General features: G+C 40.4%; 44 protein-coding genes, 4 tRNA genes and 2 pseudogenes. 22 read left to right on the top strand and 28 right to left on the bottom strand.

Annotated features, from left to right (window positions below):
- Positions 1-485, bottom strand: a pseudogene (locus D7V32_RS13440) (hypothetical protein); the annotation flags it as partial.
- 32 nt (positions 486-517) lie between these two features.
- Entirely contained in the window at positions 518-1,387 is an 870-nt protein-coding gene (tehB, locus tag D7V32_RS13435) for an SAM-dependent methyltransferase TehB (RefSeq protein ID WP_120403356.1), read from the bottom strand.
- Between the two features lie 285 nt (positions 1,388-1,672).
- Between tehB and D7V32_RS13430 the strand changes: the two genes are divergently transcribed.
- Positions 1,673-2,371 (top strand): YidX family protein, encoded by a 699-nt coding sequence (locus D7V32_RS13430; RefSeq protein ID WP_120403355.1) that lies wholly within the window; start codon positions 1,673-1,675, stop codon positions 2,369-2,371.
- 56 nt (positions 2,372-2,427) lie between these two features.
- Here D7V32_RS13430 and D7V32_RS13425 read toward each other — a convergent pair whose 3' ends face one another.
- The 7 genes from D7V32_RS13425 to D7V32_RS13395 all read right to left on the bottom strand — a co-directional run bounded on the left by D7V32_RS13425 (position 2,428) and on the right by D7V32_RS13395 (position 6,273).
- Positions 2,428-2,700, bottom strand: a complete 273-nt coding sequence (locus D7V32_RS13425; RefSeq protein ID WP_120403354.1) for a hypothetical protein — start codon at positions 2,698-2,700, stop codon at positions 2,428-2,430.
- A gap of 94 nt (positions 2,701-2,794) precedes the next feature.
- Positions 2,795-3,544 carry a hypothetical protein gene (locus tag D7V32_RS13420; RefSeq protein WP_120403353.1) on the bottom strand — a complete coding sequence of 250 codons (750 nt, stop codon included), beginning with the start codon at positions 3,542-3,544 and terminating at the stop codon, positions 2,795-2,797.
- Between the two features lie 219 nt (positions 3,545-3,763).
- The gene (locus D7V32_RS13415; RefSeq protein WP_228200218.1) at positions 3,764-4,267 is read right to left on the bottom strand and encodes a hypothetical protein; all 504 of its coding nucleotides are present in this window, start codon (positions 4,265-4,267) and stop codon (positions 3,764-3,766) included.
- 189 nt (positions 4,268-4,456) lie between these two features.
- A complete protein-coding gene (locus D7V32_RS13410) occupies positions 4,457-5,185 on the bottom strand; it encodes a class I SAM-dependent methyltransferase (RefSeq protein ID WP_120403352.1) in 729 nt (242 codons plus the stop codon).
- A gap of 195 nt (positions 5,186-5,380) precedes the next feature.
- Positions 5,381-5,456 (bottom strand) — tRNA-Phe (locus D7V32_RS13405).
- A 134-nt stretch (positions 5,457-5,590) separates the two neighbouring features.
- Positions 5,591-5,666: transfer RNA gene (locus tag D7V32_RS13400), tRNA-Phe, on the bottom strand.
- A 229-nt stretch (positions 5,667-5,895) separates the two neighbouring features.
- Positions 5,896-6,273 (bottom strand): GNAT family N-acetyltransferase, encoded by a 378-nt coding sequence (locus tag D7V32_RS13395; RefSeq protein ID WP_120403351.1) that lies wholly within the window; start codon positions 6,271-6,273, stop codon positions 5,896-5,898.
- 98 nt (positions 6,274-6,371) lie between these two features.
- Here D7V32_RS13395 and hisB point away from each other — a divergent pair, with 98 nt between their 5' ends.
- From hisB to hisA, 7 genes are all read left to right on the top strand, one after another.
- Positions 6,372-6,965, top strand: a complete 594-nt coding sequence (gene hisB, locus D7V32_RS13390; protein WP_120403350.1) for an imidazoleglycerol-phosphate dehydratase HisB — start codon at positions 6,372-6,374, stop codon at positions 6,963-6,965.
- Positions 6,965-7,582 (top strand): imidazole glycerol phosphate synthase subunit HisH, encoded by a 618-nt coding sequence (gene hisH, locus D7V32_RS13385; protein WP_120403349.1) that lies wholly within the window; start codon positions 6,965-6,967, stop codon positions 7,580-7,582. The genes hisB and hisH overlap by 1 nt, the downstream gene beginning before the upstream one ends.
- A 160-nt stretch (positions 7,583-7,742) precedes the next feature.
- Positions 7,743-8,252 (top strand): DUF805 domain-containing protein, encoded by a 510-nt coding sequence (locus D7V32_RS13380; RefSeq protein ID WP_120403348.1) that lies wholly within the window; start codon positions 7,743-7,745, stop codon positions 8,250-8,252.
- 603 nt (positions 8,253-8,855) lie between these two features.
- Positions 8,856-9,854, top strand: a complete 999-nt coding sequence (locus tag D7V32_RS13375) for a hypothetical protein (RefSeq protein ID WP_120403347.1) — start codon at positions 8,856-8,858, stop codon at positions 9,852-9,854.
- 164 nt (positions 9,855-10,018) lie between these two features.
- The gene (locus D7V32_RS13370) at positions 10,019-10,675 is read left to right on the top strand and encodes a 3'-5' exonuclease (RefSeq protein ID WP_120403346.1); all 657 of its coding nucleotides are present in this window, start codon (positions 10,019-10,021) and stop codon (positions 10,673-10,675) included.
- A gap of 156 nt (positions 10,676-10,831) precedes the next feature.
- Positions 10,832-10,960 carry a hypothetical protein gene (locus D7V32_RS17730; RefSeq protein ID WP_265936385.1) on the top strand — a complete coding sequence of 43 codons (129 nt, stop codon included), beginning with the start codon at positions 10,832-10,834 and terminating at the stop codon, positions 10,958-10,960.
- Between the two features lie 199 nt (positions 10,961-11,159).
- Positions 11,160-11,891, top strand: a complete 732-nt coding sequence (hisA, locus tag D7V32_RS13365; protein ID WP_120403345.1) for a 1-(5-phosphoribosyl)-5-[(5-phosphoribosylamino)methylideneamino]imidazole-4-carboxamide isomerase — start codon at positions 11,160-11,162, stop codon at positions 11,889-11,891.
- A 234-nt stretch (positions 11,892-12,125) separates the two neighbouring features.
- Here hisA and D7V32_RS13360 read toward each other — a convergent pair whose 3' ends face one another.
- On the bottom strand, positions 12,126-12,386 hold the full coding sequence (locus D7V32_RS13360; protein ID WP_147394225.1) for a hypothetical protein: 261 nt from the start codon (positions 12,384-12,386) through the stop codon (positions 12,126-12,128).
- A gap of 355 nt (positions 12,387-12,741) precedes the next feature.
- On the opposite strand from D7V32_RS13360, the gene D7V32_RS13355 reads away from it, so the two are divergent.
- Positions 12,742-13,641: a DMT family transporter gene (locus tag D7V32_RS13355; protein WP_120403343.1), complete on the top strand. Its 900-nt coding sequence runs from the start codon at positions 12,742-12,744 to the stop codon at positions 13,639-13,641.
- A 56-nt stretch (positions 13,642-13,697) separates the two neighbouring features.
- Here the strand turns inward: D7V32_RS13355 and D7V32_RS13350 are convergent, their stop codons facing one another.
- The 3 genes from D7V32_RS13350 to D7V32_RS13340 are packed head-to-tail and all read right to left on the bottom strand — an operon-like array spanning position 13,698 to position 15,712.
- Entirely contained in the window at positions 13,698-14,090 is a 393-nt protein-coding gene (locus D7V32_RS13350) for a DUF4870 family protein (protein ID WP_120403342.1), read from the bottom strand.
- A gap of 35 nt (positions 14,091-14,125) precedes the next feature.
- Positions 14,126-14,746 (bottom strand): DUF1294 domain-containing protein, encoded by a 621-nt coding sequence (locus D7V32_RS13345; RefSeq protein ID WP_120403341.1) that lies wholly within the window; start codon positions 14,744-14,746, stop codon positions 14,126-14,128.
- 18 nt (positions 14,747-14,764) lie between these two features.
- Positions 14,765-15,712 (bottom strand): homoserine kinase, encoded by a 948-nt coding sequence (locus tag D7V32_RS13340; RefSeq protein ID WP_120403340.1) that lies wholly within the window; start codon positions 15,710-15,712, stop codon positions 14,765-14,767.
- Positions 15,713-15,825: 113 nt separating this feature from the next.
- Between D7V32_RS13340 and hisF the strand changes: the two genes are divergently transcribed.
- Together hisF and D7V32_RS13330 are read left to right on the top strand one after the other, a co-directional pair.
- Positions 15,826-16,584 (top strand): imidazole glycerol phosphate synthase subunit HisF, encoded by a 759-nt coding sequence (hisF, locus tag D7V32_RS13335; protein WP_120403339.1) that lies wholly within the window; start codon positions 15,826-15,828, stop codon positions 16,582-16,584.
- Between the two features lie 66 nt (positions 16,585-16,650).
- Positions 16,651-17,109 (top strand): hypothetical protein, encoded by a 459-nt coding sequence (locus D7V32_RS13330; protein ID WP_120403338.1) that lies wholly within the window; start codon positions 16,651-16,653, stop codon positions 17,107-17,109.
- 237 nt (positions 17,110-17,346) lie between these two features.
- Here the strand turns inward: D7V32_RS13330 and D7V32_RS13325 are convergent, their stop codons facing one another.
- Complete coding sequence (locus tag D7V32_RS13325) at positions 17,347-17,964, bottom strand: hypothetical protein (RefSeq protein WP_120403337.1); 618 nt, start codon at positions 17,962-17,964, stop codon at positions 17,347-17,349.
- A gap of 108 nt (positions 17,965-18,072) precedes the next feature.
- Here D7V32_RS13325 and D7V32_RS13320 point away from each other — a divergent pair, with 108 nt between their 5' ends.
- On the top strand, positions 18,073-19,071 hold the full coding sequence (locus tag D7V32_RS13320) for an AraC family transcriptional regulator (RefSeq protein WP_120403336.1): 999 nt from the start codon (positions 18,073-18,075) through the stop codon (positions 19,069-19,071).
- A gap of 115 nt (positions 19,072-19,186) precedes the next feature.
- Positions 19,187-19,870, top strand: coding sequence for an aquaporin Z (gene aqpZ, locus D7V32_RS13315; protein WP_120403335.1), 684 nt, complete (start codon positions 19,187-19,189; stop codon positions 19,868-19,870).
- Positions 19,871-19,946: 76 nt separating this feature from the next.
- Here aqpZ and D7V32_RS13310 read toward each other — a convergent pair whose 3' ends face one another.
- On the bottom strand, positions 19,947-20,192 hold the full coding sequence (locus tag D7V32_RS13310) for a hypothetical protein (protein WP_120403334.1): 246 nt from the start codon (positions 20,190-20,192) through the stop codon (positions 19,947-19,949).
- Positions 20,193-20,275: 83 nt separating this feature from the next.
- Positions 20,276-21,382: a DNA/RNA non-specific endonuclease gene (locus D7V32_RS13305; RefSeq protein ID WP_120403333.1), complete on the bottom strand. Its 1,107-nt coding sequence runs from the start codon at positions 21,380-21,382 to the stop codon at positions 20,276-20,278.
- A 267-nt stretch (positions 21,383-21,649) separates the two neighbouring features.
- On the opposite strand from D7V32_RS13305, the gene D7V32_RS13300 reads away from it, so the two are divergent.
- Positions 21,650-22,054, top strand: coding sequence for a hypothetical protein (locus D7V32_RS13300; protein WP_120403332.1), 405 nt, complete (start codon positions 21,650-21,652; stop codon positions 22,052-22,054).
- A 119-nt stretch (positions 22,055-22,173) separates the two neighbouring features.
- On the opposite strand, the gene D7V32_RS13295 is transcribed toward D7V32_RS13300, so the two are convergent.
- Positions 22,174-24,054 (bottom strand): potassium transporter Kup, encoded by a 1,881-nt coding sequence (locus tag D7V32_RS13295; protein WP_120403331.1) that lies wholly within the window; start codon positions 24,052-24,054, stop codon positions 22,174-22,176.
- A gap of 124 nt (positions 24,055-24,178) precedes the next feature.
- Here D7V32_RS13295 and D7V32_RS13290 point away from each other — a divergent pair.
- The 3 genes from D7V32_RS13290 (at position 24,179) to D7V32_RS13280 (ending at position 25,203) form a co-directional block, all read left to right on the top strand.
- Positions 24,179-24,268: transfer RNA gene (locus D7V32_RS13290), tRNA-Ser, on the top strand.
- Positions 24,269-24,764: 496 nt separating this feature from the next.
- A complete protein-coding gene (locus D7V32_RS13285) occupies positions 24,765-24,992 on the top strand; it encodes a hypothetical protein (RefSeq protein WP_120403330.1) in 228 nt (75 codons plus the stop codon).
- Between the two features lie 135 nt (positions 24,993-25,127).
- A tRNA-Thr gene (locus D7V32_RS13280) sits at positions 25,128-25,203 on the top strand.
- Between the two features lie 78 nt (positions 25,204-25,281).
- Here D7V32_RS13280 and D7V32_RS13275 read toward each other — a convergent pair.
- The 3 genes from D7V32_RS13275 to D7V32_RS13265 all read right to left on the bottom strand — a co-directional run bounded on the left by D7V32_RS13275 (position 25,282) and on the right by D7V32_RS13265 (position 28,733).
- Positions 25,282-26,142: an SAM-dependent methyltransferase gene (locus tag D7V32_RS13275; RefSeq protein WP_120403329.1), complete on the bottom strand. Its 861-nt coding sequence runs from the start codon at positions 26,140-26,142 to the stop codon at positions 25,282-25,284.
- A gap of 3 nt (positions 26,143-26,145) precedes the next feature.
- Positions 26,146-27,444: an FAD-dependent oxidoreductase gene (locus D7V32_RS13270; protein ID WP_120403328.1), complete on the bottom strand. Its 1,299-nt coding sequence runs from the start codon at positions 27,442-27,444 to the stop codon at positions 26,146-26,148.
- A gap of 413 nt (positions 27,445-27,857) precedes the next feature.
- Entirely contained in the window at positions 27,858-28,733 is an 876-nt protein-coding gene (locus tag D7V32_RS13265) for a pirin family protein (protein ID WP_120403327.1), read from the bottom strand.
- Between the two features lie 312 nt (positions 28,734-29,045).
- On the opposite strand from D7V32_RS13265, the gene ycaC reads away from it, so the two are divergent.
- Both ycaC and D7V32_RS13255 read left to right on the top strand, forming a co-directional pair.
- The gene (gene ycaC, locus D7V32_RS13260) at positions 29,046-29,669 is read left to right on the top strand and encodes an isochorismate family cysteine hydrolase YcaC (RefSeq protein ID WP_120403326.1); all 624 of its coding nucleotides are present in this window, start codon (positions 29,046-29,048) and stop codon (positions 29,667-29,669) included.
- Between the two features lie 148 nt (positions 29,670-29,817).
- On the top strand, positions 29,818-30,741 hold the full coding sequence (locus D7V32_RS13255; RefSeq protein WP_120403325.1) for a LysR substrate-binding domain-containing protein: 924 nt from the start codon (positions 29,818-29,820) through the stop codon (positions 30,739-30,741).
- 10 nt (positions 30,742-30,751) lie between these two features.
- On the opposite strand, the gene D7V32_RS13250 is transcribed toward D7V32_RS13255, so the two are convergent.
- The 3 genes and pseudogenes from D7V32_RS13250 to ahpC all read right to left on the bottom strand — a co-directional run bounded on the left by D7V32_RS13250 (position 30,752) and on the right by ahpC (position 33,801).
- The gene (locus D7V32_RS13250; protein ID WP_120403324.1) at positions 30,752-31,372 is read right to left on the bottom strand and encodes a TetR/AcrR family transcriptional regulator; all 621 of its coding nucleotides are present in this window, start codon (positions 31,370-31,372) and stop codon (positions 30,752-30,754) included.
- 223 nt (positions 31,373-31,595) lie between these two features.
- Positions 31,596-32,988, bottom strand: a pseudogene (locus tag D7V32_RS13245) (hypothetical protein).
- Positions 32,989-33,237: 249 nt separating this feature from the next.
- Complete coding sequence (ahpC, locus tag D7V32_RS13240; protein WP_120403323.1) at positions 33,238-33,801, bottom strand: alkyl hydroperoxide reductase subunit C; 564 nt, start codon at positions 33,799-33,801, stop codon at positions 33,238-33,240.
- A gap of 695 nt (positions 33,802-34,496) precedes the next feature.
- Between ahpC and D7V32_RS13235 the strand changes: the two genes are divergently transcribed.
- Genes D7V32_RS13235 through D7V32_RS13225 form a run of 3 tightly spaced genes read left to right on the top strand, consistent with a single transcriptional unit; the run spans position 34,497 to position 39,023 of the window.
- Entirely contained in the window at positions 34,497-35,675 is a 1,179-nt protein-coding gene (locus tag D7V32_RS13235; RefSeq protein ID WP_120403322.1) for a hypothetical protein, read from the top strand.
- Positions 35,656-37,914, top strand: coding sequence for a ThiF family adenylyltransferase (locus tag D7V32_RS13230; protein WP_120403321.1), 2,259 nt, complete (start codon positions 35,656-35,658; stop codon positions 37,912-37,914). The genes D7V32_RS13235 and D7V32_RS13230 overlap by 20 nt, the downstream gene beginning before the upstream one ends.
- On the top strand, positions 37,911-39,023 hold the full coding sequence (locus D7V32_RS13225; RefSeq protein WP_120403320.1) for a patatin-like phospholipase family protein: 1,113 nt from the start codon (positions 37,911-37,913) through the stop codon (positions 39,021-39,023). Before D7V32_RS13230 ends, D7V32_RS13225 begins: the two co-directional genes overlap by 4 nt.
- A 265-nt stretch (positions 39,024-39,288) precedes the next feature.
- On the opposite strand, the gene D7V32_RS13220 is transcribed toward D7V32_RS13225, so the two are convergent.
- From D7V32_RS13220 to D7V32_RS13200, 5 genes are read right to left on the bottom strand one after another with little or no spacing between them, the layout of a single operon-like run.
- The gene (locus D7V32_RS13220) at positions 39,289-39,768 is read right to left on the bottom strand and encodes a hypothetical protein (RefSeq protein WP_120403319.1); all 480 of its coding nucleotides are present in this window, start codon (positions 39,766-39,768) and stop codon (positions 39,289-39,291) included.
- Positions 39,769-39,783: 15 nt separating this feature from the next.
- On the bottom strand, positions 39,784-40,995 hold the full coding sequence (locus D7V32_RS13215; RefSeq protein ID WP_120403318.1) for a phosphorylase family protein: 1,212 nt from the start codon (positions 40,993-40,995) through the stop codon (positions 39,784-39,786).
- An 8-nt stretch (positions 40,996-41,003) separates the two neighbouring features.
- Positions 41,004-41,447: a response regulator gene (locus D7V32_RS13210; protein ID WP_120403317.1), complete on the bottom strand. Its 444-nt coding sequence runs from the start codon at positions 41,445-41,447 to the stop codon at positions 41,004-41,006.
- Positions 41,448-44,855: a hypothetical protein gene (locus tag D7V32_RS13205; protein ID WP_120403316.1), complete on the bottom strand. Its 3,408-nt coding sequence runs from the start codon at positions 44,853-44,855 to the stop codon at positions 41,448-41,450.
- 37 nt (positions 44,856-44,892) lie between these two features.
- Positions 44,893-45,099, bottom strand: a complete 207-nt coding sequence (locus tag D7V32_RS13200) for a helix-turn-helix domain-containing protein (RefSeq protein ID WP_120403357.1) — start codon at positions 45,097-45,099, stop codon at positions 44,893-44,895.
- Positions 45,100-45,224 lie beyond the last annotated feature (125 nt).

Here is a 45,224-nt window from a genome sequence, read left to right as displayed (position 1 = left end):
ATAGCATGGTCAGAATGGAATTCCTCTTGCATAATTAAAGTTGGCAGATCATCGAACAAATCTAAACACCATGATGATTTTTCAACAAATTCATCTCTATTTCTTCTAACAATTTCATTTAAGAAGTAAAAATTATTTCCTTGATCTAATCTATAATTCCCCCTAAAAATCTGTTCTCTTAAATAAATAACTAAAAATAAAGCTAATCTATGTAAACGGATAATATCATCATCTTGGGCAAAACCTGAAAGCCCACCATCCCAAGCTCTAACCAATTCTAATCCATGATAATTTCTACAAGTAATAAGTCCATTATTAAGTTTACTTATATAAGAACTGGTACTTATAATAGGCTTAAGAGCTAAAAGATTTTTAGACAACAACCCATTGAAATTACTATGCTCTTCATATTTTTCAGCAATTTGTAGAATTCGTTTAATAGTATCTAAAGATTCTTGAATATCGAATTCAAACTTTTCACTCATCGTTCCGCCCTGCATAACTAAAATGAATATTTTTAACCAATAACCCGCTGCGCCAACAACGTTGCAAAATGCTGCTTAATCCGATTGCCCTGCGCATCAACCCGATGTAATTCCCCAATATTTTCATTGTATTTCACAATGTTCCAGCCATCGTATAGCGCACTTAACTCTCCGGCTTTAAACGCAAATGGAAAGTCAGGCTGCGCAGGAATATCATCGGTATCCATCGCACAGACAATCAAGTTAAACCCATTTAGATTTGTGGCTTGCTGCATCTGCGCAATCAATGATTTCACCGTTGGCGCTTCTAAAAACATCATCACCACCGTACAACAAATAAAGTCGTATGTACCGGTAATGCTTGGGTCAGTATTGAGGTCACGCTGTTGCAGATGAATCTTTTGAATACCTTCGGCATCTATTATCTGCTGTAATTTTTGCAAACTTTGCGGATTCACATCCCAAGCATCGACCTCATAGCCCTGCTGACTTAAGTACAACGAATTTCGCCCCTGCCCACAGCCGACATCTAACGCGCGTCCACCCTGCAAATATGGCGTTGCAGCCAAAATCTCTGAGTGTGTTGGAGTCAGCTGATATTTTTTCGCAAAATAATCCTGTGGAAGGCAATAAAAACTGAGCTGACATTGCACATCATCACTCGCAGAAACAATCTTGTGCCACGCCTGCGGTTCTATAAACGGTGGTGGCTGGTCTGGACTAAATACATGCGTCGAGAGGACATTTCCAGACGCATCTAACATGGCAAAATTTACTTCACCTTGCAGCACAGTCAGTTTTGCCCATGTGCCTGCTTTGGTATTATGCTGATTTCTAAAGCCTTGCGGAATGGTCTGCGCAGACCACACAGGAAGTTCTTTATAACAAATCAAGTCTTGCATCAGCCTATTCCCCCATCTTGTTATGACGTATTCGCCAGTCCATACTTGTTATCAAGTGCTGGGCATAAGCATAGCCAGTTCCTACTCAAATGAACATTCATTCAAGATCTGGAAACAGCAAACAGATAAGAAATAAAAGCTATTGCTTCCCTGCATTGAGCGAATCATAGAATTTTCATTACCTTAAACTTTTGAGATTTGACGCCTTTTTGAACATTTTAATGGTAGGCTTAAAGACAATAAAAATTCAGCTTAACGATATTTCAAATGATTCGGAGTCTATCGATGTTTGCATCACCTTTAAAAACCATCATTTGCTTAGGCGTCATGGGGACATTATTCACAGGCTGCGCCACCAAAACCCTGATGACCAAAGACAATAAAACTTATACCCGTACTAACAAAGTAACCTTGATTGAAGATCAAGTGGTGGCGTTTGGCAAACCTGCTCAGCCTCTGCCGAATTTACCTGCGCATAGTTTAGTGATTGCAGGGCAGCAAAAAAGTTATGTTCTTACCCAAGGCGGGCCTCAATTTGTCAGCTTAATTGGGAAACTGGACCCGAAAAATATTCAAATCACCCGAGAACTGAGTTTCTATTCAGAAAATAACGATGGCCATTTTATAGGAACATTGCCACTGTCTTATGTGAAACTCAAAGAAGACATCAGCAAGAAAGATCGGGCATTTTTTATTGAAAATGGCGCGAAGGAATGTTCAAGTTCCAGTGATGAACGCATGCTTGCGCAGCGTTTCTGTTTTGAGATCAAACTGGCTGGTGTCGCCTATCCTGCCGCGAACAATTTAGCGTCTTTGAAAGCGTTGAGTAAGCCTTATCAGGTAAGCATTTATACTCATCAAAAAGAAAGTTATAAATCGAAAACAGGCATGAACCCTTTTGAAAAATTAGTGCTGCTCCCTTTTGCCGTTGCGATCGACGTGGTCAGCCTGCCATTCCAAGCTGCCGATAAAATTTTTGATTAATCGAATACACCCAGCGCCTAGAACGAATCAGGCGCTGTGCTTTTTTTGTGAAGGGCTTAAGTTAAGAGTTCGCCCATTAACCAAGCCATATACTTTTCTTTGTCCATAAAATCAGGCGCGCTGCCCGTATCTAGACTGAAATACTGCCGGTTAAACTGAATCACGATTTGTTCGGTGTGGTGCCAGTCTTCAATCAGCTTGAAATAGCTGCTGAAAAAGAAACGGTTTTTACCCCAATTGTTCAAACTTTCCAGCTTTGGATAATGATTATTTGCCATAAAATCTGCATAAGCCAAACGAATATCATCGATTACACACACAGTTTCCATAACTCCACCTGCGGCTAAAGAGTGAATGATTTTTCTACCATTTCAATCTAATGCCCGAAGTTTTAAAACACATGACAGCCTTCTGTTTATATCGTTACAGCTTCTGATTCAATTCCGCACGGTTTTGCAAACTTACTCTGCGCATTTGCCTGTTCAGCTCCACTATCTCTTTATACAGCGCATTAAATTCTTTGAGCGGCTTATCTTCGTAAAACATAAACAGCCTATTACGCTTTTCCCACTTATTATTTTTCAGCACCGCAAATATGGCATCCGCCTTCGCTAAACTTTGCTTCTCCAGCTCAAATAAGGCATATGTATCTTCATCCTTTCGGCTTTCACGTAAACTCTGCGCCAGCTGATTACGGTATTGCGCGCTGATCGGTAAATTTTTCGCCTGCGCTAAACCATTCTGCTCCAAGTCCTGCATTTTCTGCCCATACATATCTACCACAGCATGAACACCTTGCAGCATAGCCTCAGTCTGCGCATAATTTTTTTTCTTATCTGCAGCCAAACGGTCTATATCTAAAAAATGCTCCCAGTCCAGCGCTTTCAGCTCACGTATATAAGCATTGCGTGATTCGGCACTCAGAATCATCTGCTGCAAAACAAATGAAGCCATGATCTGATAATCGCCCTTGAGACGCGCATCATTCACATCCACCCTTATTGGCTGAGTACTGTCTTTGGCCTGCTCAAAAATTTGCTGGGTTTTGTCTAAAAGCACACTTTTATAAACCTGCAGCTGTGCAGCTTCCTGCTGCTGCTGTTTATACTGATAAAACAGACCGCCAAAGACCAATACAGTCGCTGCAGTCAAAATGACAAAAATACGCGGCATGCCAAAACTCCAACGGCTGAATTAAAATAATCATAACTTTAAATTTAAAAAGTACGTACAAATCGCACAAAAAGACACACGCGCTGCAATGAATTTAAAAAAGCATCTGTGGATAAGCGCTTCGAAACCGCTCATTTTATTTAAATTTAAATACGCAAAACAAAAATCATGGCTTATGCCATGATTTTTGAATTCAAAATAAAATATAGATTGAAATATTTAAGGTTTTGGCGCATTACGCTCTAAAACACCTAAATTAATTTGCTCACGGCTCATTTGCACATTCAGCGCATTACGGTCTAAGCCGAATGGCTGCAGCAAGGTGTAAATGCCATTGCGCGGATCTGATGACTGCAAGCCTGCGGCAATATTTAAGACATGCTGCTGTAAAATAGGATCAATACTATTCATATCCGGTACAGGATCTGCAGGAATAAAATCTACATTTGCAATCAAATGTTCATTCGGCGCATGATTGGCTGCATCACGCTCCAGCCGCATCACCTGATGCTGCAGCGCCTTACGTTTTTCAGGCCGTTCCAGAACGGGCTCAATCACAGTTTCATTACGCAGCTCACGGTCAGCCATAACGGTTAATACAGGCAGACGCACAGGTTCAGCCGCCTGCTCAGCAGGCGCTTTTTGCTCGGCAGCCTGCAGCTGTGCAGCAGACAAGCCAATCCATACACAAAGAACAGCAGAAAATTGTTTTGGAAGATTCATAAGATAATTCTCAAATTTTAAATTCGAAGATTGCATTTCTTCAAACCATCTTAAAATTGTACAATAAATCATCTAAAATTCTGCCGCACTCAGATAAACGGCGGCTAAGTCCAAAATACACAGCGCTTTTGAATTTAAAACCGCTGCGGCCAAAGCAGATCTAATAAATTCAATGATCAGCAGTGCAACTTATCTCCCAATCCGCAGCAGCACAGGAAATTGCACCTGATATTGCTGTTCAGGCATGCGCTGAAAAAATGCAGACAAATCTGCCAGCGGATTACCGCCTGTCAGATGTATATAATGCTTTAATCCCGACCAAGTTTGGAAATAGTCCAGCAGCTGACGGCCTGACCAGCAATAATTCAGCTGCACATCCGAAACAGACAGCTCCTCAAAAGGAAAAGGAATGCTTTGATAGCATTCATCAATATAGCGGCGTTCAGCATCCCAATAGCCGTTTAAAGTATTTTTATATAAATGCTGAATCAGCTGCTGCAGCTGCGGATCTTCAGCTTCAATCAAACCATAGCCAATAACGGCCAAACAGCCCTGCGGCTTCAGTACACGCTTCACTTCAGCGTAAAAAGTATCAAAATCAAACCAATGTATCGCTTGTGCAACGGTGACCAAATCGGCGCTGCAATCGGGCAGACCAGACTCTTCTGCAGCAGCCTGCAGATAACGGACATTGCTCACTTGCGGCGCTTGCGCCAGCTGCGCAGCGCTCAGATCAGTCGCCAGCACCTGCTGGAAATCAGGCGCCAGCCAGCTGGTGAACTGCCCAGACCCCGCGCCGCAATCCCATGCTAATCCCTTTTCAGGCACATAGTTTAAAATCTGTTCAATAATTTCGGCAGAATAGCTCGGACGCGCCTGCTGGTACAGCGCACTGTTATCTGAAAATAAGTCCTTCATTTTGCTTCCTATTCTGTATGTTATTCACTTCAGGACAGCTTAAAGCGTTACCCCTGATTTCAGAATAGGCTAAAAGTCTGAGACAGCGCCCCCCAATATCCCGCTGAATATGCAGTATGAGGCATTAAACTGCCGGCAATATAAAAATTCAGACAAAAAAAAAGTCCCAAACATTGTTTGAGACTTTTTTGAATATGGTGGCGAGACCCAGGATCGAACTGGGGACACACGGATTTTCAATCCGTTGCTCTACCTACTGAGCTATCACGCCGATGCGGTGTATTAAGCCGTATCTCAGAACATTAGTCAATAAAAATTATAATAATTTTTATTGACTGAATATTTTTTAGGCAAAAAAAATCCTTGATGGGATCAAGGATTGAAACTTTAAATAAGTTTTGAATATGGTGGCGAGACCCAGGATCGAACTGGGGACACACGGATTTTCAATCCGTTGCTCTACCTACTGAGCTATCACGCCGATGCCGCGTATTAAACAATTTAAGCTGCATGCCGTCAAGCGCCGTCAGCGCCTTTTTCACCAATTGTTTACTTTTAAAGCAAAATTAAGCATTGTTTGATCGTTTTTTGTTTAAAACACAGTATGCAGCCCATTTTGACATTTTCAACAGCTGCTCATTATGGCGCATATAACCAGCATTCAGCATAAAAAAAGCAGCCTGAAAGCTGCTTTTATTCTGTGTCAGGCTTTAAATTTTATCTAAATGCGCCAAACAGCGGTGAATCGCGCCGCAGCCCGGTTCAAAAACTTTTACGCCTTTTTCTTCTTCAAAACGGCAAGCTTCACTGACCAGCCTTTCTGCAACGCCGCGCCCGCGGTTTGCCGGATGCACAACGATATTTTCTAAAGTCTTGCTTTCCCCTTGTCCCGTACACCAAATCGCGCCAATCACTTTGGTGTTAAATTCTGCAGTATAAATTAGGGTATACTGCGTTAAGCTTTGCTCTAGTTGTTCAATGGCATCTGCTCCATCGCTAAACTCTGGGCTCGTGTCATACAGTCGCTCAAGCTGGCTGCGCACTTCATCATTTTCTAAAGAAGTATAAGCGTGTACGGTAATAGGCATTGATAAACCCTCCTGAGCAATCTAATATGCGGTGACTTTTCGTCACAGCGAAAAACATTTTTACATCAATCATTTTGACGTATTTGAGGAACGTGTCTATGACCGATCGTATCAGTGAAGTGGTAAGAAACACCAATGAAACCAAAATTCGAGTTCGTGTGAATCTGGATGGTTCAGGTCAAGGCACTTTAAACACTGGTGTTCCATTTTTAGATCATATGATTGATCAAATCAAGCGGCATGGCTTATTTGATATTGATATTCATTGTGACGGCGACTTAGAAATCGACGATCATCATACTGTAGAAGACTGCGGCATTACTTTAGGTCAAGCTTTTGCGCAAGCGCTAGGCGACAAAAAAGGCTTAAAACGCTACGGCCATTTCTATGCGCCGCTAGATGAATCGCTCAGCCGCGTAGTTGTCGATTTATCTGGCCGTCCGGGCCTTTGGATGGATATTCCATTTACCCGCGCCCGTATCGGTACATTTGATGTCGATTTATTTTCAGAGTTTTTCCAAGGTTTTGTGAATCACGCACTGATGACTTTACACATTGACAATTTGAAAGGCAAAAACAGCCATCACCAAATTGAGAGTGTATTTAAAGCATTTGCCCGCGCCCTTCGCATGGCTTGTGAAGTGGACCCGCGTGCAGAAGGTAAAGTGGCTTCAACCAAAGGGACACTGTAATGACCCGTATTGCCCTTCTTGATTATGGCATGGGAAACCTTCACTCAGCGGCCAAAGCGCTTGAACATGTCGGCGCAGCTGTAGATGTAACCAATGATCCGAAGCTGATTGCGCAAGCAGACAAAATTGTTTTTCCAGGCGTAGGCGCTATGCGTGACTGTATGCAAGGCATGCATGAAGCAGGTATTGATGAAGTCGTAAAAAATGCCGTATTCAATAAGCCTGTTTTAGCCATTTGTGTCGGCATGCAGGCTTTGATGCAGCATTCTGAAGAAAATGGCGGTGCAGATGCATTGGGTATTTTTGAAGGTACTGTAAAACGCTTTCCTGAAATTGAAGGCCTTAAAGTGCCGCATATGGGCTGGAACCAAGTGCATCAGGCTGACCCAAGCCACCCGATGTGGAAAGACATTGAACAGGATGCGCGTTTCTATTTCGTGCACAGCTTTTATGTAGAGCCAAAAGATCAAAGCCTTGTGGCTGCCACTTGTGACTATGGTTTGGATTTCTGTACTGTAATTCATCAAGAAAACTTGTTTGCAACACAGTTCCACCCTGAAAAAAGCCACACAGCCGGCTTACAGCTGCTGAAAAATTTTGTGGAATGGAAGATTTAATTAGTCTGCGCCCGATAAAAAGCCCGCAATAATGCGGGCTTTTTTTATTCTTAGATAAGCTTTGAACGCTTTCACCTGCTAAAAAAAACATTTATGATTCATGCATAAAAATTAATCATTCTTTTTATATCTATAAACATAATAGCCAAAGGAATACACCATGAATAATGTCAATGACTCCTCTCTCAGCGCGGCCGGACGCTTTGGACGTATGTCTTATCTAGGCTGGAATAGCCTGCTGCTGATTACGGTCATGATCATAGGCATACTCTGCGCAATTTTATTGCCGGGATTTAAACCAGATATAGACCAAGGTATGCCGCTTTCTATGCTGCTGACAATTGGCATCATTTATTTTGCGATGCTGTATTTGACTTTTATCTTTACAATACGCCGCCTGCATGACCGCAATCATACTGGCTGGCTATCATTACTGCTCCTTGTCCCTATTGCAAATATATGCTTGGCTTTATATTTAATTTTTGCGAAGGGTGATGCGCATGAAAACCAATATGGCTGGCCTAGACCAACCCAAACATGGGAAAAAATATTGGGCTGGATTTACATTCTGATTATTCCGCTGGGCATTCTCGCGGGTATTTCTGTTCCAGCTTATCAAGACTATGTGCAGCGCGCCAAACAGGCTCAAATAGAAATGCAGCAGCAATAATAAAAAAAGACCTGCAATTAAACCTGCTTTAAGCAGGTTTTTTTTATACTTGATCAAACAGCTTGCCGTTTATTTCTCACTTCATATGATTTATAACGGATAGCTCATCCAAATAAAACTCCATCAAACCAATCATTCAGACACTTTTCACCGTTCATTTTGAGTGTGAAAAATTTGAATTTTACGCAGAACCCGCTCTCTTTTAACGCCGTTAAATCCCTTAAAACCGCCAAAACCATGCATTTCAGGCCAAGCACATTGAACGTCTTTAAACCGGTAAAAAACAAAGATTACAAAAAATAAAGCAGGAAATAAGCTTGCTGATCAATAAAAACAAGTGAAAAATACATCAACACCACATTTAAATTACTGTTTTATATTAAAAATAATTACATTTTCTCACAATTTTCTTTAACCGCCTTAGTTAGTTGTTTTTTAACACAAAAACCAATAAATGTGACAAATATCACCATTATGTATGTTTTTTATAGTTTGTTCGCACTTTGTTTGTCTGCTAAAAATAAACCAGCAAGACTCCACAAAGCAGCTTTCGAAGATAAGAATTTCGAATACAAAAAAATTTGAAAATCGGAGAATAATGAAATGTTTAAATTATTTACGGGAAAAATCAGCGGCATATTTACATTGGCAATTCAAGGCCTAACCAAAGCTGTCGGCAGTATTTTGGATGCCATTGTGCATACCGTCGATACTGTCGTTGATATTATCAGTGCAGTCGCATCTCCTATTACCTCTACACTGACCAAGCTGCCATTACTTGGCGGCACCATTGATAAAGTTTTAGATACCACACATAAGGTGCTGGATACCGTCAGCAGCGAATTGCATGACACGGCGCATGCCTTGCAGACGGGGGATATCGAAAGCGGCGTAAGCGAACTGTTGAGCGGTGTCACAACCATTGCCGGAACAGCCGTCAGCGAAGTCGCAGATTTGGCTGAATATGTCGTCGGCCTCGCAGACCCGCTTGTTGATGTTTTAGGCCATGTGCCTGTTCTGGGTGATGCTGCAGCAGCCTTAGGCAGCACAGTAGACAATGTTTTAGGCTTTGTCGGCGAAACGGGTGACTATGTTGCCGCAGTCGAACCGACTGACCTCTTGAACAATGCCGTATCTGATCCATTCGGCACACTTGGCGGCACATTGCAGGATCTTTCAGGCTCTGCGCATAATCTGGCTGAAGACTTCGCGCCTTTAACAGACTTTGCTGCGCAAATTCCAGTATTAGGCGATGTTGCAGGTGCAGTCGGTTCTACACTGGATAACGTGGCTGGCTTTGTCGGTGAAACAGGCCAATATGTCGGCAGCATCAATGCCCTTGATCTGGTTGGCGGCCTCCTCACCAATCCAATTGCTGCCGTTGGCGGTGTTGTTCAGGATGTATCAACAACTGTCGACAGCTTGCTGGACGACATTGCGCCAATTACAGATCTGACCAATCCGATTCCAGCGGTGAATGCTGCCGTAGATGCTGTAGGCGCATTGGCAGGCGGTGTAACTGCAGGCTTATATGATGCAGGTACTGTTTTGGCAAATGCTCCGTCTATCCTAGATCAGTTCCAGCTGCCATCTTTCGTATAACGCGGCCTTTTCTCTCCCAAGTAGAAACCTGCAGATCTCTGCAGGTTTTTGCTTTTTGGCAGAAACAAAATAGAAAAGGCGATCATCATCTATCAGAACATCTTTTTGCTTAGTCCGCTAAAAAGCATTAAGCTGAAAATTCTGCTTATTCATGTGCCTGCATTATGCAACTGCCCCCAGCTTCAGCTCTGCCCAGCAAAGATCAAATTCAGCTTTTGCCTCTATTTCAAAGTCTGCCATTTGACTGTATTTTGCTGATTAATAGCCTTGAGCAGTGCCAAGCAGTACAAGACGAACTCTATCAAGCCGCAGTGCTTGGCTTTGACTCTGAATCCAAGCCGACTTTCAGCAAAGGTGAAATTGCGACAGGCCCGCATCTCATTCAACTGGCAACACTTGAACGTGCGTATTTATTTCAGGTCAGCCCTGAAATTTTAGACTTTTTAAAACCTATATTTGCCAGCCGTGACCAGATTAAAGTCGGATTTGGCCTAAAAAATGATGCACATCTGTTCCGCAAAAAAGGGATTGAGCTCAACAGTATTATTGAACTGTCCAAATGCTTCAGATCTTTTGGCATCGACAGCCCTGTCGGCTTGAAAAATGCCATGGCGCTGCTGTTTCAAGTGAACTTCCCTAAAAGCAAAAGTATCAGCACGTCTAATTGGTCAAAGAAAAATTTAACCGATCAGCAAATCAGCTATGCTGCGGCCGACGCTTACGCGCCTGTACTGGTTTTTGAAGCGCTGCTTCGTTTAGGCCTGCTGCCAAAAGAGATTCCCAACAGCAGCTTAAAATTGCGCATACGGCCAAACAAATGAACATACCCCCTGTTTTTTTATCTGGTCGGTTTGACATCATTGTGTCATTTTAGGAGCGCTACAATCGCGCAGATAGAGGTTCATAAAAATATCTCATCAAACAAATAATGAGCTGATTTACCCAAACAAACAATCAGCTAACCATGCTGCATAGCTGTGCATAATCTCAAAGAACAAATCATTTTTCGCTTCATTGAAAAGCCGTATCAAGAGATTTACAACCTTGGCGCGGCGTTAAAATCATCTGGCTTAAATGTACGAGAACAGCCGGCAGCCTATGTCTAAAAACAGCATGTTCAGCGCTGTACTTGTCTAGCAAAAAAGCTGCTGCGCCATAAAAACAAGACTAATGCTGAAAAACCGCTCACTTGAGCTCAGTCAGGCTTTTTTATAGTTCATTTAATTAGCGTTTAGTGAATTGGCGTTTCTTTGCTAAGATATTCGCCAAATAAATTCTTTATGAGATTAGGCAAGGAGCGAAAGCATGCTGATCATCCCTGCAATTGACCTGAAAGATGGCAAATGTGTCCGCTTAAAACAAGGCCGTATGGAAGACGATACTGTATTTTCTGACGACCCGGCCGCAACTGCACAGCATTGGGTAAATGAAGGCGCGCGCCGCTTGCATTTGGTCGATTTAAACGGCGCTTTCGCTGGTACGCCTATCCATAAGCCTGTTGTTGAAGCCATTGCTAAAGCGCAGCCAGATTTGCCTATTCAAATTGGCGGCGGCATCCGTTCATTAGAAACGATTGAACATTATTTGGATGCAGGCGTATCTTTTGTGATTATTGGTACAAAAGCCGTTCAAGAACCTGAATTTGTAGAAGAAGCATGCAAAAAATTTGCAGGCCATATCATTGTCGGCATCGATGCGATGAACGGCATGGTGGCGACCGACGGCTGGGCAAATGTGACTGACGTGAAAGCGACTGACCTTGCGAAGCGTTTTGCAGATGCTGGCGTATCCAGCATTGTCTACACAGACATCGCGCGTGACGGCATGATGCAGGGTGTCAACGTTGAACAGACCGTTAACCTTGCAGCTTACTCAGGCTTGCCTGTTATTGCATCTGGCGGCGTGACCAATTTAGACGACGTCCGCAACTTAAAAGGCCAGCCGGGCATTTTAGGCGCGATCACAGGCCGTGCAATTTATGAAGGCACACTCAGCCTTCGTGAAGCACAGCTGCTTTTAGACCAGCAGTCTTTGTAAATCTAATCACCATAAAAAAAGGCCCGTGGGCCTTTTTTTATGGTTTAAATTTGGCAATTTTCGTTAATGTAAATAAGCCTCAGTCATTACCGCCGCAATACGCAGCAAGCGTCTTTGTTTTTCCCAGCAAAGTAAATAATGAAACTCTCTCAATTTTTGCTTAAATAAATAAGGTAACAAAGCTTTTAAAGCTTGCTGATCTATTTCTACACTACCATCACATTGGAAATCACGCTATTGAACTACATTCCAATATTTTTGATCATCGCCATAAACAATATAGGAGCTGCGCTGGAAATAATTATTGGCATGTACGCGCCAAAACCTTCCCATGCAGTGCTGATCCTTATCTAAGCAGCATCGCTTAAGCTGAGGTAAAAAATGGACAATTTTCTGTGGCCGTGATACTGAAAATAACTCAAATTCATCATCATTCATCCGACCGTGATGAACCAGCTGTATAAACCAGCTGTCCAGCTTTACCGCATCGTCCATTTGAATCTGGTAGAAAAAAATATAATTTTCATTGGCTTTAAAATATGGAGGCTGGATTAATACTGTTTTAAATTTATATGCAATCAATTCATTACATGGCTTTACGGCTAAAAACTGAACCAGAAACGCACAATTCTGCTGTCTGATTTTTTAAAAATGGGTATAAATATCATCGGCCTCGTCTATGAGGCTATACATATACAGACCTAAAAATAAAGCAAGAAAAGCGAAAATAACCATGATTCCTTTGCGCATAATGAACTCATTTTTATTTTTTAAATGCGATTTCAGCGTCTAATTTAAATAAGGTATAAGATGCGGGTCAATCATTTAAATCACTTTGATTTTTCATTTTATGCTGTCTTCTCCTCTTTTCCACAAACTGCAAAGCAAAGCTCCGCAAATTTCCCTAATTTTGATCACTGTCATTTGGGGCGGCAGTTTTTTAACCGTGCAATACGGCCTGAACTACAGCACGCCAATCATGCTGGTAGGCCTGCGTTTTGCTGCTGCCGCGATTGCCGTCAGTCTGCTGTCTTTAAAATATCTGAAAAGCTCTAACCGCTATGAAATCTTTGCCGGCTTTTGTATTGGCGCTGTGATTGCAATTGGCTACGGCACACAAACCATTGGCCTGCAAAGCATCAGCAGCAGTGAATCTGCTTTTTTAACCGCATTATATGTACCGCTGGTGCCATTTTTTATGTGGCTATGCTTTAAAAGCCGTCCGCACCTCATGACATGGCTCGGCACAGCATTGGCCTTTATCGGCTTAGTCTTTTTGACTGGCAATGGCTTTGGCGCAATTCAGCTGAATTTTGGGCAAATCATCACCCTGCTCGGCTCAATTGCCATTGCTTTTGAAATTATTTTAATCAGCTATTTTGCTTCACGGGTCAACTTGCGCCGTGTTACGGTTTTACAGCTGGCCTTTGCCTCATTGCTGTGTTTTTTACTTGCACCGCTAAATGGTGAGACTGCCCTGCCTGCTTTTGAATGGCCATTATTTGCCGTGTTATGCGGTCTAGGCCTAGCAAGCGCAGTCATTCAGCTGGTCATGAACTGGGCGCAGCGTATGGTCGATCCATCTCAAGCGGCCATTATCTATGCGGGCGAACCCGTCTGGGCGGCCATCATTGGACGGATTGCTGGAGAACGCTTAGCGCCATTGGCCCTGCTGGGCGGCGCTCTGGTAGTTTTCGGGGTCATGCTAAGTGAATGGCGGCCTAAATGCCTCAAAGCGCTAAAAAAATAACCGCCCAAATAAAAAAGCCCAAGGACATCAGAACTTGGGCTTTTTCAGGTATTCAATTATTGGTACATCGGACGGTTATCATTTACAGTAATAATGCCGCGGACCGCGCGGTACACAATCCAAATCCATGACAAGCCGATTACCGATAAACAGAACGCTGTTGCGCTAATCGCCATCGTTACAAAAGCATCTGGCTGATTTAATTTAAAAAATAGAAAGATAAACGGCAAAAAAGCGATGAAATTCCAAAACAGATACCACCAAAAGGTGCGGATTTGCCACGTGAAATGGCTTTCAAAAATACTGCCTTGCACATCGCTGCGCTTCACGTAGTTAATAATCAGCGCAATGACCGCCAGCAGTCCAGCTGTAAAAATAGCGACGATATAAAGAATATATAAGGCAATGGTTAAGGTTCTGTTCGAATCTTTATCTATAAAATAGTCCATACATACCCTCAGTTTTTTTACGTTCAGCTCTGTTCTTAAAACGGATTAAATGGCGAAACCAGCCAAATCACCAAAAGTACGTTAAACGCTATAGTACAAAAATATATCTGACGGAACGGTTGTTTTTGTGTTTTATGACGCAGTTTTTGCTGCGCTAACCATGCAGCAGGCCAGCCGCCCAAAAAAGATAAAATATGCAATATGTTTTCAGGCACACGGCGGTTGCCCAGCTGAGCAGCCTCTTTGTCCTGTGCATAGAACCAATAGGTTGCAGCATTGACTAAACTGATTGCCAGCAGCGCTACGCCATTCAGCAAGCCTGCTATGCTGAGCACCGCAAGCAGCACAATATAGCCGATGCACAGGATCTGCATCGGCTGTATTTTTTTGCGTATGCGCACAATATTATCTTTATGTTTGGGCTGAGCCGTTTTGACCTGTGCCGCTTTTAAATAATTGACCTGCTGCGCGCGATGACGGCCGCGCTCATCTAAAATAATCAGATATTCCAGCGCGCAGCCCACAATGGGACGCGGCCCTGGGCGGGCAAAATCCTTAATATGTAAAAATACGCGCGCTTTACTGGCATCGCTCGGCTGAATAAATCCATAGCCTTTGTCATCAAACCATTCCACTAAGCGTCCTTGATCGCGCATTTTCACCCTCTTTTTAATTTATGCTGTCACGAATTTTAAGCGTTCAATCAGCATATTACGCATTTCATCTGGATTTTTCTGCAAAATATCTCCGCCTGTACGGCCTTCCGCTGCATTTTTCTGAGCCACTTGCAAACGCATCATCCAAAAACGCCCTGCCGCCATGGCTAAATACAGCTCTAAACAAGACTTTTCGTCATGGGTCAAAGGACGCACCGTTTCATAGGCATTTAAGAAAGCCACAGCCTTGGCTTCATTCAGCTCTACACTTGGATATTCTGTGCAGAAGTCATTTAAAGTGATGGCAATATCAAATAAAAACTCGTCTTTATTCAGCTCATAAAAATCGAGAATGCCATTCAGCTGATTGCCGTCAAATAAAGTATTGTCACGGAACAGATCTGAGTGAATAAAACCTTTCGGACGGTCTGGATAAACTGCCGTTAAGGCTTCATACAAACCTAATAATTTACTGAGCAGCGCTTTATCAGCATCGTTTAAAGTCGGCTTAATTTCACGCGCCACGGCATACCAATAGGCATGATCACGTACGAAATTACGCTCTAAAGGAAAATCCTGCAAAGCCACATGCATTTGCGCCTGCGCCACTGCAATCGCTTCTGCCTGCTCCAAAGTCGACGGCATAGGATGCTCACCCATCAAGCGCGGCGCGATTTGCGCAGGCTTATTTTTCATACTGTGAATCGCTTTGCCTGAATGTGACAGCGGTACTGGCACCGCCACGCCAACGTCACCTAGATGTTCCAGCACAGGTACAAGTTCCCCTGCAGCCTGCTCGTCCATATCTTCAAAAACAGTCAATACATATTGCTTGTCTTCACAGACCAAAAAGTAGTTGGTGTTTTGAATACCCCCTTGAATGGGAATCAGGTCAATCGCCTCTAATCCATAAGGCGCTGCAAAATCCTGAACTTCCTTTAAAGTCAAAGTGGTATAAACCGACATAGAAAACCTGCGAAAAAACTTACATAAGTTTGCTAGAATACCGTTTCCATCTGCCAAGGTGTAGCGCTTGTGCGGGTGAGTTTCATAATCGGCTGTAATAATTGGAAAAATTTATGCTAGCTAAACGTATTATTCCTTGCCTCGACGTCGACAACGGCCGTGTGGTGAAAGGTGTTCAATTCCTTGATATCCGTGATGCAGGTGACCCCGTAGAAGTGGCGCGCCGTTATAACGAACAAGGCGCCGATGAAATTACTTTCCTTGATATTACTGCTACACATCATGGACGCGACACCACTTACCGCACAGTAGAACGTATGGCTGAATCCGTTTTCGTTCCGCTTACAGTCGGCGGCGGTGTCCGTAAAGTTGAAGATATTCGCCTGCTTTTAAATGCAGGGGCAGACAAAGTTTCAATTAACTCTGCAGCCATTTATAACTCTGAGTTTGTACAGGAAGCATCACAGCGTTTTGGCGCGCAGTGCATTGTGGTTGCCATTGATGCGAAAAAAACCGGTGATAACAAGTGGGAAATATTCACCCACGGCGGCCGTAAAGAAACTGGCATTGATGCCATTGAATGGGCTGTGAAAATGGCCGACTTCGGTGCAGGTGAACTGCTTGTGACCTCAATGGATGCCGATGGTACGAAAGCAGGTTATGACCTTGCTCTCATGCGTTCGATCAATGACCGCGTGACCATTCCAACCATTGCATCTGGCGGCGTAGGCAACCTGCAGCATTTAGCAGACGGCATTATTCAGGGCGGAGCAGATGCTGTACTTGCGGCTTCTATTTTCCACTTTGGTCAGCACACTATTCCAGAAGCGAAAAAATACCTTGCTGATCAAGGCATTGAAATGCGTCTTTAATTGACTGCATAGGCAAAAATATGATTCAAAGAGCATCTCCAAGATGCTCTTTTTTTAGGTCTAATAATGGATAGTTTGCAGCATATACTCATACTGGCGGGCGTAATCTTCTTATTCCTTGTCATTATTTTACTCAAAAAATATATGCAAAATCCTTTTGGCTTTTTACTGATTTTACCTTGCTTAGGACTGCTGTTCTTTGGTTACGCGGCATTTTCAAAATACCAACTCCATCGATATTATGAACAGGCTTTAAATGCCCCTGCACAAATTCGCTATTGCGGCATTTTTGCTAAATGGGTGGTTGTTGAAAAACCAACTCGGCATAGCATCATTCAAGAAAAAGTATTTCTGTTTCAAAATGACAGACAAGGTTTTTTATTTAGCAATAGCTTACGCACCAGACAGCAATTTCCAGAACTCCAAACATTAAAAGAACAAGCACCTGTTTGCTTTCAATTCTCGCCTGAATATAAAGATGAAGAAGGCCGCTATATTTTGACTGCTTTTGAAAAACAAAAATAGCAGACAAAAAAAAGGAGCCTCAAGGACTCCCTATAAACCAAGAAAACTACAGCACTTGGTTCTGCACTACTAAAAGTAAAACAGCAAATATACGTCAATTTCAAAATACATGTGTATTTTGATGTCAAGAATTCTATCGCAGCAGGATTTAGTGAAGATTGACAGTAAATCCAAAATTTATTGACAAATCACGACAACACCTCATTTTTTAAGGCCTTTTTGCGCTGCTCCTGTTTTTTATTCCATCACGCTTTCCAATTCTGGAACATCTTGCTGCACATATTTCGCAGGGAAAAACTTCTGCACTGCAGCTGTCAGCGCTTGAGCGGCTGCAGCAGGCAGTACAATGCCTAAGGGATTCTGCTCCTGCAAATTGGCTGAAGAAACCACCCGTGTACCCAAGATATAGTCAAACCATGGCTTGGTCACACACCAGTTGGCATCTTGATTGGCATTCATATGATGATCATAGTGCCATGGAATTTTCTTCATTGCCCACTCTGGCTCCAAATGTGCGCGGCGGTGGATATAATAGTAATTGCATGCACTGTACAGCACCGCCAGACTCATCCCTTTTGACACAGGATAAAATAGCGGTGTAAATACACCTGCGACAACAGCTAAAGAAATAATTTCATTCTTGGTACGCCAGTTGCTGATGCCTTCTACATAACCATGATCATTAAAGTCCGTTTTGCGTACTTCTCTATGATGCTCCCAATGTGACTTCATGCTTTGCGGCACAGGGCTATAACGCGGCTTCCCAGTACGGTGCGTACCGTGCAGCACATATTTATGCGCAAACCATTCAAATGCATTAGCCACTGCTAAGCCAGCAATAAAACCTTTAATCATGCGGCTTTCCTCCTCGTCTTTTATATGACTATAAAGAAAGTCTAAGGCTGGATATTGACTATTTTTTTTAATATCATTGACAAAGTACGACAAAAGCAAGAATAAAAAATGCAGCAGTTAAAGGATTACACAGGTTCTGTATATGGCGGTCTAGGTCAGTTGCTTTATGCGTTCTATCAAGCGCAGGCGCTTCCTATTCCAGAAAAATTAGAGAAAGTTCAAAATCTTGAGCGCTTTGACTATATTATTTGGCGTGATTTGCTGACGTCTCTAGACCAGCAGCTGAAACGCCCGGCACTCAGTTTAGAAATTGCAGAATCAGTGCTGCCGAAACACCTCGGCATTATTGCCTATATTGCCATGTCTTGTGAAAATTTAGGTGAAGCGCTGTACCGCTATCATGATTTCCACCGTCTGATTTATGACGGTTCACCGCTGCAAATCACAGGCATAGGCGAATATTTATCGATCCGCTGGACTGAACTGCTGCCCAATATGGCCACCCAGCTGACCGATGAAACAGCGATTGCGCTTATGGCTGGCTTTTTAAAGCATTTTATGGACTTTAAAGACATCACCCTGTATGAAGTCCACTTTAAAGGCCCGTCTCCAAAATACATAGCGCGCTATGAACAGTTCTTCCGCTGTCCTGTCCGCTTTTCACAGCCTTACTCACAAGTGCTCATGCCATTAAGCGAACTGACACGGCCATTTATGAAAGGCGATCAAACCTTACAGCAGCTGCTGACCCAGCAGGCGCAATCGTTGCTGGAAAAGCTGCCCAATACCACCCATGTTGACCACCGCCTGCAGCAGGCAATTTTAACTGGCCTGCAAAAAAATCAGTTTCAAATCGAGCATATTTCCGCGCAGCTGCAAATTTCAGTTCGCCAGCTGCAAAGGCATCTGCAGCAGCAAGGCACAACCTATCAGCAGCGTATGCACCAAGTCCGCTGCATGCTCGCCAAAGAATATTTAAAAGACCCGCATTTGGGCTTACATGAAATTGCTTTATTGTTAGGTTATTCAGAACAAAGCGCTTTTCAGCGGGCATTTAAACAATGGCTGAACATCACCCCGCAGCAATGGCGCTTGCAGCATCAATAGAATGCAAACAGTTACGATAATCACCTTGCTTTGAACGATAATTAACCTAGAAAATAAAAAAGTTACATTCAATAAAATAAATAGCTCGATAAAAAAAACTCTCTACGGAGCAATTATGAATAAATATATCGCAGAAATGATAGGCACATTTTGGCTGGTTTTTGGCGGCTGCGGCAGCGCAATTTTCGCAGCGGCATTCCCTGAATTAGGTATTGGCTTCGCAGGCGTGGCTTTAGCATTCGGTTTAACCGTTTTGACGGGCGCATATGCTTTAGGCCATATTTCAGGCGGCCATTTCAACCCAGCAGTCAGTATTGGCCTGTGGGCGGGCGGGCGCTTTGAAGCAAAAGAGCTTGTTCCTTATATTGTTTCCCAAATCATCGGCGCAACATTTGCTGCATGGGTACTGTACCTGATTTTCAGCGGCCAATCCGGCTTCGCCGGCACAGGCGGTTTTGCCAGCAATGGTTTTGGTGACTTATCTCCTGGCAAATATTCACTGATGTCTGCATTGATCATTGAGGCCGTATTAACCGCAATGTTCCTCATTGTGATTTTAGGTTCAACAGATAAACGGGCGCCTGCGGGTTTTGCGCCAATCGCGATTGGTTTAGCGCTGACGCTGATTCACTTGATCAGTATCCCTGTGACGAACACATCGGTTAACCCAGCGCGCAGTACAGGCGTTGCTTTCTTTGCAGAAACCGCAGCGCTTAGTCAGCTTTGGCTGTTCTGGGCCGCACCAATTGCCGGTGCTTTAATTGGCGCAGTGCTGTATAAAATCATTGCCAAAGAATAAATTACTCAGCCATAAAAAAAAGCTCACAGATGCGGGCTTTTTTAAATTCTTAGATTTTAAAATCCAAAACGTAAGCTTATAAAAATGGATTTTCAATCTCGCCGTCTTGGTCACGCTGAACAGCATCCGGCAGATTGCTTTCACTTTCTAAAGATGCCACGACATCATTCAGCAATGCCTGCAGCGCTTTGGCAGCCTTCAGGCCTACCTGATCTTTAGTCAGCTGCAAACTACCGTAAATGCTGACACAGTCCGTGTCATTTTCAACAGTTAAATCGTGGATAGCGTGTGACTCTGTCCCATGTTCATAAGGCTTAAACATCGTTCTCTCGCTCTTGTGATTGGTCATGTGTTTTGTTGTTTTAACAGTTTCGGCTGTCTCAGTTCCATCCTAATACATGCGTTTTATTTCAACAACTGCAAAATAAACTGCAGCAAAGCTTCAATCAGCTGTTTAATCATCGCATCCTGCACATCCCCGCCCTGATCTGGACTGCCCGTATGGCTATTTGAATTGCTGCTGTCAGCGCTGCTGCTGAGTGAAGCGCCCGAAGAGCTGAATTGAGACTGCAACGCATTCAGCTGACTGGCCTCAACATCTTCCGCACACTGGCTTTCTGCATCCCAGTGTGAATAAGCAAATTGCACATTGGCTTTTACTGCGCCAGCTTTCAGCGGCAGCTTATATGTATTGCGCTTTTGTTCTTCTGTCAGCTGCGGAAAAAGATTAATGCCCAGCTGCTCTTCCAAATAACAGACACTGACAACCTCAACACGCAATGAATTATCATTCGGCGCTAAGTACGCGCCAATTGTGCCAGTTTTCGGCATATAAACCGCTTTATACGTTGCAGTCGGCACAATCACGCCATTGCCAATCGTCTTCAGTTTCTTACCGGCATAGACAGGCCCTGTCACCACGTAGACATCTTGCTTCTGCTTGGTCACAATCGCACGGGTGGCTTCTTCCAGCTCACGCCAAATTTGCTGATTATTTTTTGGCGCCTGCGGGACCATATTGGCTAATGAAAAACTGTCAAACTGAGCAGCCTTTGTTGGCATATCTGCATTTGGCGCCATATGGCCGCGGTCATAACCAGAAGCCCGATAATCCTGCAAAACCGCGCGGTGTTCTCTTGGCACACGGTTTTCTTCATGAAAACTGTCTTCACGCGGAATTTTTTGGCTTAAACGTGCAGGCGTCAGCGCTTCTGCAACCCATAACGGAGTTTTTGACACTCCCGAATACATCACGTTAAAACCATTAAAACAAAGCGGATAATTATTTTTTTCAAGACTTTGTTTAACTAAATAAGGCGGTACTTCACGGTAGAACTGATCTAGGCAGGCACTGTTTGACACCGTGGCCGTAGATACAAATTGCTGAATTTTTTCTTGTCCAAAGGCAAATGCAAAACTGCCGGCAGCAACCATCCCCAAAATAGCTTTAACACTATTTTGATTCCAAAATTTAGGGAGCATGAGACCTGAACTGCTTTTCTTTTTTGCCATTACTTACAACGTTTGCACTTAAAAAGGATTATTTTTCGGGAGCTTAGCAAGGGCATTTGCTGCTGTATATGCAAGACTGATGGTTTTGATGAAGATTTATGCAAACATTGTCTAACAATTCATCAAGTGATGTAACAATTTGTCGCGCTTATAGGCCAGTTTATGAGAACTCTTGAAACAATTCGGTATGTTTCATTGAATGCAGCTTTAAAAATATGACAAGGTAATGCTGAGAAGAACTCGAAAGAATAATTTTACGGAGTCATTATGTTTTCTAAAATTTTTGGTTTAGGCGCAATTACCGTATTCGCAAGCGCTGCAGTATTTGCTGAGCCTCCAATTCAGCCCGGAGATACCTTAGAAAGCCTGTCTAAGGCCAAAGTCACCACAACGGTCAATGGCCAGCCAGGATCACTGCAAGAATTGATCTCAAGCGGTCAAATCAAGCCAGCAGCAGAAACGCCAGCAATGCATACTCCAGCACCAAATGCGGCGGTATCTGAGGCTCCTGCGCCTGCAGCCGACCCAAATGCGCCCGCTCAGGCCTTGCCTGAATTGCCTTCATCTGCAGAAGCGCCTGTAAATGCGGAACAGCCGCCTGCTGCCGATATGCCTATTCAAGCTGCGCCAGAAACTCCTGCACCATCTGAATTGCCGCCAGAAGCGCAATAAATTCAGCTGAGGCACGTCTCGCTTTCATCCCTAGGATGATCCTCCACAAAAAAACCAGAGTCATGCTCTGGTTTTTTTGATCTTGCAGTTTTTACTTCAAGCTGCCAGCAATAACGTATTTAAATTTCAATCTGACTGCCTAACTCAACCACACGGTTGGTTGGAATCTGATAGAAGTCACTGACAGGACTGGTATTGCGCTGCATCGAAATAAACAGCTTTTCACGCCATGGCGCCATACCCTCGCCTACCGTATGAATAAGACGGTCACGGGAAATAAAGAAGCTGATCTGCATCTGATCATATTCAAAGCCCAGCAGCGCATAAGCCTGCGCTAATGCCTGCGGGATATTTGGCTGATCTTTAAAGCCGTAATACATTGAAATACGGTAAAAGCGCTCATCCAGTTCTTCAACCGTCACACGTTCAGATGCCGGCACATAAGGAATATCACGGGTCACTACAGTCACCATCACATTACGCTCATGCAGCACCTTATTGTGCTTAATATTATGCAGCATGGCATGCGGCACAATATTTGGCGTCCCTGTCAGGAACACAGCATCACCCGGTACGAACTTCGTCTCATTGCTGAAGCTGATACTTTTAATAAACAAGTCGATAGGCAGCGCATCTTTTTCCAGACGGTTCAATACAAGTTCACGGCCATCTTTCCAAGTCATTAAAATCGTATACAGCACTGCGCCGATTAAAATCGGTACCCAGCCGCCAGCCGCAATTTTCAATGACGTCGATGCAACAAAAATCATATCCAGCAACAAAAACGGCACAGCAAACAGCGCCACTTTCCAAATTGGCCAGCGCCAGAAACCATAGGCCAAAATGGAAATTAAAATTGTCCCGCAGAGCATGGTCATCGTGACTGCGACACCATAAGCGCTGGCTAAGTTTTCACTGTTTTCAAACAGTAGAATTAAAATCAGCACAGAAATAAACAGCGCCCAGTTAATAAACGGCAAATAAATCTGACCGCGTTCTACGTCTGAAGTATGGCGTACAGTCAAGCGCGGCAAATATCGCAGCTGAATAGCCTGATTGACCATAGAGAACACACCGGTAATGACCGCCTGTGAAGCAATCACCGCCGCTGCTGTTGCTAAGCCAATCATTGGATATAAGGCCCATGATGGAATCAGCATATAAAATGGATTGGCCAGCGCTTCTGCATCACGCAGCAGCAATGCGCTTTGGCCTGCATAGTTCAGCAGCAGGCACGGCAGCACGACAATAAACCACGCTAAACGGATCGGCAGCCGCCCAAAGTGCCCCATATCTGCATACAGCGCTTCACCGCCAGTCATGGTTAAGATCACTGCGCCCATCGTCAAAAAGGCCACATAGGGCTGATTAAACACAAAACTCAGCGCCCAGTAAGGGTTCACCATTTGCAAGACATGCGGCGTTTGAATAATGCTCCATAAGCCAAAGAAACCAATAGACAAAAACCAAGCCAGCGTCAGCGGGCCAAAGAATTTGCCCATGGTGCCTGTCCCGTGGCGCTGGACTAAAAATAGGCCCGCCAAGATACCGATCGACAGCGGCGCAAGCCATTGGTTAAACATTGGTGTTGCAATACTTAAACCTTCAACTGCAGACAGCACTGAAATTGCAGGCGTGATAATGCCATCGCCAAAAAACAGCGAGGCGCCAATAAAACCTAATGCAATTAAATAGATTTTTTTCTTGTCACTGATAAGTGTGGTACGTAAGTTTAATGCCAGCAGGGACATAATCCCGCCCTCACCGTTGTTGTCGGCGCGCATAATAATCATGACGTATTTGAAACTGATGGTGAGCATCATGCACCAGAAGATCAGCGAGAGAATACCCAAGACCGAAGCTTCTGAAATTGCAAGATGCGCTGTCAGGAAACATTGTCGCAGCGCATAAAGCGGACTGGTCCCGATGTCCCCAAACACCACGCCTAGAGCTGCTAGAGTAATAGCAGGCAGCGTGGCTTTTTGTGCAGTACTTTGCATATTTTTTGTCTTCATTTTAGACAGGATTTTTGCGAATCATATCACCAAGGTTAAAGTTTTTCTCTAAATCAATTGTTTCAGCTTGGCACAATAGATTTTTTTCGCTATTATCCACGGCGCAAAAGGTGAGGTGTCCGAGTGGCTTAAGGAGCACGCCTGGAAAGTGTGTATACGTTTGCGCGTATCGAGGGTTCGAATCCCTCTCTCACCGCCAGAATTTTAAAATCTCTAAATTGAAGGATTTAGAGATTTTTTTATGCCTGATCTTTTTGAATGCTGCCGCTTTTCAGCTTTGAGCAGCAAAGCGCGCCAATCTTAGCCCCGCAATACAGCAGATGATTCAATTTTCTGCTTATAGCCCCCGTTTCAATCATAAAAATCCATTCTATTCAGCAGCATAAAATCATGCAGCACCCAACAATATATTTAGATTTCAAGCCAAATCCGTTTATTTTTTTAGACGCATTCAGGCTTAGAAAGCAGTAATGCAGCCTAAAATGACAGATCAACACTAAAAATTATAAAAATATCGAGATGAAAAAATTTAATTGGCACACATTTAGCTTCATTAACATGCAATACAAGCTGTGATATGTTGAAAGCATAAACCGTAGATAAGGAGACCATTACAATCGGCACATTCTTGAACTATTGATCTATAAAAACAGACAAAGCCATAAATAGAAACACTGCTATTCTCAGGAGAGAACATGAATAACAGCGCGAACTATACGAAGCAGATCAAAAATGCCAAACGCGGGGGCTATACCCCAACCATCGCTAAAGATGTCAACAAACATAAAGTTCAAAAAGCACTAAGACTCATCGAACAATGGAGGCAGCTTGCCAGCGAGCTAAAACCTCAGCTGCAATTGGACATGGCTTTTACCCTTGAAGAATGTGCGCAAGACCTCGACAAAATCCTTAGAACCAAATAAACCGCTTCGCCCTCTTTTACATCACAGCGCATAGCCTGAAACTTCAGGCTATGGCTATTAAATCAGCAGTCAATAAAAAGCTTTTCTTTTTTATCTTGCGTCCCTAAAAAAAATCTGTAAAATGCAAGCCACAATGCCGGCATAGCTCAGTTGGTAGAGCAACTGACTTGTAATCAGTAGGTCCACAGTTCGAATCCGTGTGCCGGCACCATTTCTTAGCCTCGCTTTTTAAGTGAGGCTTTGATGTTTCTAGGGTATGCATTTCTTCAGGCGCCCGCACCCAAATATCTCAATCGGCCTTTTGCGCACTCACTTGCACATAATGCACTAAGCCTTCTGCAAATAAAGTACGGCATAACTTTCCAGTTGCATTGATTTTAAACTGCGCGATCCCTGTGCCAGACTGTGCTGCGCATAGCTGCTGCGCATACTGAGCAAAGCCGCCAAGAACTTTAGCGCTGATATTTTCAATACAGATCTGATGCAATCCAAACTTCTCCAGCTGCTGATGAAGCTGCGGCTGCGTAGGCAAGTCTTTTAAAGTCACATCGGCCGCTTTCAGCAAAGCTGTATAACGCAGCTTCTGCCATGGCTTTAAATTCAAAAAATCATCAGACAGCATTAAATAATGAAAGCCTAAACGCCCTTTTGAATTTAAAACAGAAGTCGATGATTGCAGAAAGGGATCTAAAGCGCTGTGATAGGCCGCATCAATACACATGACCGCATCAAAGCGCGGTTCAGGAAAGTGCTGGTTTAAATTTAAAAATGAGCCGCAGTGTAAATCCGCAGTAAAATTTTGGACGTTTGCATCTGCTGCAGTTTTTAACTGCAAAACATTTTTGATATTTGCAATACATGCAGGCTGCAGATCCAAGGCGCTGATACGGCGCACCTGATAGCGCTCTAACCAATGCAAGACACTCGCGCCTTGGCCGCAGCCCAAGTCCAGCACATGGTCAGCACTATGCAGCTGCAGCGCTAGAGCCAAATGATCTGCAAGCGCCTGACAGGCTTCAGGATAAGTATCATCCTGTGTCCAAGCGCCTAAATTGCTCCATGCCAAAGCTGCATCATCGCCCAGCAGTTTGGCATTAATGGCATATTTATGCGCCGGCAGCTGTGAACGCAGCGCCTGCATCCATTTCATGCTTTAGTAACCCAGCTGCGGCGCAACTTCTACTTTTGGCTTTAAGCCCACAAACGAAGCTGGCGCTCCCATAATTTCCGCAATATGCATTGCAGAAGTGACCGCAGATTCTAAAATCGGCAAGCCGTCACATGACCACGATCCGCAGAAAAATACTTTTCGGCCCTCAGTCTGATGGCGCTGCTGCAGCTGCTTGTTTAAAGCAACGGTTTGCGTATCTACAACCGCACGGGTCAACGTGACCGTCGAAATGATTTTTTTCGGGTCAATAGGCGTGACTGGACGCCAAGTCTGGAATACTGGAGACTTACCGACAAGACTTGGTTCAATCGAATTCAGCCAAACCGTAAACTGCTGACGGGTAAATTTGCGATCCATCATATAGCTCAACACAGCCCAATCTTTGCGTTTTGGCGGCATTACGCTGGAATCGGTATGAATGACCAAGTCACCCTGCTCAAACTTGAACTGCTGCAGCAGCTGCAAATCTTCTGCAAACTGTTCAGCATCCAAAAATTGCGCCATTTTGATGGTCGGTGTCGCAACAACCACACGGTCAAATTCAAGGGTTTCTAATTCCGTATTTTTAACCAGTACTTTATCGCCCTGCTCCTTTATAGAAACAATCGCTGAACCGCTTTTAATACAGACACCCTCTATCAGCTTATTCACCAAAGCTGGCGTACCGCCCTGGATGCGCAATAAGGCATCGCCATCTGTCAGCTGGCGCAGAAATACCAATAGCGGTTTTGCTGGCCATTCACCAATTGTTTTCGGATTACAGGTGCAAATGGTATACAGCACTGGCATTACTGCGCCATGCCAAAAGACTTCTTCAATTTCATTGCGGTTAATAAACTCCGCTAATGTCATATCCTGATCTTTAGATTTAAAGAATTTTGCAATGGCTGTTTTCAGCTGCAGCATGCCTTTGACCAAGCGCCAGCCGTACTGCTGAATGCCTTTACGGTTATTGATGATCGGGATATTTCCAATACGGGTCCGTGAGGTTGTCAGCCATGTCTCGGTTTTATCTTCAAACAGCCAGCTGCAAGCCATATAAGTACGCACAGGAAAAGTCTGAATGCCTAAATGCGCAGCCAAACTTAAGGTGTTTTTCCATAGATGCGGATTCATTACACGCAGCGGCGCATCAATAATGCCGCCTTCAAATTCAGTACTGTGACTATCCATGCCGCGCCCAGGAAGCGCTTCAAAAATTGTTATGTTATGTCCTGCATCTTTCAGAATTCTTGCGGCAGCAAGCCCAGCCATGCCGCTGCCGATGACTGCAATATCCAATCTTCTATTCCGTATTTAAAATTTTATAAAATTATGACCCAAGCTGCAGTAAAACTGGCTATTAAAAACTGCCAAATTACGGCTTTTTCATGCGGCTGCCCCAAAAAGCGCATTAACAATTCTTTACAGTCAAATCAGGCTTTAATAAACCCATGAATTCTTAAATTATTTAGAATAAATTTAATAAATATCCTTATAAAAAAGAAGATTGGTTTAACCGTTTACTTAAGTCACAATTTACATGCGCTGTATTAGCCGCTAAGATGCGTCGCACATAAAAATGATAACTGCATCACATATTACAATTATAAATTCCAGCGCAGAAACGATAAAAAAAGAAACATGCAGCGCAAAAATGAAGCCCCCGAATACATTCAGGGGCTTTTTTTATCACAGTATTTTCAGTTTCAACTTCAAGCCTGAACTGGGATTTCACCAAATTTGCCTTTGTTGAAGTCATCAAATGCTTGAATGATTTCTTCTTTCGTATTCATCACAAATGGGCCATAGCCTTGAATGGGCTCATCTAAAGGTTCACCAGTCAGCACAAGGAATTTCGTGTCCTGATAAGCCTGAAGCTGAATAGCTGTTTCGCCGTCTTTTGCGAACATAACAATTGAGCTGTCGACCACTTTTTGTGTGCCATTAATGATTAATTCGCCGCTGAATACCACCACAATTGTATTATGCAATGCAGGCACATGAACAAAAGTTTCATATTCGGCTTTCAGCTCACCATCCCACACATTGACTGGACTATAAGTCAGCGCTGGACCTTGATGACCGCCAAACTCACCTGCAATAACGCGGATATGGCCTGCGCCGTCATCCATCTCAATACGCGGAATGTCTGCAGCAGTCAGCGCTTGATAGCGCGGCGCTGTCATTTTGTCTTTTGCCGGCAAATTCACCCACAGCTGAACCATTTCAAACAGGCCGCCAGCCTGAGCAAACTCAGGTGAATGAAACTCTTCATGCACAACACCAGAACCCGCTGTCATCCATTGCACGTCACCAGACTGGATCGTACCGCCGCCGCCGCTAGAGTCTTTATGCGTCACTTCACCTTGATAAGCCAAAGTCACGGTTTCAAAACCGCGGTGCGGATGCGAACCTACGCCGTGCTGGGCCGCAGTTGGCGCAAATTGGTACGGCGCAGCATAGTCCAGCAGCAAAAAAGGGCTGATGGCTTGACCTAAACGGTCATAAGAAAATAAATTTTTCACTGGAAAACCATCACCAACCCAATGCATGTTTTGATTACGGTAAACACCTGCAACTTTTTTCATCTTTAACTCCTATATACGATAGGATGAACATGGGCCTATTTTATTCTTTTGCAGAGAAGGATTACAGATGCTTGCCAGTATTCATAATCTTACAAATGAGACAATTTAAAGTTTTTTGTTTTTAACATTTATATGATTTTAGTTAATACTTCCTAAAAATAGCCAACTATCCTATTTATGTGACTATTTTTCCCATATTCTGCGCTTTCATTGTCTTAATAATATAACTAATATAAAACCCTTAACATCAGTCTCCAAACACGTTTTAAGCCTCCCCAATACGGCTGAAAACACAAAAAAAGGAAATAGAAAATGGGTAAGCCATACGTTCGCTTAGACAAAGATAATGCTGCTGTACTTCTAGTTGACCACCAAACTGGTCTGCTTTCTCTTGTACGCGATATCGATCCGGATAAATTCAAAAATAACGTTCTTGCTTTAGCTGCTGCTGCTAAATACTTCAATCTTCCTACAATTTTAACAACAAGCTTTGAAGATGGCCCCAATGGCCCTCTAGTTCCTGAACTTGTAGAAATGTTCCCAGATGCGCCTTATATTGCCCGCCCTGGTCAAATTAATGCATGGGACAACGAAGATTTCGTTAAAGCAGTAAAAGCAACTGGCAAAAAGCAATTGATTATCGCTGGCGTAGTAACAGAAGTATGTGTTGCGTTCCCTACGCTTTCTGCACTTGCTGAAGACTTCGACGTATTTGTTGTGACAGATGCTTCTGGCACATTCAACCACTTGACTCGTGACTCTGCATGGGACCGCATGTCTCAAGCTGGCGCTCAGCTGATGACTTGGTTCGGTACATCATGCGAATTGCACCGCGACTGGCGTAATGACGTAGAAGGTTTAGGCGCTCTATTTGCTCAGCACATTCCTGACTACAAAAATTTAATCCAAAGTTATGTAAAAAACACAGCGAAATAATCCATTTCGGTGACAAAAAAGCGGTCTTCGGATCGCTTTTTTTATGCCCTCAATACTTGTAATATCTACATGAAAGAAATGCTAAATAGAAGCACATTGATCCCGACAATGCTTTTTGCTTTGCATGTATTGAGCCAATGGAGCCCCTATGCACTCATTTGATGATTTTTACTATTTCTACCTGGTCGTCAAGCATGGCGGTTTCAGTGCGGCCAGCGAAGCCTCAAACATTACAAAATCTAAATTAAGCCGGCGCATATTAGACTTAGAGGCGCAATATAATGTGACGCTGATTCAGCGCTCGACCCGTCATTTTAAGGTCACGCCGTTAGGCCAAGAGCTGTATGAAGAATGCATCAAACTGATTCAGCAAGTCGACTGCGCCAACAACGTTTTATTAAAGCAGAAAAGTGAGCCGCAAGGTTTAATTAAAATCAGCTGTCCGTCCGTTATGATGCATCACCAAATCCGCAGCTTGCTGAATCGCTTTTTACAGCGCTATCCGCAGGTCAGTGTGGAAATGGAACTGACCAGCCGCCGTGTCGATGTTTTGCATGATGACATTGACCTTGCGATTCGAACCAATTTTCAACCCAATGAAGACTCCAGCATTGTAGTGCGTGATGTCATTAAAACTACACACTGCCTTGTGGCCAGCCCTGCGCTGCTTCAAGGCCATATGATCCGTTATGCCACAGAACTGAGCGAATTTCCAAGCATCGTTTTAGGCACACAGAAACAGCATTATCAATGGACACTGCACCATACCGAACTGAATGAGCAAATTGTTGTGCCGCTAAATCCGCGGGTTAAAAGCAACGATTTGGCTGGGGTTTACTACTCTGTGATTGACGGCTTGGGTATTGCCGACCTGCCATACTTAACAGTTGAGCAAGATATTGCAGAAGGGCGTTTAGTACATATCTTGCCAGAATGGTGTTCCAATGTCGGCACAGTTCAATTGGTCTATGCTTCACGTAAAGGCCAGCGCCTTGTAATGGAAAAGCTGATTGATACGCTGATTACAGGACTGCGTGAAATGGAAGAACAACATGAAGGCTATCACCTCTAACAGCGGTAATTTATAACTGGTGCTGTTTATCAGCCTTAAAGCGGATACCGCCTTCAATATAATCTTTTAAATATCTGCCAATCAGTTTCGGGTCTTTGACCGCCGTCGGCCAGAAATGCTCCAAACCTATATCACTGATCACGTTTAAAATAATGTTAAACGTAAACAGAACTTTTAAGGAAACGGCATCAGATTCTGCTTCAGGCATAGCTTTCTGCAAAAGTTTAACCGCAGCGTCCGAAATGGGAACTAAAGTTTTTGCGACCAGTACCCGCCCCTCATCCCCTGCGCTGATGGTTTTGGAAAAGAATTTCAAATGCAGAATGCCATGATCCTGCTGCAGGATTTTCACCATCGGTTTCATCATGGCATCCACCACATCGGATACCTGAACCTGTTCAGGGTCAATGGCCTCCAGCAGTTCCAGACTGTCCGCCACATAAGAATGCATCACAAAATCCAGCGCAGCTTCAACCAGTCCCCATTTGGACTGAAAGTGATAATACAGCGCAGATTTATTGGCAACACCTGCTGTCTCATTGATTTTCTGTACCGGCAGTGTTTCGATATTGTTCTGAGAAAACAAAATAATTGCGGCTTCAATTAATTTATCTTTAGTCTGCTGACTCATTCGCTGTCCATTCTTTTATGCATCATCTTTGTTGTTTTTCAGAAATTCAGCTTTCTATGAAAGACTGTCCTTATTCATCTTCAGTTCCATTTTTCAATATTGTAGAAAAAATCAGGTGAATCAATGCAGTTCATTATAAAAAGAAATATGCTTCAGAAATACACCCAGATAAAAAATAAACCAGCTCATATTTCAGAGCTGGTTTATGCGGAAGCAAACTAAATTAATTACAGCCTTTGGCTTCAAAGTCTTCTTTAGATGTGTATTTCATATCCGGCAGATAATCCCCCATCACGGCTTTCTCCTCACCCCATGCATTTACATTCTGTACAGCCTGTTTAAACTCAGGATCGGGCAGCAGGTTACGCATGATAAAGATCCCTAAATCGCCATGTCCAACAGCTTTTCCATCTTCCCCCATATAGCCTGAACCGCGAGGACTGAGCTGAAGATAGTTCACACCGCATGCTTCAGTTGCATTGGCAGGACGGTCTTCCGGCAGTGAAGCCACAATGGTATAAAAGCCATCTTTATCCACATTTTTAATCTGTTCATCATACAGACAGTAATTGGTTGCTGTCGTGATCAGTTCATTACTGCAGATCGACCAGTAGCGCACATCTGTTTTTTCAAAAAACGGATCATTATTTAGCGTTTTCAGGACTGGCGGCAGCTTGCCGCGCAGTTCCATGACTTTACCCAGACGACGGCTAGTCATGGCAAACACATATTCATTGTCAGGGGTCGCCCAGTAATTCAGTTTTGGCGTAACAGGCTGTCCTTCACATTGATCAATTGGTGTTTTAGTCACAGGGTCAAATTTATAAATACATTTGATGTTATCTACACCGCTGAATGCCTTATACCAAGTCGGGATCTGTTGAGCAGGAAACCCTTCATGCAACTGCCGGTTAAACAGCGCCAATGAGGTTGCTTCGGAAATGGTCGTGGTTTTCTGAATAGGTGCCCGTTTAACCTGAAGTACATTACATGCATCGCTGCCTGTTTTTACCTCGCCATTTGCCAGCTGTACTTTAAAGCGCGGGAAACTGGCATTCCCCTTTTCATCCATGTTTTTATTCGGAACATAAACACGATAAAGCATGGCAACTTTATTACCCTCAGTTTTCGGAGCGTATAAAGTATTTGCAGCAGGGCTTTCTGGCAATTCACCCAGTTCCAGCTGAGCTGGTATAAGCACGATTTTTATCGAGCCGGCTATTGCCTGGAACAAATGGATTCACAGAACCTTTATTGGGTGCAATAGCGGCATCCAGTAAGGAATTGACTCGAAGCCCTTCAGCGGTATAACTGACCAGTGAAAAATGACGTGAATACGGATAATCACCATCAATCGTGACTTTAGCGCCCTCTGGTACAGCAAACTCCGAAGACCAGTAATTCACATTCGAATCAGGGAAAGCAATATTCAGAGGATCTTCACCAGTCCCTGATTTACTGCTGAATGAGTTTTGCCACATACAGTCAGTCAGTGCTGATGGCGGTTCAGGCTGAACGGTTACTGTAGAGTCATCACTGCCGCCGCCGCATGCGGTTAAACCTGCGGTACTTAAAAGAGCGGTCAGCACTATGTTTAATTTAAATGTATTTTTAATTTTTCCATGTCAGTCGCATTGTAAAACCTTACAAACAAATTGCTCCTTTCATTCAAAACGTCCCTGTTTTGAATCATTAATCCATATGGATTAAATTTATATTAATCCAAATAGATTAATTTGCAACCATCATTTTAAACTGCCCTGTTCAATGCTGATTTTGATTCAAAACATTCCTCAAGCAAAAAAATCAGACACGGGGTCTGATTTTTTTGTACAGCATGCAAGAATGAAAAATACGGTTCTGACTTAGATTTTGCCAACAAGATCGATAGATGGTGCAAGTGTCGCCTCACCTTCTTTCCATTTTGCTGGACAAACTTCACCAGGATGAGCATAGACATATTGCGCTGCTTTCACTTTACGCATCAATTCCGAAGCATCACGTCCAATACCGCCAGCGTTGATTTCAACGATTTGGATTTTGCCTTCAGGGTCAATCACGAAAGTACCGCGGTCAGCCAAACCCTCTGATTCAATCAGCACATCAAAGTTTTTTGCCAGTGTCCACGTTGGGTCGCCAACCATTGGATATTCAATTTTCTTAATTTCTTCAGAAGAGTCGTGCCATGCTTTATGCGTAAAATGCGTATCTGTAGATACTGAATAAATTTCTACACCCATTTTTTTGAATTCAGCATAGTGATCAGCAAGATCGCCTAGCTCTGTTGGACAGACAAATGTAAAGTCAGCAGGATAGAAGAATACGACTGACCATTTGCCTTTTAGATTTTGCTCAGAAATTTCAATGAACTCACCATTTTGGTAAGCCGTTGCATTAAATGGTTTTACTTCAGTATTAATCAAACTCATTGTGTATTCCTCTTCACTATTTCAGGGATTGCTTATCTGTTGAAACTAGAATACAAAAAACATTTAAATAGGTAAAACTGTTCTTTTTTATAAAAATGATCGAATATTTCGATTTATGATTTCTATCATCCTGCTTTATTCAATCTAAACCGCCTATTTGAAAATAGCTCAGATTTAAATCATCGAATGCCATGCCGAATGTGCCAATTGCTCCTGATGCTGCAGCTGCGCATAATCTGGCTATAACTGATTTGACCGCATTTGCACGGCTGGAAAAACAGGATAGTCAATGAACAGCAGGCACAGATTATTTGGTGAGTATTAACATGAAAAACACACTGCATGAAACTGTGTTCCGTGCGCAAATACCATATGGGTTTCAAAGAAAACTAAAAAATAAGGCATCGTTCAACTCCGCAAACAAAAAACCCTTTGCAAAAGCAAAGGGTTTTGATTCAGTCAATCTGCCACTCAAAACGGTTATACATATCTAAATTTTATATTTTATTTAATTACAATATCTTAATTCACATATGTAACGTATTTTGTGATTTATTCTTATTTCTTTTTGTTATTTAATTCATCCTTAAAAAATTAAATAACTATTTATATTAATTTTTTTCAGCCCCCTTGAATGTAGAAAATTTAACCTTATATCTCAGTAAAATAATTTTACTTAATGGATTCACTTGAAAATGCAAACAAAACATAAGGTTGTTTTTTACCCTGTCGGGAATGGGGATACCAGCCAAATTATTCTGGATAATGGTCAAAGAATTCTGATGGATTACCGACATCAAATAAAAGGAGAAAATACTTCAGAACCTGTAATTGATCTAAAATCTAGATTAAAAAAGGAATTAGACGATGCTGATAGAGACTATTTCGATGTAGTCGCGTTCACACATGCTGACGATGATCACATTTGCGGATCTACTGATTTTTTTGAACTTGAATTTGCTACTAAATATCAAGGGAATGGGCGTATTAAAATCTCTGAGCTTTGGGTGCCTGCGGCTATGTTATTAGAGAAAACTGATAATGATCACCGATCAGACGAATTTGTCATATTACGTCAAGAAGCAAGACATCGTTTACTTGAAGGTAAAGGCATACGTGTTTTTTCTAAACCACCTGAGTTAACTGACTGGTTATCACAAAAATTAAAAGAACGCGGAGAGAGCTCAAATGCACGCGATCATCTTTTTGTTGATGCAGGAACATTAGTTCCAACTTTTTCTTTATTCCAAGACGGGATCGAGTTTTTTTGTCACTCACCATTTATAAAACACTGTGCTGGTGGGGATATAGTTCGAAATCAAGCTTCTTTAATCTTTAATATTCGCTTTAATGCAGACAATAATACTTATGACTATTTAGCGGTAGGTGATGCAGATTCATGTGATCTAGAGGATATTGTTAGTATTACTACGTATCATCAAAATGAAAACCGCTTAGCATGGGATTTATTTAATATTCCTCATCATTGCAGTTATAAAGCACTTAATGCTCAAGATAAAGGAATTGATGAAACTGAACCAAAGCCATTGGTTCAAGATCTATTGGAAATGGGAAAAGCTGACGCTTATTTGGTTAGTTCAAGTCACCCTGTAAAAGATGACAGAGATAGTTATGGACAGGTACAACCCCCTCATATTCAAGCATATAACACTTATAACAAGTACCTTAAACAAATTAAAGGACGTAAATTTCTTGTAACTATGCAAGAACCTAATGAGCAGAAACCAGAACCTTTAACTTTTGAAATTACTTCTGGCGGCATCTCATTTATACGTACAACAAATATAGGAGCACCATCTCTTATTACTTCAGTACCTCCTAGAGCTGGTTGCAATGACACAAGAGTACTATAAGTTAGATCTTTGTGCAGATATTCCAAATCTGACCGATTTATCAATATCTCGAACAAAAGCGTTGTTAGAAGCTATTGCTCAAAATAACGATTATAGCTTTATTAAATTAATGAAGTTCCCCGCTAGTGGTGAACTCAAAGCAGAATGCATTATTGTTGAGGTCGAATGTGATGGTATTCCTTCTAAGAATACCGTTGGCCTACAATATCGTGAGCACCTTGCCCTTTTCGTACCTACAGATCTAGAACAGTTGGTTCAAGTATTTGCCTTACGAAAAGATTTTCCTACTTTAATGCACCAGAATCAGAGAAGGAAAGGTCAACCTGCAAGTTTATGCTTATATTTTGAACCAACAATTTCAGTCTTAAGAACTTGGACCCCTCAAAATTTTCTTAGAAGAATTCAGTGGTGGCTTGAGAAAAGTTCCAAAAATGAACTACATCCAGCAGATCAACCCGTTGAACATTTATTTTTTCAGAGTAAATATGAACTTATTCTTCCCTGGAACTTTGAAGAGTTAAGAAAAAATCATTCAAGCTTTATAATCAGGCGTGGTTCCCAGCGGGAAAATGAAGGGTTTTCCTGCCATTTGCTTGTGGATCAAAATCAAAGTGCTAATGATATAAGATTAAAACTCATTCAATTAGAGCTACCTCCAATTATTCATGGAGCAGTCGAAAGTGATCCGATTAACTTTGGTGAATTATTCGATCTTTTATCAAATCGAAATATCAATCTTATTGATGAATTAAGATCAGTATTACATGAATTGATTGATGAAAAAGGGGCTTCTGTTCTTTCAAATCATGAAGGGACACTCATCTTATTACAAATTCCTTTATCTAGATCTATTGATAATGAACCAGAACAGATTATTTATCGTGCTTTTTTGACAAAAACTGACTTATTCGATTTAGGTGTTGAACTCAACATCCTAATGAAACATGAGAATGTATATTATCGAGATACTCCAATTTTTGCAGATCAAAAAATTATTGATACAAAATGGCAAGATTACCCTCTAGAAGCAGTAGATGTACTGAAAATAAATACTCTCCAAGCTGCTCGTGAACAATCAAGTATTAATGAAGAAGGACCTACAGGAGTTCTAGTTGGAGCTGGTTCACTTGGTAGTACTCTTATCAATTTATGGGGAAGAAGTGGTTGGGGTAAATGGACGATAGTAGATAAAGATTATATTAAACCGCATAACCTCTCTAGACATGTAGCTCATCGTTATCATGTAGGAGAGCCTAAAGCTAAGGTCGTAGCTCAACTCCATTCATTAGCTGTTGATGATGCCTCAATTATTACCAGTTTGATTGCTGATGCTACAGATCTGATAAAAGATTCATCTTCTCCAATCTTAAGAACTGCATCAATCGTAATAGATGCATCAACCACTCTTGAATATCCGCGTGCTGCAAGCAATGATAATTCACTAGCACGTCATATTTCTGTTTTTATAACTCCTGACGGTAATGGTGTCGTATTACTAGTAGAAGATGCAGAAAGAAAAATTAGACTTCGGACTCTTGAAGCACAGTACTATAGATCTCTTCTCCAAAATGACTTAGGTAATATTCATTTAACCAATACTATTGGGACTTTTTGGAGTGGTGCTGGATGTCGTGATATTTCTGTTGTATTACCTTACTCTAAGATTATGGGGCAAGCTTGCACGGTAGCTGAACAAATCCAAAACCTAGCTTTACTTCCTGAAGCTTTTATTAAGATATGGCAACGTGAACCAGAAACCGGTGCTACTTATGCATATAATTTTCCGGTTCACTTAGAGAGCTTTTTCTCTCTAGATGACATTACCTTATTTATTGATAACGGTGTTTTAGATCTTCTTTTTCAGATGCGAAAACAATGTCTTCCCAATGAAACGGGAGGTGTATTACTTGGCTATTATGATTTCAATATTAAAGCAGTCGTAATTGTAACAGCTTTGCCAGCGCCTCCAGATAGTAAATCCACACCGACATCGTTTGAACGTGGAACACTTGGATTAGCTGAAAAAATACAAGAGGCTTCAGATAGAACAATGGGCATGGTTGGATATATCGGTGAATGGCATAGTCATCCTCCGGGTCATTCAACATCTATGAGTAGAGACGACATTGTTCAACTGACACATCTTGCACAAGGAATGGCAGAAGATGGCTTGCCTGCTATATCACTCATCGTAGGAGATGATGATTTCCAAGTTTTTAAAGGGGAAAGAAGCTTATGACTGACGCAAAAAATATTGCTTTAGCTCTCTCAGGCGGTGGAATTAGAGCTATGGTATTCCATTTAGGGGTACTAAAATATTTATCAGAACAAAATAAGTTAGAGGAAATTACTCATATCTCTACTGTATCGGGGGGAAGTTTAATAATCGGCTTATTGTTAAGAGAAAATCAAATGCAATGGCCGACTTCCTCTCAATATAATGAATTCCTGCTTCCCTCTTTGCGGAAAAAATTATGTACTAAAAGTTTAATGGGAGGAATGGTAAGACAACTCTTAAAGCCTAAAAATTGGTATTTCTTATTATCAAGAGCAAATTTATTAGCATTCGCTTTAAGGGATGAATGGGGAATAGATGATAAACTTGTAGATCTTCCTGTTTTTCCTGAATGGTCAATAAACGGAACAACAGCCGAGACAGGTAAAAGATTTAGATTTAAGCAGAAAAACTTTGGAGATTATCTATTAGGATATGCATCCTCTAAAAATTTTCCATTAGCCAACGCCTTAGCAGTATCCGCAGGTTTTCCTGGTGGAATTGGTCCTCTAGTTATTCAAGCTGAATCATATGAGTGGAAAAAGAGAAAAGCATGGAACGATCCAGAGGGAAATCAGTCAATAATTACTCCTTTATATTCAAGGTTTCATGTTTACGATGGAGGTGTATATGACAATCTTGGGCTTGAACCTTTTTTTAATGCAGGTAGAGGTAGTTTAAAAGAATCCCTGCCAAGTAATACTCAGTTAATATTATCTGATGCAAGTACACCACTAGAAAAAGGTTTTTCCTTATCTAAACTAAATCCTTGGCGATTAAAACGAATCACAGACATAATCTATGATCAGTCAAGAGCATTACGTATCCGTACTTTCGTAAACTATATTCAAGAAGATATAGATAGAGGTAATTTGATCTCTATTTTTGATAAGATAAATGATGGTGATATTTGTAGTTCCTCAGTGTTTGCATCAAAGTTTCCTACTACTCTTAGACGACTAACTTATGAAGAGTTTGATAAGCTTTTTAATCATGGTTACGAAGTATCAAAAAGAAAGCTAACCTTTACACCATCAAATATAGAAAAATTCAAAGTAGTCGCAGGATCATAATTTTAAGATTATATGAGAGTATCTATTTACTCTCATACAGTATTAAAATTTACAGAAAATCTAAGTGTTAAATATGTTACTATAAAAAAGTTTACAGAATTATTTCTACTATCTGTAAACTTTCCTTCCAACCAATTGATATTAAAAAATAAATTTTAAACTTTAAAAAATCATATCTTTAGATTTTCTCAAAATGGTTATAATCCCCAAAAAGATATATCTAAAGTATAAATCAATAATTTAAATATATATTGTTAATTTTTAGCTACTTTAAGCTTATACAAGCAAATATTTTTAAGATAAAAATAACCATGCCTAATACACCTACTAGCCCAGTTGTAAAAAAAACTAGCCTAAATATTTTTCCATACGTGAATGTTTTGAAGATATAGAACTTGTCTTTATTGTGCTTATCCAGATTGGCTTCTTCCTTACTAAATATCCCAAAATCAACCGCTGAATTACGTTCTAGTAAAATTAGGGTTTTTTCAGATTCCTTGATCAAGAATGAAGTTCTTTGGTCTAATTTCCAAAAAACAAAGGAGACTAACGAAACAAAAAAGCTTAAAAATATTCCTACATAGGCAAACTTCGAGGATGCCTGCAAAGTTATACCGATTGCAGCCCCTAGTCCCGTCATAATAAAAAGAAAATAATTGAACAAGGTAATTCTTTGATTGGAATGAATTTCAAAATATTTCCATGCATGTTCCATCAATTGTTCGGAACTAATTTTATTTTCCATATTACCTTCAGATACTCATAAAAGAACATTAATATATTTTTCTGCAAAACATTGAAGTATTTGAGCGCTATTTTTTGCAGCTAGCTTTTGATAAAGGTCATTTTTTTCTGAATCCCCATAATCGCAAACGCCTTTTAGTGCAAAGTATAAGGGTTCGACCGCCGAACTAAAACAAGCTGCATACAAAGCATAAATCTCCATTTCAATACCTAAAACTTTACGATCTTGTTGATCCTTAATTTTAAATAATGTTGAATCATCTGCAATTACAGAAGCTCCAGATACTAAAGACCCTATTTTCAAAGATGGTACTATGATCGTTCCTTCTATATTTGACTGTAATGACTCAAAAAGATCATTATCTCTAGATAATTGAATAAAAAAATTTTTAACATTATCTTTAATCATTAAATGATGAGGAGAAATTTTAAATCTAATTTCATTGTTCTCTTTAACTAGTTTTCCACTCTGATAATCCCAAGTACATTCAGCTAAGATAACATCACCTAACGTTACTTCGTCTTTATTACCCGCACATATACCAGTCATCGTAACGATTTTAGGTGTTAATATTTTTAAAAGTCTAGTACATAAAATAGCTATAGCAACCATTCCTGGTCTAAGAGTATATGCAGCTGCAACATTAATCGTCTTATTTTGAACCTCAAAACTTCCGAAATATATGAATATATTTTCATCTATAAGTATGGCTTCACTCCAATTCCAAGGTAAATTCAAAACTGCATTTAATTCAGGAGATAGCAAGGCACAAACAACTAATAAATCTATATTCTTATTAGAATTTTCTAGATCATTATTACCTAGTGCATAATTTATACAAGCAAGTATTTTATGGAGCCATTCGTCACTTACATCACTATATTCAATAACTGTCCAAGACTTGCTAGAAAAGATATGACTTACTTCATCAAGTAATTGTTTATCACTACTTATTCCAATAATTCTTTTAGGTTTATTTCTACAGCTAGAATGTAAATACTCTAAGAACTCAATACTATTTTGCTTATCTTCTTCATCTACATTTGAATATGGAATTAATATATCTAAAACCACTAAATCATATAGTAAACTATCTACTTTTTCTTCGGCATCTTCAATACTAGATACTACTTCAATATCCTTAACTGAAAGACCATCAATTTTTTTTACTTCACCTACTAATTTACTATAACGTCGTGGTGAATCATCAATAATTAAAACTTTCATATATTAATTTATTCAAAATATTTTTTTAAATGGGTTTTCCAAGAGTCATTTGTAGAATTATAGTGTATAACATCTATAATATATTCATTAAACTCTGATTTAAGAGTAGATCTTAATTTATCTATATTCAAAGACATTCCATCATCTTTTAAAAATGATTCATAACCAGTAATAACTATAGTTCTACAAATAATATTCTGTATTAAAAGTACTCTTAGAACCTCTTCCCCACCAAATCCTTGAGGTCTTCCTCCACTATCCTCATCAGTAATATCAAAAGTAGGTAAAGACATATCCAAAATCATTAGATCTGGAATTTCATCTTCTAATTCATCTAAAGCAGAATTTACAGATTGGGCAAATCTTATATTAATATCTTTAGGTAAATTTTCTAAAAATTTTTGAATGTTCTGGCGTTTAGGATATTCATCTTCTACTAGTAAAATATTCATCTAGTCAGCTTCCTTTTCAGGATAAACAGTACCCGCATGAATTAAAGGATAAACTAGTTTAACTCTAAAATGTTTTTCACCTTCATAACCAAAATCAATTTTATAAACATTATCATCATTAGATGAAGCTGCTAACTTGATAAGACCACTATTACCTTCTTGTCTACTTCTTAAATTATTTTTTGATTTAATTTCTTGTCTAATTCTTTCCACCGTCTCACTGTTTCTCAGCTTAGATTTATAATGACATTCATTTAAGAAGTCGATTGTTAGAATATTATTAACACAATCAAATATAACATTACTTACAACTTCTGGCTCATGAAGATATGAATGTTCCTGAACATTATCTAATAAAATAAAGAATATATCATTAAAGACTGGTAAATTTGATAAGCTTAATCTGAATTCATTAATTGAATTATCTATTACCTCTACATTACTTTGTATTTTAATATTATGATTTTTAAGTGACTTAGAAGCTGTACTTATTGCTAAATCAACCATTTCTTTTGGTAAAATATATTTTGTATGCGCTTCTAAATCAGTTCGGGTAAACCAATTACCAATTTCAATTAATACAGCCTGAATTGATGCATTACAATTAGTGATTGTCTGGTCTAGTTTTAAATATTTATCATTTATTTCCGGGGTATTTTTCTCTATCTTATTTTTAATCTTTAGTTTTAAGCTATCAAATAATGTACTAATTTGATTACTAAGATCTGTAGTAATATAGGTTTTCGTATTTTTTAGGGACAAATTTAGACCAGCCCACAGAACGTCAACAATAGAAGTAAAAATACTATCAAAATCATTTTGGTCTAAAACATATCTTAAAATTGGAATATAGTTAGTAGGAATATTCAGATACAGCATCCCATCTGGCTTCTCATTAGTTTTAATATGTAGCCTATGATCTTTTAAATCCAATAACTTCTTATCAAATGCTGCTGAGAAGTTTTTGAATATTTTTTGTAAATCATCTCTAATTTCAGGTAAATTTTCACATAGGTAATTAATCCACTGTTCATTATCCTGATAATTCCCATCTTCAGAAAACTTTGTGGTAATTAGTTGGCTTTGTTCTAATTCATTTCTAAGTCTGCCAACAAATGATTGATGTCTAATACGTTTACTTAAGTAATAATCCAAGCCCCAATTTGAATTAAATAGAAAGGCTTGTTCACATCTTCTTAAGATATTTAATAGAAGTAAATCAGCATCACTTTCAGGTACAAATGAGTTCAAATAACTATCACCCGAATAAAGTCCTTGTATCAATTCATGATATTGAACTTCATCATCTGGCTTTATTATAGCAAGGTCTTTATATCGGCTAATTTCATCTGATATTTCATGCATAGCCCATTTTTTAAAGCATTCAATATCCACATATATACGAGAAGAACTTAATACTTTCCTACCTTCTTCTAGAGTTGAAAAATAATTTAGTCTTGATAATTCATTCTCATATTTATCAGAATTTCTCTTATCTATCGATCTTAATTTTTGACAAATATTAATACGCTCTTCAACTACTAGCTTACTTCCTCTTAGGGATCTTAAACGACACATATCTAAATTATTTGGTATGCAAATTTCTGATAAAAAATTATTCATTTTATCGGTGAACATTTCTATATCAATTTCTGATGGTTTATTTATTCCATAATAATTACATACATCTTTTATACTCAACCTTAAACTAGCCAATAAATTACTATCTTCATTATTCAAATGGCATATATATGTTATATTTGATCTATCTAAAGGATTCTCAATATTCTTGAGATCTAAATAAGTTATTCCCGCAATAATTTTATTAAAAGTTATTGAATTAAAGTTTTTCAGGAAAAGTATATCTATATTATTAAGTATATTAAGTAGACCTACAATATCTTTCTCATCATTATACATTTTTATTAATGCATGCTTTGCATAGTTACTAAAGAATTCACTATCACCATCAAGAAGATATATAAGCTTATGATAAGCTAACCTATATTGTTTATTTTTTATATATACAATTGCCTTACATATATTTCCAAACTTATACTTATCTAACAACTCTAATTTATTGTCTAATTTTAGATCCTCATAACCAAAAGTTGGACTATTCAATCCAATATTCCAGTAACTTAATACAATATCATTTAAGCCACTAATTGGGTTCAGCATATATGATAATGCCTTAACTGATGGAAATATATTAAAATTCAATACATGCTTATTTAATTGATTAATATTTTTAGCTGATTCACTACTGAATTTTGTAAATGATAATAATGATTCATAAGATTGTTTAAATAAGTTTTCGCTGTCATAAAATTCTGTATTATATTTATTATAACCTTTATGAAAGAAACCCCATATATCTACCCCTTCAGGTCGGATACATCTATCATTATAAAAAATTTCATTAGAACACTCATCAAAAACTTGATAATCTCTTTTTTGACATTCATTTATTTCATTAATATTTAAGTGTTTAAGGATTTTTTCAATTCTATAATCTCTTAGTGAAGATAGCTTTTTTAATGAATATTTATGTCTTAATAGTATATCTTCTCTATTTTGATAAATTAAGAATTGCACTATATTCAAAAAAGTATCATAAATATCATATATTGAATGCGCTTGTTCTATTCTTAATATATGGTCAATTTTCTCTATTTCAGGATAAACACCTGAAATTTTGTAAGTTAAATATGTTAATAGTGCTTCATTCTTTTTGAAGCCTCTATGAGCACTAACTGATTTCTCAACGTCTTCTATAAATTTTAAAAAATTAGTTTTTCCCTCATTACGTCCACTTATAAAAAATGTCAAATATGATAATAAACCAGTCTTAAAAATTTTCCTCAACGAATTAGTATATTTTTTCTGCTCTATTAAGCCATTTGCAACTTGTTCTAGACCTATCATTAATTGTATAGACCAAATTGATGCTCCATTTTTTTGCTCAAATAGATTTAAATCATCTATAGCTTCTTTGTAATTACTCAAATAAACTGTCTTTTCGAGATCAATCATAAAGTCATAAAATTCATTAATTTTTTGACTTTCCGCATTAATTCTTTCGATTATCCAAGCTATTTCTTTTTCTAAAATGACTGCCGGAATTTTCTTAAAAAGGCCAGCTACATCGATATAAGACTTCTTTTTATAAAGTTCTGCATCTTTAACTTGACTATGAACTTGCTCATTTGTCCATTCTATAAAGCGACCAAAATCTTTTTCATCTAATTCGGCTCTCGCTAACAGGAAGATTTCACTGATACCTCTTTTCAGTGCGTCATTGGATTTATCTAAAGATTTTCCATCAAAGACTTTCTGATTTTTTCTCTGAGAAATAATTCCACGAATTTTATTTTGATATTTCAGAAAGCTTTGATCGCCATGCATTGATTATCCCTCTAATTTTTAAATATTAGTTATTTCACTATGGTAACAATTTCTTGGGATCTATCTCTAGTGCTTTTGCAATCTCATATATTTTTTCAAGTGTAATATTTACTTCACCACGCTCAATCCGTCCCATGTAGCTCCTATCAATATTACAGAGCAACGCCAATTTTTCTTGCGAAATTTTCTTTAGTTTTCTTTGTTCTCGAACTTTCAAACCAAAAAAAACTGTGAGTTCTGACATTTGATTAATCAACTGTTCAAAAAACAGAACTATCACCAATTGAGGACTATATATCCACGGACTATAATCCTCACTTTAAATTTTATGATTTAAGTTTATGCAATTTATTCAAATGCCACTTTTTG

It is taken from the genome of Acinetobacter tianfuensis, from assembly GCF_003611465.1.
GTDB lineage: Bacteria > Pseudomonadota > Gammaproteobacteria > Pseudomonadales > Moraxellaceae > Acinetobacter > Acinetobacter tianfuensis.
The sequence above is the reverse complement of the archived record's forward strand: the minus strand, read 5'-3'. Positions and strand labels throughout refer to the sequence as shown.

Excerpts from the sequence above, each read along its gene's own strand:
- D7V32_RS13340 (WP_120403340.1), bottom strand. The coding sequence starts at position 15,712 with ATGTCGGTTTATACCACTTTGACTTTAAAGGAAGTTCAGGATTTTGCA.
- D7V32_RS13295 (WP_120403331.1), bottom strand. The coding sequence starts at position 24,054 with ATGCAAAGTACTGCACAAAAAGCCACGCTGCCTGCTATTACTCTAGCA.
- D7V32_RS13425 (WP_120403354.1), bottom strand. The coding sequence starts at position 2,700 with ATGGAAACTGTGTGTGTAATCGATGATATTCGTTTGGCTTATGCAGAT.
- D7V32_RS13220 (WP_120403319.1), bottom strand. The coding sequence starts at position 39,768 with ATGGAAAATAAAATTAGTTCCGAACAATTGATGGAACATGCATGGAAA.
- D7V32_RS13420 (WP_120403353.1), bottom strand. The coding sequence starts at position 3,544 with ATGCCGCGTATTTTTGTCATTTTGACTGCAGCGACTGTATTGGTCTTT.
- ahpC (WP_120403323.1), bottom strand. The coding sequence starts at position 33,801 with ATGAGTTTGATTAATACTGAAGTAAAACCATTTAATGCAACGGCTTAC.
- hisH (WP_120403349.1), top strand. The coding sequence starts at position 6,965 with ATGACCCGTATTGCCCTTCTTGATTATGGCATGGGAAACCTTCACTCA.
- aqpZ (WP_120403335.1), top strand. The coding sequence starts at position 19,187 with ATGAATAAATATATCGCAGAAATGATAGGCACATTTTGGCTGGTTTTT.
- D7V32_RS13320 (WP_120403336.1), top strand. The coding sequence starts at position 18,073 with ATGCAGCAGTTAAAGGATTACACAGGTTCTGTATATGGCGGTCTAGGT.
- D7V32_RS13415 (WP_228200218.1), bottom strand. The coding sequence starts at position 4,267 with ATGAATCTTCCAAAACAATTTTCTGCTGTTCTTTGTGTATGGATTGGC.
- D7V32_RS13305 (WP_120403333.1), bottom strand. The coding sequence starts at position 21,382 with ATGGCAAAAAAGAAAAGCAGTTCAGGTCTCATGCTCCCTAAATTTTGG.
- D7V32_RS13310 (WP_120403334.1), bottom strand. The coding sequence starts at position 20,192 with ATGTTTAAGCCTTATGAACATGGGACAGAGTCACACGCTATCCACGAT.
- hisA (WP_120403345.1), top strand. The coding sequence starts at position 11,160 with ATGCTGATCATCCCTGCAATTGACCTGAAAGATGGCAAATGTGTCCGC.
- D7V32_RS13300 (WP_120403332.1), top strand. The coding sequence starts at position 21,650 with ATGTTTTCTAAAATTTTTGGTTTAGGCGCAATTACCGTATTCGCAAGC.
- D7V32_RS13370 (WP_120403346.1), top strand. The coding sequence starts at position 10,019 with ATGCAACTGCCCCCAGCTTCAGCTCTGCCCAGCAAAGATCAAATTCAG.
- D7V32_RS13200 (WP_120403357.1), bottom strand. The coding sequence starts at position 45,099 with ATGTCAGAACTCACAGTTTTTTTTGGTTTGAAAGTTCGAGAACAAAGA.
- hisF (WP_120403339.1), top strand. The coding sequence starts at position 15,826 with ATGCTAGCTAAACGTATTATTCCTTGCCTCGACGTCGACAACGGCCGT.
- D7V32_RS13345 (WP_120403341.1), bottom strand. The coding sequence starts at position 14,746 with ATGCGCGATCAAGGACGCTTAGTGGAATGGTTTGATGACAAAGGCTAT.
- D7V32_RS13275 (WP_120403329.1), bottom strand. The coding sequence starts at position 26,142 with ATGAAATGGATGCAGGCGCTGCGTTCACAGCTGCCGGCGCATAAATAT.
- D7V32_RS13235 (WP_120403322.1), top strand. The coding sequence starts at position 34,497 with ATGCAAACAAAACATAAGGTTGTTTTTTACCCTGTCGGGAATGGGGAT.
- D7V32_RS13375 (WP_120403347.1), top strand. The coding sequence starts at position 8,856 with ATGTTTAAATTATTTACGGGAAAAATCAGCGGCATATTTACATTGGCA.
- D7V32_RS13395 (WP_120403351.1), bottom strand. The coding sequence starts at position 6,273 with ATGCCTATTACCGTACACGCTTATACTTCTTTAGAAAATGATGAAGTG.
- D7V32_RS13205 (WP_120403316.1), bottom strand. The coding sequence starts at position 44,855 with ATGCATGGCGATCAAAGCTTTCTGAAATATCAAAATAAAATTCGTGGA.
- D7V32_RS13225 (WP_120403320.1), top strand. The coding sequence starts at position 37,911 with ATGACTGACGCAAAAAATATTGCTTTAGCTCTCTCAGGCGGTGGAATT.
- D7V32_RS13410 (WP_120403352.1), bottom strand. The coding sequence starts at position 5,185 with ATGAAGGACTTATTTTCAGATAACAGTGCGCTGTACCAGCAGGCGCGT.
- D7V32_RS13215 (WP_120403318.1), bottom strand. The coding sequence starts at position 40,995 with ATGAAAGTTTTAATTATTGATGATTCACCACGACGTTATAGTAAATTA.
- D7V32_RS13210 (WP_120403317.1), bottom strand. The coding sequence starts at position 41,447 with ATGAATATTTTACTAGTAGAAGATGAATATCCTAAACGCCAGAACATT.
- D7V32_RS13430 (WP_120403355.1), top strand. The coding sequence starts at position 1,673 with ATGTTTGCATCACCTTTAAAAACCATCATTTGCTTAGGCGTCATGGGG.
- D7V32_RS13230 (WP_120403321.1), top strand. The coding sequence starts at position 35,656 with ATGACACAAGAGTACTATAAGTTAGATCTTTGTGCAGATATTCCAAAT.
- D7V32_RS13330 (WP_120403338.1), top strand. The coding sequence starts at position 16,651 with ATGGATAGTTTGCAGCATATACTCATACTGGCGGGCGTAATCTTCTTA.
- D7V32_RS13285 (WP_120403330.1), top strand. The coding sequence starts at position 24,765 with ATGAATAACAGCGCGAACTATACGAAGCAGATCAAAAATGCCAAACGC.
- tehB (WP_120403356.1), bottom strand. The coding sequence starts at position 1,387 with ATGCAAGACTTGATTTGTTATAAAGAACTTCCTGTGTGGTCTGCGCAG.
- D7V32_RS13265 (WP_120403327.1), bottom strand. The coding sequence starts at position 28,733 with ATGAAAAAAGTTGCAGGTGTTTACCGTAATCAAAACATGCATTGGGTT.
- D7V32_RS13325 (WP_120403337.1), bottom strand. The coding sequence starts at position 17,964 with ATGATTAAAGGTTTTATTGCTGGCTTAGCAGTGGCTAATGCATTTGAA.
- D7V32_RS13355 (WP_120403343.1), top strand. The coding sequence starts at position 12,742 with ATGCTGTCTTCTCCTCTTTTCCACAAACTGCAAAGCAAAGCTCCGCAA.
- D7V32_RS13255 (WP_120403325.1), top strand. The coding sequence starts at position 29,818 with ATGCACTCATTTGATGATTTTTACTATTTCTACCTGGTCGTCAAGCAT.
- D7V32_RS13250 (WP_120403324.1), bottom strand. The coding sequence starts at position 31,372 with ATGAGTCAGCAGACTAAAGATAAATTAATTGAAGCCGCAATTATTTTG.
- D7V32_RS13350 (WP_120403342.1), bottom strand. The coding sequence starts at position 14,090 with ATGGACTATTTTATAGATAAAGATTCGAACAGAACCTTAACCATTGCC.
- D7V32_RS13360 (WP_147394225.1), bottom strand. The coding sequence starts at position 12,386 with ATGGACGATGCGGTAAAGCTGGACAGCTGGTTTATACAGCTGGTTCAT.
- hisB (WP_120403350.1), top strand. The coding sequence starts at position 6,372 with ATGACCGATCGTATCAGTGAAGTGGTAAGAAACACCAATGAAACCAAA.
- D7V32_RS13380 (WP_120403348.1), top strand. The coding sequence starts at position 7,743 with ATGAATAATGTCAATGACTCCTCTCTCAGCGCGGCCGGACGCTTTGGA.
- ycaC (WP_120403326.1), top strand. The coding sequence starts at position 29,046 with ATGGGTAAGCCATACGTTCGCTTAGACAAAGATAATGCTGCTGTACTT.